Genomic DNA, 47,634 nt, shown 5'->3' with positions numbered 1-47,634 from the left:
CAATTGCCAAAGCACCATTCAGTTCGGTCAAGCGAAAGCACCCAAGGCTCCGGAATTGCCATCAGACTCATCAGTGCTTTGGTGATTTCGGCATAGTCCATCTCATAGTGACGGAAGAAGCGCTGGAGACGTTTGTAATGCGAGTCGGTTTGGGCGTTGCCACTGAATGCCGTAGCAAATTCAGCAAAGTTGACAGTTTTGACTCGCAGTAGAGCAATGAGGAAAGCAGCGAGAAAGCTCAATCTAGCACCCTGCTAAGCCAGATGGGGTCGCAAGGCATCTCGAAGTAGAGTAGCCTGATGCATAGGGTTTCATGGTTAAAGAATGTGGTAATTCTCATGAAACCCTTTCCTATGAGACCTTTGCAAGTTTTTGTCCTGTACTGAGCTTTTGATGTACAGAATCAGCTTAGCAGTTACCTTAATAATGACTATCTTTGGGAGGTAGTGGCTGCCTTAGCAAAAGCGATCGCCCTGTCGAATGTAAAAGAGCGATCGCCTCCATCATGAATCGGGTACGCACCTGAGCCACGATTCCACTCCAACAAAAGCATCATCACCGGACTTAGCAGAACTTGAGTTTGAGCAGTTTCTGACGAATGCAAAAGATTGTCTCCCCTGTTGCATCTTGCATAGTCAGTTGAGGCGCTAGCGACAAAAATTAAGGGTGAGCATGAGTGGGTATTGCATAGGTAGTTCGGGAGAGAAATTAGAAGGGAGCGATCGCGCTGAACTGCTTCACATGGCTGTTTTGGCTATTCTTTAGCCATCTGTGTTAATTCGAGCAATCAATTCCTTTAGAGTTACTTCAGCTTGAGCATTGTCGATTTGGCAAGTTCCCGCATTGGCATGACCACCGCCGCCATATTGCAGCATTAATTCGCCAATATTGGTTTTGGAGCTTTTGTTGAAAATCGACTTACCCACTGCGAAAACTGTATTTTGTTGCTTTACACCCCACATTTGATGAATGGAGATGTTGCAGTTGGGAAACAAAGCATAAATCATGAAACGGTTGCCTGCATAGATTACATCCTCATTCCGCAGGTCTAAGACCACTAAGTTGTCATATACGGTGGCACAACGCAGAAGTTGATCTTTGAACTGAGATGCTTGTTCAAAGTAGAGGTTAACTCGTTCCTTAACATCAGGTAGTTCTAGGATTTCAGCGATGGTGTGATTTTTGCAGTAGTCGATTAATTCCATCATCAAACTGTAGTTTGAGATGTTAAATTCCTTGAATCTTCCCAACCCTGTTCTGGCATCCATCAAAAAGTTGAGGAGTACCCAATTCTTAGGATGTAAGACTTCATCAATATTAAATTGAGCTGAGTCTCCTTTATCAACGGCCTCCATCATTTCGGTGGAGATGTGGGGAAATTTCTCTGAGCCTCCAAAATAGTCGTAAACCACTCTGGCTGCGGAAGGAGCCTCTGGGTTGTTAATATAGCCTGCTTCAGGATTTTGATTTCGCAGAATCTCACTGTAGTGGTGATCGAACGCTAAATGAACCCCTGACACATAGGGTAGATTGGTGGTGATATCTTTATCGGTAATTGCAATCTTGCCATCCTGCATATCTTTGGGATGGACAAATTTAATTTCGTTAATCAAATCTAATTCTTTTAATAAAACAGCACAAACAAGGCCGTCAAAATCGCTTCTAGTGACTAATCGGTATTGGTCGGTCATAACTACCATTAATAATTCCTTTTCAGTAAAACCCGTTACTCAATGCGACCCAGCTTTTGGCATCAGCGATCGCAAGCTAAGCATTCCACCCTAGACTTCCCAGAACTTGCTAGATGGCGACAAAGTAAATGAAACAGCTTAACTTAGAGCGCAGGAAACTACGGAAGATTTTCTAACTAGCGCGATCGCCCACCTGCACAGCAAAAGACGAGACTGAAGTAGAATTATCGTTTATCTGCCACTGCTCACCCCTTGACCCCATGCTTTGCGACTACCTGGTACAAATCCTGACGGCTCGTGTTTATGATGTCGCCCAAGAATCGCCGCTAGAGTACGCTCCTAATTTATCGGCACGGCTAAATAATAAGTTGCTACTGAAGCGGGAAGATATGCAGTCAGTGTTTTCGTTTAAGCTGCGGGGGGCTTACAACAAAATGGCAAACTTGTCCCCGGAGCAGCTAGCGCAAGGCGTAATAGCAGCTTCAGCAGGAAACCATGCTCAAGGGGTTGCTCTGGGTGCGAGTCGGCTAGGAACTCGTGCCATCATTGTCATGCCTGTGACTACTCCTCAGGTCAAGGTAGATGCGGTTAAAGCGCGGGGCGGTGAGGTGGTGCTACATGGCGACACCTATGATGATGCTTATGCTTATGCCCGTCAACTCGAAACGGAAAAAGGATTGACCTTTATTCATCCGTTCGATGATCCCGATGTGATTGCAGGCCAAGGCACGATTGGCATGGAGATTTTGCGGCAATGTCAGCAACCGATTCATGCCATCTTTGTCGCGATCGGTGGTGGTGGCTTAATTTCTGGAATTGCGGCTTATGTTAAACGGTTACGCCCAGAAATCAAAATCATCGGCGTAGAACCTGTAGATGCTGATGCGATGCACCAATCTCTCAAAGCAGGACAGCGAGTGCGCTTACCTCAGGTGGGGTTGTTTGCTGATGGGGTGGCGGTGCGCGAAGTCGGGGAAGAAACGTTTCGCCTCTGCCAAGAATATGTGGATGACATTATTCTGGTGGATACAGATGCGACCTGCGCGGCAATTAAAGATGTGTTTGAGGACACGCGATCGATCCTAGAGCCTGCCGGAGCCTTAGCGATCGCTGGAGCCAAAGCTTACGCAGAAAGAGAACAACTTGAAGGACAAACGTTAATTGCGATCGCTTGCGGTGCTAACATGAACTTCGATCGCCTGCGGTTTGTGGCAGAGCGGGCCGAGTTTGGCGAACGTCGAGAAGCAATCTTTGCCGTTAATATCCCCGAAGAACCGGGTAGCCTCCGCAAGTTTTGTGAGTGCCTTGGTCGTCGCAATCTTACAGAGTTCAATTACCGCATTTCTGATCAAAAGGAAGCGCATATCTTTGTCGGTTTACAGATTCAAAATCGTGCTGATGCCGCAAAGATGGCGCAAGGCTTTGAGACCTGTGGATTCAAGACGATTGATCTCACAGATGATGAATTAACCAAATTACACCTCCGACATATGGTGGGTGGTCACTCGGCTCTGGCTCATCATGAACTGCTCTACCGCTTCGAGTTCCCCGAACGTCCTGGTGCCTTGATGAAGTTTGTCACCTCCATGAGCCCCAACTGGAACATCAGCATGTTCCACTACCGCAACAACGGTGCAGACTACGGGCGGATTGTGGTAGGAATGCAAGTTCCACCCGAAGAAATGCAGGAGTGGCAAGCCTTCCTCGACACCTTAGGATATCGCTATTGGGATGAAAGCCAGAATCCTGCCTATAAGTTGTTTTTGGGGTAGTAAGGCTATCTCTCTAGCGGCGCGATCGCAGTACCATCTTAACTCCCCGTTCTGGCCTTAGCGTGACGCCTCCGCGTACAGGGCGTTCTGGCTTTTGGTCGCTCAATTCTAATTCATAGCGCTGTAGGATCGTCGCTAACACCAATTTCATTTCAAACCAGGCTAAAGCTTCACCAATGCAGCGTCGGACACCTCCTCCAAAGGGTAAAAATTCATAGGGGGAAAACTGGCGCTCTAGGAAGCGTTCGGGTCTGAATTGTTTGGAGTCTGGGTACAGATCTTTACGATGATGGGTGAGGTAAATGCAACCAAACACCCTAATCCCTGGCTGTAATGAATGGCCCATAAGCTCCACAGGTTCTTTCACTGCTCGGGGCACTGTTAGCACAGCAATGGGACAAATCCGGAGAGTTTCTTGGCAAACTGCTGTGAGATAGGGCAGCCGAGCAATACTGGTGGGATCAGGCGCATCTCCTAATGTGGCTAGCTCCTGAAGTATTTTCTCCCGGACATGAGGAAATTTATGCACCCAGTAGAATGTCCAGGCGATCGCGGAGGCTGTAGTTTCGTGGCCTGCCAACAGCAAAGTCATTAATTCATCTTTTAATTCTACATCAGTCATACCTCCTCCAGCTTCATCCTTAGCGGAAAGAAGGAGGCTCAAAATATCTGAATTAGCAGGATCATGATGTTGGCGACGAGCTTGAATTTCTGTGTAGAGTAGTTCGTCGATTTGCCGCTGGACATGCCGCACATATCCCCAAGGACTGCGAGAGCCTAAATCTTTTTGTAAGTTAGGGAAAAAGAGCAAGCCTGCTATCAACGGAGATTTAAACAAATCCATCAGTGTAGTGATGCGTTGCTTTAGCTCATAGAATCGCTCTCCTTCCGATAGCCCAAACACAACTCTCAAGATCACATCCATCGAGATGTTCTGTGCTAGGCTACGGGCAGTAAAGAACTGACTAGGCGCTAATTGAGCAAAGGCCTTATCTGCCAACTCAATAATTGATTGCCCATAGGCTCGCATGCGATCGCCGTGAAATGGAGGCAAGAGCAGTTTGCGCCCCTGGAGATGGCGATCGCCTTCTAATACCAGTAGAGAATACTCACCCACTAAAGGCCGCAACAATTGATTAGGCGGAGCGGCGAATTGTTTGGTATCGCTAGAAAAAATTTGTTGGATTGCGGCAGGATGACTAACCAGCAGCATGATATCGGCATTTCCCATAACAGGTGCATTGAAAATATCTCCGTAACGTTCTGCTGCTGTCTCCAGGAACCCTAGAGGATCTAAGGTATATTGCAGTTTTTGTAACCAAGATGGTATTTTCGGACCGTCAGGGATATTCATCGTAGTTACTGGTTAAAGTAGGAAATTGGTTCAAGCAAGAGCGGGCTTTGTCACCGCAGATTATACCCTCTGTTTCATTTTGCAGTAGCTTGTTGAATTCTCTCCTCAATGTCTTCTAGGGTTTGAATCACGAGGCGCTTAGCTTGTAGTTTCCAGCCCCACTGTTGAATCTTAAAGGCGGCAAACCCAGCAGCAGCCACGATCGCAAAATCGAAAGGTTGGGAGAATGATATCCCTAGCAGTAAGCCGAGTCCAGCAATGCCCCAGAATGGCAGAGCGACGGTCTGACGCTGTTTCTCCACAAGTTGGCTTAAGGTATCTGTCGGCATCTCTGTCAGCAGTGTTTCTTTAATCTGCCGCTGCTCTGCTAAAGGAACAGAGATACCGATTTTTTGACGCAGTTTTTCTATCTTACGAGCATCAGTGCTGTATTGAGTGAGTTCATCCTCTGCCATAAGGATCAAGCGTTCTAGCTGTGCCATTGTTTATTACTGTGATTTGAAGAAGTCGAGTAATAAGAGTTTATAACATGGTCTCTTCTTATCCTTCAGTGGCAAGAAAACTGCGTGTGGCGTTGCCCCTCAAATTATGCAGCAAGGGTTTCTAAAACTCAGGAAAACGATTTGAGATGGATGTATCTTCTATCAGTTGTCTCCTGCCTACCCCAGCAAGAGAGCAGCGATCGCTACAACTCTCTCAACTTGCGTATTATGAAACGTTTTGCTATTTTTGGCCTCTTCCTATCTTTAGCTGCTGGCTGCACACCCCTACAGCCCGCTCCTCTACCTGCCCCATACCCTGATACTGGGAGTCCGTCACCAACTCCAACTATCACTCAGCCTACTTCTTCTCCCTCTAGCACTCAAGAAAAAAATACCTTTCAGAGCGATCGCTTTGGCTTTCGTTTCCAATATCCGGAAGGTTTTACACCGGATAATCGCAGTGAAAATAAACCTCCAGAGGCTAAAGAGGCTCTGTTGGGAAGGCTAGAAGTTTGGGACAGCGAAGACTATCAGGCGATCGCCTCTGGCACTTGGAAGGGAGGTGAGTATCCGGCGAGCGTGACAATTTCAGTTTTTGATAATGCTCAGAAGCGCCCCCTCGCAGCTTGGAAGGAAGCCAATCTGAGCCGAGGCAAAGATAAAAATATTACGGTAGCGGGTCGAGATGCGCTAGCTTATGCTTCCACAGGTCTTTATGAAGCAGATAATGTACTCTTCTCTAGTCCCGATGGTCGTTATGTGATTCATATTCATGGCGCTTACATCAACCCGGAAGATCCCATGCGTCAGGCTTATCAAAAAGTAGTATCCAGTTTCGAGTTTCAGTAAAAGCAAGAGCGATCGCCTTATTTGAGTAAAGCGATCGCTCCGTCAGTCTATTCATCACCTACTTTAAAGTACGAATTCGTAGGCATATTATGATGTCGAAATTCATGTCAGGTATTTTAGAAGGAATTACAATAGAGAATAAACCTTTTTATACTGAGATCTCATTTAGATTAAGCGTTTAGAAACGATAAATTCTCAAACACCCTGACGATAAATTAGGAGTAGCTTTTGGCGAATGAGCACTCAGAATCTCCATCTTTATTAGAGCCTGAGTCACGCGGTGGTGACATTGCGGAGTCTGGATTTGCGTTTCAAGAGCAAGTCATCCTTTCGTACCTTCCTATATGGCTTGCCTCTGACGGATTTACCGTAATGGTTCGTGAGGCAATTGGTGATGTAGAGGTGAAATTTTATTCTCCAGGCTATGGATTTGTTATTGATTTAGTCGAAGCGAAAAATCACACATTGGCACCTGCTGAATTCTGGAATGAGATCCGTCGATTTCAAGAGCTTGATGCAGGTAGTTCTAGCACCTACCGCCGATTTACCATCGCTTGTACAGGAATTTCCGAGTCTCTTCAACCACTCCTTAATGCATTACGGCGTGTTCGGTATTCGTGGGATTTTTATCCCCCTGCTTCAGGAGTACAGAATAACTCCTTCAAGGATTACCTACGCATCATAACGAAACTCAGGAAAACTGAGCACGATGCACGCTTTCTATTTGACAAAGTCGTGATTCAGCCCAATTTCAATGCAGCACACACACCTGGAGAAGCATTGTTTGCCCAGGCTTTAATGGATCATCTATCCGAGTATCAGGATGTACCTAGCCGCATTGTCCGTGAGATTTACACTAACCTAGACCAACTCCTACGCAGCCGTAAGAATCAACCAATAACACGATTGGAGCTAGAGACGGCTCTACGCTCCAAGATCACCTCAGCACACCTAAACCTACCCCCTTTCCGTCCGATTGTACTTACCACCTTGAGCCAAGAAGCTCCGTATCTGGATGCGCCGGAGCTGCAATTGGATTGGCGATCTTTCTTTGGAGGCGAAGTGCGTTCCTATCCACCCGCTGATGTGTGGAATAGCCAGTTAATCAGCGAACTATATGCAATCCGTAGCTGGATACTCAAACATCGTGGCAACAGACGGATACGACTGGAAGGCAACCGACGCTTATCAGCAGCATTGTCTCTTGGTTTTGTGTTTTCAGCTGTAGCAGGCTTTGCTATCGAGATAAATTATCGAGGTAAGACTTGGGCGACCGACGCATACGCTACAGCCGAAACACCTGCATATCCACTTAACTTTCATCGTGTTGAGGGACACGGAGAACAACTTGTTGTGACGATCGGCATCCTACGCAACATAGTTGCTGACGTTGAGCGTTCACTGGAAGCACTACATCTGACTGATAGTCCTATGCTCCACATCATAGGGAAAGAGCCTATTCTCTCGCCGCAGCACGCGAACGTTGCAACACGAACTATTAAAGATACTATCTCGGCAGAGGTATCGCGTATCGGTGTTCGTCGTATTCACCTTTTCTTCGCTGGTCCATCTCATACTGCTTTGTTTCTCGGTCATCGACTGAATGCGATCGCACCAATTCAGTGTTATGAGTTCGTGGCTGCTGGTTCCTATGTTCCAACCTGCCAATTGGGCTGACACTCCAAGCAGGGTTCATGAAGAGATAATTTTATGGAAATTCCCAGCTACTTTCGTCGATATTTGTGTGCTATTCAACCGACGCGGTCTAGTCGCGAACGTGCGGTGCAACTTCATACGACACTCACAAAGCGCCTGTCATCTGACCGACATTTCAAGGATTGGTATCACAGCAGTTTCCTCTACGGTTCATATCGGCGCAATACTGCTATTCAGCCGATAAAAGATGTAGATGTATGCGTAGTGCTGAATATCAACCCCAATGAACATCAACCTGAAGCTGTTGTACGTCGCATCCGCCGTGCCTTGGAGCGCAATAATTACGATGCGAAAACCGCGTTACAGCGCCGCTCTGTACGTGTCGATATGTCACGAACAACACTGGACGTTGTGCCTGTGATCGCTCCAAATGGACTCGACCAACCGCTCCTAATTCCTGATCGCCCTCTCAAGAAGTGGGTAGATACTCATCCGAAAGGTCATCTAGCAGCGGCGACAAGAATCAATCAGGAGTGCAACAAGCGATACATACCTTTAGTAAAGATTGTTAAAGCCTGGTATCGTTACCAGATGCGTACCCTGCGTAACATAGAACAACCAAAACCGAAAGGTTTCACCCTTGAGGCGCTTGTGGCAACCTATCAAGACAGTGATGCACCAAGCTATGCCGAAGCTTTCGTGAACTTCCTCAATAATCTCCATCGTGATTGTGGAGCATCATTGATCAATGGTGTTTTTCCTACGGTCGATGATCCGGGCTTACCTGGACAAACACTCAAAGTTCGATTTACGGAAGACGAAGCGAAGCAGTTCGGCGAAGTCATTCGAATCAACTTAGATGCTGCTCACACGGCATTAGGAAAAGAACAGGGAAGTATCTCTGAGTGTGCTGTAGCGTGGAATCATATATTTGGTCCAAATTTTCCAACTGAACCAACGAGTCTCCTCAAGACAGCAGGTTTCAAGGTGGAGCAGGGAACGAAAGGAGACGAAACTGAGGACGAGGAGATTGCTGAAATTGAACTGCTTTCAGCATCAAGCCTCGGAAAACTCAAGATTAAAGCTGAGTTAGCTTATGAGTGCGAAGGGCCGATTTTGCAAAATCACCCAAGTGGCAGCAGAGCTTTAGCAAAAAATATGTGGCTCCGCTTCTCGATTATCGAAACAACAGTTTCTCTACCGTATGAAATTCGTTGGATCGTCAAGAATCATGGCAGTGAAGCACGCGAAGCACAGGATTTTGGCCACATGACAACTGGTAAGACTGTTCAATGGAAACACACAAAGTATCGAGGCAGTCACACTATGACCTGTGAGTTACATCGAAATGGAGTTCTATTAGCTAGAGCGAAACACACCGTTAACATCAAGTAATCACACATCACTGAAGCTGTATGGTATCAAGCTTTTGTCTATCAAACTCGAAAACCCAGTCAAATGTACCTATGAAAAAGCGATCGCCTTATTTGAGTAAAGCGATCGCTCCCTGAATGTATGCCCTAATCTCTAGTGATGATCTGTGGAGCGGCTAGCAGTAGTTTCTCGGCTGTGATGACCTGCACCGTCACTATGCCCATCCTTATGACCATCTCCGTTGCCATCTCCATCGCTGCCCATAGTCGCTGAGTTTACACCTACAAAGGCTGGCTGGCGCGATCGCCGGAGCTGAGATTCAGCGGTTTTAATCACGATGTACAGCACAGGCACTACAAACAAACTGAGCACTGTGGCTACGCACATTCCGCCCACGATCGCTGTACCCAAAGATTGTCGGGCTGCGGCCCCTGGTCCGGTAGCAACGATCAGGGGCACAGCACCGATCACCGTTGAAATGGCGGTCATCAAGATTGGGCGTAAGCGGTCTCGGCAAGCTTCCGTTACCGCTTTGGTTAAAGTCAATCCTTCATCAGAAAGTTGGTTGGCAAACTCCACAATCAAGACCGCGTTTTTACTCGCCATGCCGATCAGCATGACTAGCCCGATCTGGGTGTAGACATCATTCGCAGTGCCGCGCAGTAGCACCGCAAATAAGGCTCCCAAAACCGCTAATGGTACAGTCAGCATGATGATCAGAGGATCAGTGTAACTTTCATACTGAGCCGCCAGGGTTAAGAAGACAAAGATAATGCCTAGAGAGAAAATAAAGACCGCTGAACCGCCCGCCTGAATCTCCTCCAAGGAGAGACCAGACCACTCATACCGGAACCCCTTGGGCAGGGTTTCGTTGGCTACGGCTTCCATCGCCTTGATTGCTTGCCCAGAACTAACGCCAGGTGATCCTGAGCCGTTAATCTCTACAGAACGGGAGAGATTGTAATGGGTAATGATCGAAGGGCCAATTGTCTGATTTACGCGCACCAAGTTGCCGAGGGGAATCATCCTGCCAGCTCGCGATCGCACATACAGCTTCTTGATGTCTTCCGGATTAGAACGGAAGCGGCTGTCTGCTTGCACATACACTCGGTAAGCCCGTTGGAACTGGTTGAAGTCATTCACATAGGCGGAGCCGAGGAAGATTTGTAACGTGCTAAAGATTTCTTCTGGTGAGACCTGGAGTTGGTTGGCTCTCACCCGATCCACTTCCACGGAGATCTGGGGAGTATTGGCATTAAAGGTAGGCCGCAACCCCGCTAGTTGGGGTTTGTCAGGAGCGGGATAGGTAGTTGCCCGCCCCATGAATTTACCTAACACTTCCCCAATTGTGTTGAAGTCGCTGCCTGTGCGGTCTTGTAGGTGAAACTCAAATCCCCCAAAATTACCAATCCCTTGAATAGCGGGCGGGGGAAACGGCACCACGATCGCTTCCTTAATGCCAATCAGTTGCGGAAATAGCCCCGATGGCTGCGGAAAGAAGCCGCCAATAATGCCTTTAACCGACTGTTCTGCTTTAGGACGTTCTGCCCAGGGTTTTAGGGTGGAGAAAATCAAGCCGTTGTTGGGTGTAGCACCACTGAAGCTAAATCCTCCCACCGCAAAAATGTTTTTGATTTCGGGGCGCTGCTTCATGATCTCCTCAGCTTTTGCCAAAACTTCTTCGGTGTAGCTGAGGGATACGCCTTCTGGTCCTTGAACCAGTGTAATAAAGTAGCCTTGGTCTTCATCGGGTACAAATCCCGCTGGCACGATCGTATAGATCCAGTAGGTAAGGACTAAACCCGCTGAAAACAAGGCCAGCACAATGCTTTTGCGCCGAATGACTTTTGTCAGTGTTCCAGTGTAGCTTTGACGGGTCCGCTCGATCGCACCATTAATGCCATTAAAAAACCAATTGTTTGGCGTTGTGTGTCCTTGCTTCAGCAGCAAAGCTGACAAAGTGGGCGTAAACGTAATCGCGTTGAAAGTAGAAACCACAACCGAGAAAGCGATTGTGAGCGCAAACTGCTTATATAGTTGCCCTGTGGTGCCAGGGAAGAAGGCAATGGGCACGAACACTGTGATCAACACCAGCGATGTGGCAATGACAGCACCAAACAGCGCATTCATGGAGGCGAGAGCTGCCTCAAGGGGACGCAGTCCATCCTCGTTAATCCGCCGCGAGATATCCTCCACAATCACGATCGCGTCATCAACCACCAGACCTGTAGCAAGTGTTAAACCGAACAAGGTCAGAGTGTTGATCGAGAAATTCAGCAGCTTGACGAAGATAAACGTACCAATGAAAGCCACCGGAATCGCGATCGATACTACCAGCGCCGCTCGCCAGTTCTGCAAAAACAGGAAGATAACTAAAATCACTAACGCGATCGCCTGGAAGAGCGAGACGATTACCTCTTCCGCCCCTGCTTGAATAAAAGTCGTGGTGTCAAAGGCGATTTCGTAATGCAAACCGGGAGGGAAACTAGCTGTCAGCCGTTGCATCTCATCTTTGACTGCTTGCGCTGTATCCAGAGCATTACTGCCGAACTGCTGGGTGATCCCTAGTCCTACTCCTCGATGGGTGACGCGATCGTCTGAGGTAAAGCGCAATACCGAACCGTAGTTTTCTGCGCCTAATTCCGCTCTACCTACGTCTCTCAGCTTCACCAACGTGCCAGCATCCGTACTTTTGATCACTAGCTCGTTGAATTCTTCCGCATCTTTCAGCCGTCCTTGGGCTGTCACTGCATATTGATACTGTTGCCCAGTAGCAGCAGGAGGCTGACCAATTTGTCCCGCGCCAATTTGGAGGTTTTGTTGCTGTAACGCCACCACTACATCTTGGGGGGTCAAGTTGCGACTAGCTAGGCGTTCGGGGTCAAGCCACAGCCGCATAGCATATTTGCGCTCTCCAAAAATCTGTACCCCGCCTACGCCTTCGAGCCGCTTTAAGGCATCAACCACATAGAGGTCGGCGTAGTTGCTGAGATAAACATCGTCGTACAGGTCTTCGTCTTTACCCTCGTCTCGGTCAGAGTAAAGTCCGATCGCCAGCAAGAAGTTGTTGTTGGCTTTAGAAACTTGCACTCCTGTCTGGGTAACAGGTCCAGGCAGACGCGAGACTACAGTTGAAACCTTGTTCTGGACATCAACCGCCGCAATATCTTGATTCAGACCCAAGTCAAAGGTCAAGTTAATACTGCTGGTACCGTCATTGGCACTAGTAGACTTGATGTATTTCACCCCAGAGACACCGTTGAGTTCCCGTTCCAGAATGTTGGTAACGGTTGACTCTACGATCTCCGCATTCGCGCCAATGTAGTTAGACGTAACGCTGACCTGGGGGGGCGTAATGTCTGGGTACTGGGCGATCGGCAGAGTAGGGATACAGGCAAGCCCTAACAAGGTCACAACGATCGAACAGACCGTAGCGAATACAGGACGTTTAATAAAGAAGTCGGAAATGGAGAGAATCATAACTTCGCTACCCGTAGAAGCGGCCGTAGAAGTGCTAGAGACGAAGGATTCAGTCAGGAATTTTTTGACGAATCTAAAATTGAACTGCCGAATGCTTCGCTTCTACAAGACATGGCACAGTATCGTTTTAAGGAGCGCTAGCAGGAGCGTTAGCAGGTGGAGTATCTGCTGCGATCGGCATGCAGTTCTGCAATTGCAAAATGCCAGAAGTCACAATGCGATCGCTCGCACTGAGTCCTTCTACGACTTCCTGGTTGTTGCCGACAATTCTGCCTAACTTGATGGGTTTCTGCACGGCAACTAATTGGTCAGGCTCCACCTGGGGTCCGCCAGGAGCACCAGCGGGAGCCGCATTAGCTTGTGCCTGCGCTTGACAACCTGAGCTTTGAAATGGAGCTGCCACGAAGATAAAATCTCTGCCGCCTAGTCGAGAAATGGCGGTAGTGGGAGCCAGAACTCCAGAGCGTGACTGCCAAATTACTCTGGCCCGGACAAACTGCGACGTCCGGAGTTGATTGTTGGCGTTGTCGAAGAGCGCCTTCACCTGTACTGACTGAGTTGACGGATCAACACTGGGCGAAATAAATGAGACTTTGCCTGTCTGCAACACCCGGTCTTGATCACTCAACAGCTTGACAGGCAACCCTAAGCGCAAATTAGGTGCTCTTTCCAGCGGGATGGCAATTTGTACTTCCAGTTCCTGGTTTTGCGTCAGGGTCAGTAGAGGAGTTGCAGCACTGACAACATCACCCTGTTTGACTGGGATATTGCCAATAACGCCTGCAAAAGGAGCGGTAATAGCGTAGTCCTGTAGTTGCGCCTGCCCTTCTGCTACATTCGCCTGGGCTTGCTCCAAAGCTCGCTGACTTCTGACCACTTGAGATTTGGCTCTGTTGATGGCACTTTGTTGAGCCCGGATGTCAGCCTCCGTCTGCCGGACGGTTGCTTGAGCCGTTTGCAGCGCGTTGAGTCTCTGATCCAAAATTTGTCGGCTTTCCGCTCCTTGCCGCTGGAGTTCCTGGTAGCGTTCGTATTCGCGTTGATTTAGCTGGACATTGGCTTGGTCAGCGGCTCGTTTTTCTTGCAACGCTTTCAGCGTGTCGATCGCGCTGGCAACATCGGCTTGCGCAGAATCAATATCAGCGGCGGCTGTATCAACCGCAGCATTGCGACTAGCGACTTGCGCCCGTTGCTCAGCCGCGCCAATTTGTAAAAGTGGCTCACCTGCTTCAACGCGATCGCCCGCTTCTACATAGATAGCCGAGACTTGGCCTGACACACGCGGTTGTAGGGTCACAGACTGCCGTGAATCCAAGGTAGCCGCATAATCTGAGCTATCTTCTACTGGGGCTGATTCAGGGGTGCCTAATTGCACTGGAGTCGGTGGTGGCTGCATGGAGCCTGCCATCAACATAGGCATGATGAAGCGGCTAAAAATGATCCAACCTATGCCACCGAGAAGCAGCAGGCCAATTGTAACAGGCAGTAACCACCGTCGAAAGCGGCTTGAGTTAGGGGGCTGACTCGGCTCTTGGGGGTGTTGAGGAGCGTTCAGTTCTCCCTCAGAGATAGCTGGGAGAGCAGGTTGCTGTTGAGTATCGTTGCCGCTCATAGGGAATGCCTTGAATCCGAACAATGGTTTAAGCCACTACAAAGAGTGATGCTCGAAATAGTGATGGTTGAGCCCGCTCAGAAAAACAGAGCTAGACTTCATGCTTGTATTCAATTAGCTTCAGATACGGCTTTTTCTGTGAACCAAACTAAATAACTAAGAATATTTTCGAGCTAGAGCAGCAAAGATGAATGAGCCCAAGTTATCACAGGCGATCGCAATTCGACTTCATGCCGTTATCTCACCCAATCGGGTGAAGTGGATGGCTATTGCGGTAGACCTGTAGAAAGTTTATCGATTGTAACTTTGCGTTAGATTACCTTAACACTGGACGATGCTAAATTCTATCCGGGTGGGGACGAAAATTCTGGTAGCTTTTTACTACCCTATCTCAACTACTACTAGGGGCTAATTACCGTTGGTTCAGCAAGCATCAAGCTGCATCGCTTCCTTAATCTCCTCTTTACTACCAGCCTCTGGCTCCCTTCAAACGCCTCATAGCGGCTATCACTGGGACGGTAATCCGCGTCGGTTTTTTGAAGGTTGGTACTACCGAGTGACGTTACCCGATCTGGGCCAAACCTTTGCCTTTATGTACTCTATTGAAGACCCGCAGGGGGGGACGCCTGCCAGCGGTGGCGGGGCACAGATCTTAGGGCCAAACGACGAATATCTCTGCCGTAGCTTTCCTCAAGTCCAGCAATTCTGGGCGTGGCGACAGGCTCTAGGCATAGGTCATTGGCGATACACAAGCGAAGCCGCTCATAGCCAAGCTACTCAAGGTCACCTGGAAACTAAGCAACCGAGATTACTACCCCCAGCAGAGTTTGATCTCTGGGTTCAGGAAGGGTATCAAGCAACGGCAACTTGGCAACAGGGAGTATTGAATGATCCTGGTTCTGGGGCATCAGCTCGCTGGCAATACAAAATTCAGCCTATTTATGGTTGGGGTAACGTCGGCAGTCCGCAACAATCTACCGCAGGCTGGCTTTCTTCTCTGCAAATTTTTGAACCTGGCTGGCAAATCCTTATGGCTCACGGATTAGCCACAGGTTGGATTGACTGGAACGGCCAACGCTACAACTTTACGAATGCGCCTGCCTATAGCGAGAAAAACTGGGGTGGTTCATTTCCGCAGAAATGGTTTTGGCTCAATTGCAATTGCTTTGTCAATGAACCAGATCTAGCCCTGACGGCTGGAGGAGGTCGGCGGGGGGTGTTGTGGTGGATGGAATCGGTCGCCATGATCGGAATTCACTATCGAGGTAAATTCTACGAGTTTGTCCCCTGGAACAGCAAAGTAACTTGGCAGATTAAACCGTGGGGTTGCTGGCAGATGCAAGCTGAACAAGGCCAATATCGAGTGGAGCTAACGGGGACTTGTGATACACCAGGGACTCCTTTGCGCGCCCCTACAGAACAAGGTTTAATTTTCTTCTGCCGTGACACGATGCATGGGCACGTAACCTTACGCCTCTGGCAACGCGATCGCTCTCAACCGATTTTAGTGGCGCAAAGCCATCTCTGTGGCTTGGAGGTGGGAGGTGGACCTTGGGAAGAAACGTGGGAGTCTACGTGATGCTGTTAAGGCTCTTGCATGCACTCACACAACTGTTATGATCGTGATGTTTGAAACTGGGGTTGTAGCTCAGATGGATAGAGCGATCGCCTCCTAAGCGATAGGCCGCGGGTTCGAATCCCGCCAATCCCGTAGGTTTGAGCCTGTAGTTTGCCTGGTGTCCTGCATCTGCATGGGTAAAGGTATGTGAAAGTTAGCTGGCGATCGCGCTAACCGCTTGAGGTGATAAAGCTTTCACGAGATTAATCCACGTCAGCGTGTCTTCAGAGTGAGGAAGCAGTGGCAAGGTGTGCAAAAACGAAACGAGGTCTTCTAAGCAACTGTAAGGTTCGCTCGTGAAGTAAAGATTTTCGACCCAGTAAATAGTTTCATCTTGAATCGTGGCCGTTTTGAGCAGATATCCTCGACCCAAGGCGAGATTGAACGCTCCATTCATCATAGTTAGACTCCGCAACTGTTGGACTTTGCAGCTTTATTGATGAGTTTCAGTATCGGTTGAGTGGCTGGTAGTACCTATCAGCAAAGTTGCTCAACCTTATCCGCTAGATGATGGAAGATGGCGATCGCAATATCGGGAAGTCTGTAAGGGACAGCCTCATTGAGGCTAATTTCCTGGAATTGTCAAGTAAAACCACCTTTCAATCGAGGTGTTTGACAACTCACCTGTTGTCTTTTAAGTCTCACTCGTGATCTATGTTGCTCTCTCAGAAGCTTCATCTCTATTCATTTCTAGCTGGTTTTAGATTCCTCAAAACTAGCTATATCGCCAAAATAATGGCAGTGGCATTTTTAGGCACCCATGTTCCTCTTCTCACGTTATTGCTAACTTTTGTTGTCTCCCATTCCTATTCCTGGGAAATGGCAATCCCAGTTTTGGTCATTGCTTTAGTCGCGACGTTGGTAGGCACCGCAGCCACTCTCTATGCCTTACATCACCTTTTGATTCCAGTCATTTTGACTTCTACGGTTCTGCAAGACTATCTCGATACCAAAACCTTGCCGGAACTACCGACAGACTTTGAAGATGAAGCTGGGACGTTAATGGCGAATACCTCCCAAACGCTACACCAATTAGATGAGTTGATTCACTACATCCGCCATTACGATAACTTGACTGGCTTGCCCAATCGGGATTTGTTCTGCGATCGCCTGTATCAAACTCTGTCCCCAGTTCCGAACCAGCCAAGATTGGTGGCGGTTCTGTTAGTGGGGATTGATGACTTTACGGGCGCGAGTCACGCTTGGCAACCGGAGACTGCTAACCTGCTCCTTAGAGCCATGGCTCAACGTTTAACTACTTGCCTGAGTTCCACAGAGATTTTGGCCCATCTCAGCGAGGATCAATTTGCGATCGCTCTCACAGACTTGCCCTGCTTGGAGAGTGTGGTTAAGCTTTCTCAGTTAATCTTGAGCACGCTAGCAAAACCTTTCGCTTTAGAAGGCGAGCTGATTCGGATTACAGCCAGTGTGGGAATTACCATTAATGAGCTGGGAGAGCGCCAAGGCGTCGAGCCACTTTTACAGCAGTCTCACATGGCGCTGTACCGAGCCCAGCAGCAGGGACGCGGCCAATACCAATTTTATTGCCCCGAAATAGCCGCTCAGTTGCAAGAGCGCTTAGCGTTAGAGAACGAATTGTATGGTGCTTTAGAGCGCCAGGAAATGCGGGTTTACTACCAGCCTTTAATTGATTTACAGAGTGGAGAATTGACAGCGGTCGAGGCACTAGTGCGTTGGCAGCATCCAACTCTGGGTTTGGTTTCCCCCGCTAAGTTTATCCCCATTGCTGAAGCCAATGGTCTGATTGTGCCATTGGGAGAATGGGTGTTGCGTACGGCATGTGCCCAGAGCCGAGCTTGGCAGTTAGCTGGATTTCCAGCCATGCGAATGTCCGTCAACCTGTCCGCTCGACAGCTAGAACAACCCAATTTAGTGGACATGATTAGGCAGGTTTTAGCAGAGACGGAGCTAGAGCCAGCCTACCTAGAATTGGAAGTAACTGAAAGCGCGTTGATGGTGGAGCTAGAGCGATCGATTGATACTCTAAAACAATTGCAGGGGCTGGGCATCTTGCTGGCCCTGGATGACTTCGGTACAGGATATTCCTCCCTCAATTACTTAAAGCAATTTCCGGTGAGTCTGCTCAAGATCGATCGCTCCTTTGTGCAAGATATACTGTCGAATCCAGACAGTGCTGCGGTGAGTGATGCCATCATTGCCTTGGCAAAAAGCCTGCGATTAAGCATTACAGCGGAGGGGATAGAAACTGAGGAACAGTTGGATTACCTGCGCCAACGGGGATGTCATGAAGGCCAAGGATTCTATTTCAGTCGTCCTGTTCCTGCAGCTAAGCTCACGCAAATGCTGGAAAGTTGTTCTCGGCAGGTACAGGTAGCCTGAGGATCAGCTTCTGCTTCTCTGAATATTTCCGTGGGTTAGCTAAAAAGCAAAAAGCTGAATAAATTTTAGCTGCTATCTTCTCTCCGTTCTGAGAGCTGACGTGAGCTTACCTGAACGGAGCGATCGCCCGATCGCGTTACTAAGCGAGTAATGGCGTTAACCGAAATCTTTTACTTGTTTGAGCACCTCTAATTGGGGTGCTTTTTGTTTGCAGGGGAAGACTGGCACAACTCTGTGGAGAAGGTGTACGCACCTCTTTTCAAGAAGCTGACTTAATTAAAATCTTCTTAGGAATATTTTGGGCAAAATTGCTATTGACGAGAAAATAGAGCTTTTGATAAAATTTCAAGCCTTTATGTGGTACCATTAAAAAACACCGAAACTCTTAGTAAGGCTAAGGACTCACGATACGTAGTTTCCTTCTGAGCCTAGAACTTGCTTAAGAGCGGCAAATCTGTAAATTACCCCTAATTAAAAAAGCATTATTCAATCGCTATCACCTCGTAGGTAGCATTGAACCTGTTCAGCTAAGCTAGTTTCTTCATAGGTTTGGTGGTCATTGAAAATTCAAGCGTTAGAGATTCAAGTGGGCGATCGCATTGTTGCTTATTGCAACAACAAGATGCAAACCTGCACAGTGAAGCACATTGTAGATCCTGGACAGCGTAACGTTACTTTGTCAGTCTCTACGTCCGAGCACTCTCGCAACTCCATTTCACGGGTGGTTCGGTTTCATCAAGATGCTTGGGTAGATTTACAAGCTAAAGCTGCAAGTGCTAATCCTGTTATAGAGAATGCTTGCCAAGCGTAGCTCTTACCTGAGGATGCATAGTAATAGAGCAGGCTGATGGTGAATCGCTGATTTGCTAGTCATCTCGGCGGAAAAGTAACTCTAGTTTAAGGAAGCGTTATGTCTAAAGAGCAGAAAGGCAACAAAGAATCTAAAAAACCGAAAGCCCAGTCTGATGGGACCAAGAAAGAAAAGAAAGACCCTAAGAGACATGACGGACTAGGCGGCAAATAAACGATTAGGTGTGGTGGTCTGCCAGAAAATAAAACTAAGATTTTCTGGTCAGGAAATAACTCAACACACCACCTAACTATTGTGTTATGGTTGAGGAGAGAATTAGTAATCGGTTGCAGCGTTTGTTTTTAGCATTGACGGTTTTTTCACCTTTGGTATTGGCAAGCTTCTCTCCGAAATCTCAATCTCTACACCCCTATGATTTTGGAGACAAGCTATGTCGATTTATGTAGGCAATTTGTCCTATGAAGTTACGGAAGCAGATTTGACTGCTGTATTTGCTGAATACGGCTCAGTTAAGCGAGTTCAGCTTCCCACCGATCGCGAAACTGGTCGGATGCGTGGCTTCGGCTTCGTAGAAATGGGCGCAGATGCTGAAGAAGCAGCTGCCATTGAAGCATTGGACGGAGCTGAGTGGATGGGCCGCGATTTGAAGGTTAACAAAGCCAAGCCTCGTGAAGACCGGGGTGGTGGTGGTTCCTTCGGTGGTGGCGGTGGCCGCAGAAACGACAGTTTCTCTCGCGGTTACTAATCCCTGAACTTTTGTCGCTTGATTCTCAAGCCCATTAGTTTGCAAGGATTGAGAGGGAATTAAACTTGCCAAACTTAGTGTCTGGTTAGGTTTTCTAACTCATCAAATTTAATTTGAATTGGCTCGGGTTATTGCTACCTGGGCCTTTGTTTTTGCTTCGTTTTTACAACATTTCTAGGGAAACTCTCTTCGTTGGGGCTGGAAAGGCCGCATCCAAGGCTTGCAGATCCTCCGGCGTGAGTTGCAGCTCCAGCGTGGCTCGATTTTCTTCTACGTGAGCGATACTGCTGGATTTAGGAATGACAATCACATTTTCTTGGTGCAGCAACCAAGCGATCGCGATTTGGGCGGGAGTTACGTTTTTTTGTTGGGCAATGGTCTGTAGGGTACGATGCTGGAGCAGTCGGCCTTGTTCTACCGGTGAGTAGGCCATAATCGGGATACTTTGTTGGCGGCACCAAGGTAACAAGTCCCACTCAACGCCACGACGCATCAAGTTGTAAAGCACTTGATTGGTGGCGATCGCTTCTCCTCCAGGTAAAGCAACAGCTTGCTTCATATCGGCTACGTCGAAATTGCTGACACCGTAATCTCGGATTTTGCCTGCCTGCTTTAGGGTTTGAAAGGCTTCCAAGGTTTCGGAGAGAGGGACGGAACCTCGCCAGTGCAATAAATAAAGATCAAGATAATCGGTTTTGAGCCGTCGTAAACTGCGCTCACAGGAAGCGATCGCGCCTTGGCCAGAGGCGTTGTGCGGATAAACCTTGCTGACTAAAAAAGCGGAGGAACGCCGATCAGCAATGGCTTCAGCAATCACAGTTTCAGCACCACCTTCCCCGTACATCTCGGCTGTATCAATCAGAGTGATACCGAGATTAAGCCCATGCTGCAAGGCTGCAACTTCGGTGGGACGTTGACTGGCAGCTTCTCCCATCCTCCAAGTGCCCATTCCTAAGGCTGGAATTGATCGACCCGATGGTAAGCGGATGGTTCTCATGGCAACTCTGGGAAGCAACTTTTTCAGACACTGCGATCGCGCTGCAATTCAGGAATACGGCAGCAATTCTGGGCAGAATAGCGCACTTAGCAGCAATGAACATCTAACTGGAGGGCGATCGCTTCATACTCCGAAAACCTGTCCCACCTGGCTATCAGCTAGGCCAAGTCCTTACCTCAATGAGTGCTGTTTAGACTGGAAGGAGACGTTTGTGAATTTTATGAGTCAGAATCCTGTGCCTAATTCTGAGAGTGTGGCAGACGCATTGATTGCTGATTTGAGACAAGAGGGGCAACTCATCAATTTAATTCTTCAAGGATGTATTGAGCTGCGTTGGGCAATCGGTCCAGAAGAACAGGACATTGCTAGAGCCATGATTTACAATGCGTTTGAAACCTACGCCTTAGAGCGAGGCATGTCTTTAGCAGCAGCCGAGCAGTTTTGTGAGCAGCATTTAGAAGACCTGATTCAGGATGTTTTAGCCGTTTTATGAAAGTGTCGCCGCCAGAATCTAGATCGGGATCGCGTGCAGGCATGAGCTTGGCGATCGCAACGCTTGTGGCTATCGTCGCAACGCTGCTAGTCAATGCCCTCTCGAATTTTTTCCCGATTGCGGGGTTAAACATTGGCGCGGTTGCCAACACCATTCTGGGGGGTGTGCAGATTACCCCGGCTAACTACGCTTTTGCAATTTGGGGTCTAATTTATCTTGGACTCATTGCCTATGGGGTTTATCAGCTCGGCCCTGCTCAGCGCCAAGAGGCTACGCTGCGGCGGGCTAGCTCTCTGCTGATTGTGGCTTGCTTAGCTCAGATTGCTTGGGTTTATCTCTTCACGCTACAACTGTTTTGGCCTTCAGTGGCGGCAATGTTAGTGATTCTGCTGCCATTGATTGGAGCTTATTTGCAGCTACATGATGGCGGACGAGTGTCGCGCGATCGCAAATGGTTGGCCCATATCCCGTTTAGCATTTACTTAGGCTGGATTTCTGTCGCTACCATCGTCAATGTAGCCTCAGCGCTGTATAGTTCTGGCTGGGATCGCTGGGGTTTAAGTGCCACTAGTTGGACAGTCGCGATGCTGGTTGTTGCGACAATCATTGGAGCGCTTGTGGCGGTAAGACGTGCTGACATTGCCTTTACCTCGGTGTTCATTTGGGCCTTTGTGGCGATCGCAGTGCGTCAATTAGCGAACTCAGCCATAGCGGCCACTGCGATTGGTGGAGCGATCGTCATGGCTGTGCTCTTAATATTTGGTAACCGTAAACATAACCAACCCCACCTTTAGAGGTAATTTCTCACCCTGTACTTTAAGTTTTGGGCCTTCAGGCGAGTGAGTCTATCGGAAGGTAGGGAGCGTATGGGCCGACATGCAGTAGAACAAACATAGGAGTGTTACATTTGCTGGGCGCAAGTACGAGTTTCAAATGTATCAAATTGCGATCGTTGATGATAATGAGGCTTGGTGCTTCATCTTAGAAGCTAGGCTCGGCCAGCATGGCTATGCTGTGTCCACCTTTACCGATCCAGATGCCTTTCTACGAGAAGCAGAGCGATTTGATCTCGCCCTGATTGACTTTTCTATGCCCCCACGACGCTACCAAATCAATACAGATGGCCCGGATGTGATTTGCCGATTGAGGCAGCGTGTGGCTAATCCACCTTTAGTAATTTTGATCTCATCTTTTTTCACGGATGATATCCTCAGCCAAACTTCTGATCTGGGGCTGGAAGCTGATGCTTACCTCAGCAAAAGTGTTGAGTCAGCAGGACTGCTGCGACAGATAGACCGCTTGCTAGCTCCTAAGCGATCGCTGGCTAGAGAGAAATCTCAAGGGAAAACTGATAGCCAAAAGCGCTCAGAACGCTCTTCTGTGATGGAGATGGGCGACTCCTTGCGGCGCTGCGGTTAGTTAAAGTAGTGTCATTGCTACTTATCGCTACCTGAGAGGCTATTGCAGCTACAGAAGTCAGATTAGGATGAGTTTAGAGCGATCGCAATTCTGATAATTTCTTTGGAAGGGCACAAAAAAGCCGTAAAGCGCCTCCGAACTCTCTAAGGAAACTTGGGTAATGGCCAGAGCAAAGCAGTTGCTGCAATCAGAGTATAGTGTTGCAGTGTTGGCAACCCTATTCGCTCTATTATTGCGATTCTTGCTAACGCCACTGCTACGCGAAAACGCTCCACTTTTGGTTTTCGTCTTGCCCATCATGTTTAGTGCTTGGTACGGCGGGTTCCGAGCAGGGCTACTTGCAACCGGATTATGCACGTTATTCGGAACTTATTTCTTTATCCCCCCGTATTTCAGCTTACAGGTTACGGATGCGGTTAACCTAACCCGAATTTCAATCTTTGTCTTTGAGGGTCTATTCATTAGTTGGCTCAGTCAATCTTTACGAAGTGCTAGACAAAGGGCTGAAAAGGCTTTTGCGATCCTGAAAGAGAGTGAGGAGCAATACCGTCTTCTGGTAGAGGGAGTCCAGGACTACGCCATCTTTGGACTGGATGCTAACGGATACATTACCAGTTGGAACAGTGGCGCAGAAGTACTGAAGGGATATAAGGCCGCAGAAGTCTTGGGTCATCATTTTTCGATCTTTTATCCAGAAGCAACGATCGCTCAAAACAAGCCTGCTCATGGGTTGCAAGTTGCAATTGCAGAAGGACACTATACAGACGAAGGTTGGCGGAGACGCAAGGATGGTTCGTTGTTTTGGGCGAGTGTGGTGATTACTGCCCTCTACAATGAGGACCAGAAGCTATATGGTTTTTCTAAAGTCACTCGCGACATTACAGAACGTAGGCGTAGTGAGCAAGCCTTGCAAGAGAGCTATAACTTGCTGGAGCGGGTGCTTGAAGAAACGGCAGATGCGGTGTTTGTCAAGGATCTTCAGGGAAAATATCAACTAGTTAACTCGGCAACAGCACGTGTTTTTGGTAAGCCAAAGACAGAAATTTTAGGAAAATCCGATCTAGAGTTAATTCCTTTGAAGCAGGCGATCGCGCTGCAAAAGATCGATCGCTCTGTGATAGAAACAGGCATCTCTCAAGCCTCAGAAGAACCCCTTTTAGTAGCAGGCGAGGTCCGCATATTTCTCACAAGCAAAGATCCTTGCCGTGATGCTGAAGGAAACATCGTGGGTGTGATTGGGGTAGCGCGGGATCTAACGGAACGCATCCAAGCGGAGATGGCTCAGCGGCAACTACTCAAAGACCTGTCAGATGTAAAATTTGCTCTGGATCAAGCCGCAATTTTAGCCACCACAGATAGTCATGGCGTGATCACAGAGGTAAATGATCAGTTTTGTCAAATCTCGCAATTTAGCCGAGCTGAATTGATTGGCCAAACTCATCGCCTAATCAACTCTGGCTACCACTCTCAAGAATTCTTTCGGCAGCTCTGGTCCACGATTACCCAGGGAGAAGTTTGGCAGGGAGAGATTCAGAACCGAGCCAAGGATGGCACCAGCTATTGGGTTGACACCACAATCGTGCCGTTTTTGGATGAATCAGGTAAGCCGCTGCAATATCTCGCGGTTCGGTTTGATATCACGACTCGCAAGCAAGCAGAAGCCAAACTGAAACGTTCAATTCAACGACTAGAAGCCGTACATCAGATTGACCAAGCAATTCTAAGCCTAGAGGCTCCATCTGCGATCGCCCATTCCGCTCTATCTCACCTGAGCAACGTGCTGCCTTGCAACCAGTCGGCTGTGGTTCTGTTTGACATCGAAACCGCTGAACTTCAGATCCTAGCTGGAGCAGTTGCCAATGATGTGGCGGGAACTGTCCTCCCGATTAGCGATCGCTTTCCAATTGCCATGCTATGGGATCGAGAACCGATTTGGTATGTCCAAGACCTAGCAGATTTGCCGCAACGCTCCGTGGGCTTAGAGCAAATCCTGACCGCTGGATACCATAGCTTTCTGGCGATCGCCCTCACCGTTGAGAACTCTGTTTTAGGAGATTTGATTTTATTGGCTCAGGCAAGGGATGCCTTTAGTGCTGAAGATCAACAAATTGCTCAAGAAGTGGCAAGTCAGCTGGCGATCGCGATTCAGCAAACTCGATTGCGAGACCAACTTCGGGGTTATACCAATCAACTAGAACAACGAGTGGCAGAACGCACCACGGCTCTCGAAGAAGCAATTGATGGCTTAGAGACTTTTAGTTATTCTGTGTCCCACGATTTACGGGCTCCCCTACGATCTATGCAGGGTTTGTCTCAAGCCCTGTTGGAAGATTACGGCGATCGCCTGGATGCCATAGGGCAACGGTACGCTCAGGAAATTTCGGCTTCTGCCCAACAAGCGGACCAGCTAGTCAACGATTTGCTAGATTATGGGCGCTTGTCGCGAGCTGAGATTATTGTTCAACCGCTCAACCTAACTGAATTGGTAACGACAGTACTGGAAAAAACAGCAGCTGAGTGGCAAGCCCGACCCGCAATGGTGACAGTGGATCAGCCACTGCCAGAGGTGATGGGCCATCGGCTCACCCTGATTCAAGCTTTGCTGAATCTCTTGAATAATGCCGTGAAATTTGTCCCCGAAGACAGACAGCCTCAGATTCACATCTGGGCAGAATTGCGGTCTGGATGGGTGCGGCTGTGGATCGAAGATAACGGTATTGGCATTGCGCCTCAATATCATGAGCGGATTTTTCAAGCCTTTGAGCGATTGCACACCAGGCAGGCTTATCCGGGGACAGGCGTAGGGCTGGCGATCGTCCGCAAAGGAGCTGAGCGTATGAGAGGGCGAGTGGGAGTTGAGTCAGCTTTGGGACAAGGGAGCCGCTTTTGGTTAGAGCTGCAAGCAGCTCAGGAGAGCAGCACCGCTGAGTCTTGATTTATTATTTGTTCGTAGAAATAATTATCCTTTGAAGGATGGAGCGCATTAGGACAGCCAATAGATATTGTGGTTATCAATGACAACTAGGGCGATCGCCTGCTGGCAGAACGCGAGCTACACCCTATTAAATTTGTGTCTCCTGGCATACAGCCACAGGTAAGGATATGGACCGAATATCGGGATCAGTAGGTGTGCCTGTGGGTGGAAGATAACGGCATCGGGATCGCTTCCGAAAACCACAATCGTATTTTTGGTAGATTCGAGCGCCTACATGTCGAAGAAACTTATCTTGGTACTGGCATTGGATTATCCATTCTGCGGCGTGCGTTGGAGCGGATGCGTGGGCAGACTAATGTGGAGTCTAATTTGGGCACAGGCAGTCGCTTTTGGTTTGAATTGCCAGCCCCCGCTGAGTTCTAATATGATTCAGTGTCAATTAATACAAGAAAATATATTGAGTGATTTCTTTAACAAGCAGTACAGTCTTAAGGTTGATTTCCAGCTTGCCTGCTAACGCTGTAACCTGATCTTTAGCTTTTCGCCTATTCCCTCGTCCACCCTGCGCCACCCGCTGAAATTGTAATGCTCCGTGTCTTGCTGATTGACGATAATCAGGGCGATCGCCTACTCGCCATTCGTGAATTGAAGAAAACGTTTTTCGATTTGCAAGTTCAAGAAGTTGGCGAAGCGAGTGAGTTTACCCAAGCTCTGGAGGCAGGAGAGTTTGATTTGGTCGTGACTGACTACCAACTGCGTTGGAGCAACGGCTTAGAAATCCTGCAAAGTATAAAACTTTGCTACCCCCACTGCCCTGTAGTGATGTTTACTAATAGTGGCTCTGAGGAAGTGGCTGTCAGAGGCATGAAGCAGGGCTTGAGCGACTATGTGCTAAAGGGCAAGCCATTATATCGCTTGGCTATTGCCGTACAAGAAAGCTTAGACAAAGAACGGCTCCGCCGGGAGTACGAAGAAACGCTAGAGCAACTGAGGCTTTCAGAAGAACGGTTCCGCCAGCAAGCTAAAGAACTAGAGGAAGCCAATCAACTCAAGGATGAGTTTCTCGCAGTGCTGTCTCACGAGTTGCGATCGCCCTTGAACCCGATTCTAGGCTGGGTCCAAATCCTCCGCAGCGGTAAGTTAGATGCAGACAAAGTGAACTACGCTCTAGAAACGATTGAGCGTAATGCTAGACTCCAAACTCAATTAATCGAAGATTTATTGGATATTTCCCGCATTTTGCGCGGCAAACTCCACTTAAACAGTACGGCGGTTGACCTAGTGCCCACCATTGAGGCCGCCCTAGAGAATATCCGTTTAGCGGCTGAAGCTAAGCATATTCAACTTACGACTCGCTTAGAACCACGAGGTAAATTTATCGCTGGAGATGTAGCTCGCCTGCAACAGATTCTCTGGAATTTGCTTTCTAATGCGATTAAATTTACGCCGACTGGAGGCAAAGTTGAAGTTTGCTTGGAGTATGTTGATCTAGAGGCCAAAATCACAGTCAACGATACAGGCAAAGGAATTAACCCGGAGTTCCTACCGCATGTATTCGACTACTTTCGCCAAGCTGACAGCTCTACCACTCGCAACTTTGGCGGCTTAGGTCTAGGATTAGCGATCGTTCAACACTTAACAGAGATTCATGGTGGCAGGGTGCAAGCTGCGAGTTTAGGGGAAGGTCAAGGTGCCACTTTTACGGTGCTGTTACCTTTGCTGACCACAGATGCAGAAGGGGGTGGAACGGCAGTTCTGGTTGATCAATCTTCCAATTTGCAAGGAGTCAAAGTGCTCGTAGTAGACGATGAGCCGGATAACTTAGAGCTGGTTCATTTTGTTCTGGAAGATGTAGGCGCAACAGTGATTGCAGTATCTTCAGCACGAGCTGTATTGGAGCTATTACTAGAATTCCAACCCGATGTTCTGGTCAGCGATATTGGGCTACCCGAAATGGATGGGTATGCTCTATTGCGAGAAGTTCAGGCTTTGACCTCACAACTGGGAAGAAGTCTCCCTGCGATTGCGCTGACCGCTTATGCGGGTGAAGTCAACCAACAACAAGCGATCGCCGCTGGATTTGAGATCCATCTAGCAAAACCCATTGACCCCCTTGAGTTGATCACCGCGATCGCGAACTTATCCAAGAGAGAAGGATAGGTTCACTTATATCTTTTTGCTGCCAAGTTCTTGTCCTGTCTGGGGCTCAGGTTTTGATAGCTTATTTGATAGCTTAGGTTCTGGTAAGAGCTGCATGGCTTGCAGTCCAGCGATTGGTTCTACAAAAGAGCAGGAGCCGAAGGAGCGGAAGCTCTGTTTACGGGCGATCGCTAGTTCTCGCAGGCTGAGCTGATGTTGGTTCCAACGAATAGCGTTGTCTGTTAGTAGAAACTGATCAACCGACTGTTCTTGCAGCAAGCTTAAAGCCGCTTCTGAAGTAATCTTTTGCCAATAGACTAAGGCTGAAGCCAGTGCCACATTTAGGAAGCCAGGCATCGCTGTGACCTCACTCTCTGGTTCGTAGGTCAACGGGTACTCGCCAGGTATGGGGTGATGGAGACCCGCAGTGGCCTTGAAGGAGACTTGAGCTTGAGCACAGGCAAAGATAAATTCGTAGAGCTGTGCTGTACTGGGAAAGGCAGCCGCAGTTATCCCACCAGTCCGAATTTTGGCAGAGGCTCCTTGATGGTGTAACACGTTTAAGTAAGGAGTTAAATCCTGATCCAGAGGAATTTCAAAAAAGGTTTCTACTTGTGGCAGTAGATCGAGAGCGACAATCTCAGTTGCTGCTAAGGGAGGAAATTCTAGAGCTTGGAGGGCGATCGCAGGGTTATGAGCCGCTAAAGATTGAACTCGACTGAGAACAGGCTCAAAATCCTGAGAAATAATGATACTAAGCGGCCACTGGGCGAGCGGGAAGGTAGCTAAGAGAGCAATGAATTCTTCTAGGTGTGAGGCGGGTAGGACGAATCGCCCCAGCATCCAAGCGTCAGGAGAAGCGCGATATTGAGCATAATTCGCCATTGCTGCTTTTAGGCTCAACTGAGCGGGTGGAAAGAGACCTGCATAATCTACGATCGCTGAAAGAAAGGTATTAACTGATGACAGCATCTAGAGTTACCTCAAATACGGATTATCTTCGAGGTGGTTTAGATGTCCGTACTCAACCTAATTGCCTTGTCAAAAATTAACCCTTGAGACGGACCAAAAATAAAATCTATAATCTTACTATAGGGTTAGTAGCAAGTAAGCTGCAAACCACAGAACCCCTCTCAGGACGAGTCTGTATTCTGACGCTGCATTGACAGAAAACATCTCCGATTTAAGTAATGAGATCGCTCCAGTGAATAAAGGTAGGTAAGGTCGAGCGCCTTTTATCAGCTGGAATAGTCATGGATTTTGGTGTGAGGAGTGGGAGCGGTGCGCTGCGGTAGAAGCGGCTGGTCAGGAGGAATCCCCATGCATGATATTTGCCCCATTAAACGCTTTGATCACCTAGAATTCTACGTGGGTAATGCCAAGCAAGCAGCGCTCTTTTATGCTGATTGCTTTGGCTTTAGCAATACTGCTTATCGGGGATTAAGTACCGGAAGCCGCGACGTTACCTCCTATGTTATGGAGCAAGGAGAAATTCGTTTAGTCCTAAGTAGCGCTCTGCACCCAGATCACGCGATCGCGCAGAGCGGGCTAAAACATGGCGATAGTGTGGCAGTGATTGCTCTAGAAGTACCAGATGCAGAGAAAGCCTTCTGGGAAACAACATCTCGTGGAGCTAGAGAAGCGATCGCACTGACTGAGGAGCAAGACGAGCAAGGGGTGTTTCGCTACGCTGCTATTCACGTCTACGGAGATACGCTGCTTAAGTTTGTTGAGCGCAGCCAATACCAAGGATTTGCTCCTGGTTTCGCTATGCGTCAGCAGGCTCATCAACGGGTTGGTGCAGGGCTAACCGCGATTGATCATGTCGTCGCCAACGTAGAATATGGCGCAATGGATCGCTGGGTGCAGTTCTTCAGCGATACGCTGGGCTTTGAGCTATTAATGCACTTTGATGATCAGGCAATTTCTACAGAATATTCTGCTTTGATGTCGAAAGTGATGCGCGATCGCACAGGCAAAATTAAGCTCCCCATCAACGAACCCGCCCACGGCAAGCGCAAATCACAGATTGATGAGTTCTTGGAATATCACCACGGACCTGGGATTCAGCATATCGCTTTAGCAACTAACAACATTATTGAAACAGTCACCCAACTAAAACGCTCTGGCGTTGAGTTTCTCCAGACTCCCTCTACCTATTACCAAAACTTAGCCTCCCGTGTCGGTGCTCTAGAAGAACCGATTGATCAACTTGCTCAGTTAGGCATTCTGATCGATCGCGACTCTGAAGGCTATCTCCTCCAGATCTTCACCCAGCCTGTCCAAGACCGCCCCACCCTCTTCTTTGAAATCATTCAGCGCCACGGAGCACAGGGATTTGGTGAAGGTAACTTTAAAGCACTGTTTGAAGCGATCGAACGAGAACAAGCGCTGAGGGGAAATCTTTGAGAAGTTATGAGCTACTACTACAAACTAGGAGCAATTCCCCATAAACGGCATACGCAGTTCCGTCAACCGGATGGCTCGCTTTATCACGAAGAATTGATTAGTGTCCAAGGGTTTTCGGGGGTGCAATCTTTGCTGTACCACTTGCGGCCACCAACTCAGGTTTATAAGGTGTTATCTCATCAAGACACCAAGATTGTTCATGAGGAGTCGAGTGCCTTGCGGCATCGTCATTTACGCACCGCAGATGTCACAGCAGGTGGAGATGCGATCGCGGCTCGAATTCCTTTACTAGGGAATGCTGATGTCTGTATTTCTGTCGCTCGACCAACAGAGCCAATGTCTTACTGGTACCGCTTTGCTCACGGAGATGAGGTGATCTTTATCCATCAGGGTACAGGGGTATTGGAGAGCCAGTATGGGGTGCTGCCTTATCGACCGGGAGATTATTTGGTAATTCCGACCGGGATACTGTGGCGGATTTTGCCAGATGCAAAAAGTGAGCAGCGGATGTTGGCGATCGAAGCTCAGGGACATATTGAGCCACCTCAGCGGTATCTGAATCGGTACGGCCAGTTTCTGGAACATGCGCCTTACTGTGAGCGGGACATTCGCCCACCCGAAGACTTAGTGGCTCACGATGAAGCAGGAGAGTTTGAAGTTCAGATTAAGGCGCAGGGTTGTATCACCCACTATCTTTATCACTACCATCCGCTAGATGTAGTGGGTTGGGATGGTCATCTGTATCCTTATGCTTTAAATATTGAAGATTTTGAACCAATTACCGGACGGGTGCATCAGCCGCCTCCGGTGCATCAAACCTTTGCGGCGGCTGGGTTTGTGATTTGTTCTTTTGTGCCGCGTCTGTTCGATTACCATCCACTCGCCATTCCTGCACCCTACAATCACTCCAATGTCGATTCGGATGAGGTGCTTTACTACGCTGCGGGTAACTTTATGTCACGCAGAGGCATCGAAGAAGCTTCCATCACTGTGCATCCTAGCGGCATCCCCCACGGTCCCCATCCCGGTATGTATGAAGGGTCGATTGGTAAAGAGCGCACTGATGAATTAGCTGTCATGATTGACACCTTCCGCCCCCTCAAGTTAACGGCTCAGGCTACGCACTTAGAGGATCTCAATTATCTCTACAGTTGGAGCGCTTAATCTGGACTTCTTAATTTTTTCTCTCTCTTCTCAGGAGAACTTCGATGATGACTACAGTTCTCAACTCGCCTACTCCTGCAATCTCTGCTCGAATACAAGAACGTTTGCAGCAAGGCCAGCTAACTCAAGACCAAGTGACCGAGTTTCAAGCTTTTCTGGCTGAAATCGATTGCCACTTTCTCCAACACCGAATTATTACAAACAATGCTTACACCCGTTGGTTTCAGCAGGGTGAAGCGACAGATGCTGAGTTACGGCATTTTATTCAGCAATTCTCGGTTTTCTCTAATCAGTTTCTAATTGCAGCGCTACAAAAAGAGATTAATGCTCCCACGCTCCAACAGTCGCGGGCGAGCCGTGAAATTCTCTTAAATGAATTAGGCGTAATCTACCGTAAGCCTGGGCAAGCGATCGCCAATCAGCCATCTTTAACCGAGGCAGAAAAAGATCGAGAAGGCGATCCAGAATTGGTCGGAACAGAAGGCACAGTAGATGGAGGAATTTGTCGTTTCCGCGCCGCTCACTTTGAATGGTTAGTGGCAGTTGCAGCCAGTTTAGAGCTGAATTTCGCGGATATTGGTAAACGTAAGCATGGCACACTAGCAACGCTACATTTCTGTGATGAGTTGATTCGACTTTACGGCAGCGACGACCCCCAAATCGCTGAAGGTGCGAGCTTTGCGGTGGAGCATTGGGCCGCAGCAGGGTTCTGGCAAGAGCTAGAAGATGGTTTGCTGAAGATTAAACAAACTCGACATCCTCAACTACCGTTAGCCTTCTTCACCTGGCACAACCGCGTAGAAGCACAACATGCAGGACATACGTTAGAAGAGATTGAAGCTGTTTACTTCAGTTCTGACTTTGATCCAGTCAAGTTTTTCCAAGGAGGTCGAGAGATTCTGGAAGCGATCGCGGTCTTTTGGGATGGCTTGGAAAGCGATCTTTACATGCAATAACCACCTGCTTAAAAAATTGTCTTGAGTAGCAAGTTATCCATCAACTTGTGATCTACCAAATATTTGACAATTGCATGCCCTGATTCCTCAAATGCTTGAATTGTGCAGTTTGGTAAGGCATTAAAGCGGCTAGCATGCAGATTGTCTAAATTCACAGTTCCAGGTGTTTCTGGATCTGGCTTTTTACCATAGAAGATACGTATATCTGGAGTATGAGGAGAAGTCTGGCAGAGTGTAGGCAAGTCAAAATAACGAACACTAGGAGGATTTGTCTCTAGGGCTTCCATGATGGAGAGCCAGCGAGTATCGCCCATTGCGATCGCTTGAGCGGAGTCTAGGCAGGACAGAGGACCAAAAGTAATGATCTGATCGGCTCCTAACAGTTGTCCAAACATAATGGCGGCATACCCACCCATAGACTGCCCAATCATAATGACTTTGCTAGGGGCAATTTGAACAATTAGTTGTTTCAGGCTATCTACAACTTCGTTAACTGTGTGTCCTAGTCCTGGGATGCCGCGCTGATACCAACTGTTGGATAAGTCTCGCACCAAAATTCGGTTGATAGGTTTAGCAGCTAACTGAGCCAATTTTTTGGTTCTGCCGTAAAAATCAAACTGAGGAAGACCATCCCAAGAGACAAAACCAAACGAAATAATTAACGGTTCCCCGGCAAAGATCTCATCTACCAGGTATGAAGCATTGGTGCTCTCAACTATCTCATTCGTGAGAGGGCCATGATTCAGGACCAAATTAGACTGCTGAGCCAGAAAAGTTGCTTGCCCTGACGCTACCTGACTACTTTGAGCCGCTTTGCCTGTCGATGATATGTCTGTCGATGAAGTGATATGAGGGTTTTGATGTGAGTATGTGTTGGGGAAGATGAAATTGGTAAATGACAGCGAGATGCTAACGTCCAGCCCTTTGACTTGATGCCACCATCCCACTGGTACGAAAATTACTTCTCCAGGTTCTAATACTGTTTCAATAATCTGAACATCTTTAAAGAGTGGATACTTTTCGTAATCTATATTCTCCAAATCTACACGACTGAAGACACCAATATCGTTGTAAACCAAGGGAGTGGCAGCGGGTGAAATTAGCCGCCAGCGCTTGCGTCCATACACTTGAGCCATCATCAAGTTCATTGGGTCGTGGTGCAACGGAGTAACGGTGCCTGCTGGCCCAAACCAAAAGAAGACTGTGCCTTTTGTGCTTTCAGGGTTCAGTAGTTCCGGAAACATGATAAAGTCCTTGAACAGACCTTTGAGGTCTTCGCGCTCAAGGTTGCCATTGTTGGCAACCATGTAGTAGTCATTACTTTCTCCACCCTGAACCACCATATCTACATATTCGCTAAGCTTGATTGCCCGCTTATATTGATTAGTATTGATTTCGTAGCTGGGGTCTGAGCTGCGACCAAATTGGATTTGTACTTCTGCTTGACCGTAATTCGTCTTTAAAAAGTCAGGAGTCCACGAGGAAAGGGCAGGCCAGTCCGCCATCATGCCTGTCAAAATAACAGGTGTGTTGGTTGCGTAATATTTTTCTAAAAATTCTTCTCTAGAGATGCGATCGCGCCGTTCAATCGTACTAAAGTTAGGAGATAGCTGTGTGAGTTGGCGTTGAATCGTCAGAATAGACTCTAGTTTACGTAGACGTTGCAGTGTTTCACTTTCTGTTTGAAAGGTTTTTTCGGTTGCAATATAGCTGACTGCCTGAGTTGCTAGGGCTGCATCAATTCCTTCGCGGACCATTGTCTCAACTAAAACAGAGTCTGGAACTTGGCGAAGCTTGTTCTCAATGATCCATTGTTTCCAAGGCTCAGAGAGATTTAAGGCCGATGAATCTGCCTGACTTGCTACAGATGTCTGTGGGATCACCTTTTGTTGTTCTAGTTCCAAAATTTTGGCAGCAAGATTCATCCGCTCTTGTACAGAGAGCTGCTCACTGGACAACATTGCCTCCAATGTTTCTATTGCTCGCTCAACTAAATTGCCAAATTTTGGTGATTGAGCAATCGCTGTGCGATCAAGATTGAGTGCTAACTGCTTTTCTGTAAACATATTAAATGTTTGTAGTCAATCTTTAACTCTTGGAAATCAAGCTTAGTAAAGCTTTAGAGGTCAGGCAGATAAGTGTATTAACATAGATGCAGAGGAGTGTTTCAAGCTTCATCATACACGCTCTAAATTTTTATTCCATTTCCTCTAAAATGACTTGAGGCTTTTCATCACTCCCCATCAGGCAGCTAGATTCAAATCTATTTTTGCAAGGGGTGAATTGCGATCGCCAAACCATTGTCCTTGGCGCAACTCCTGATCTGTGGTCTCGAAAACCACATTGCTACTCAACTTTTACCCCAGATCAATCAGTTGCTTACTGCTTTACCAACGATTGAGTGTTGGCAATATTTCACTCAACATCTTCTGAAGCCTGAGCACCCTTGGGTGCTACATCAACTCCTCTACACCGAAACTTTTGCTGATTGGGATGAAAATCAGGGGCCGCCTCCTGCTTGGTCTCCTTCTCTTGAGCAAATTCAGTCTACAAATATTGCGGCTTTGATGCGAGATCAGGCGATCGCAACCTACCCGGAACTACATGCTTGGTCATGTCAGCATCGCGATGAGTTTTGGCAAGTCATGATACGACGGTTGGGAATTCGCTTTCAGCAGAACTATACACAGATTCTGGATTTATCCCAAGGAGTTGAATCACCTCAGTGGTTGGTCAATGCTCGATTCAATATCGTGAAAAGTTGTTTCCAAGCTCCTGATAGCGCTACAGCCATTGTCTTTCAGCCGGAGGGGGGTTCTCTGGATACCCTCACCTATGGCGAACTCCGTAGTTTGGTGAATCAGATTTCCAATGGTCTCGTAGAACTGGGTTTACGGTCCGGAGATGCGATCGCTGTTGTCTTACCGATGACAGTAGAAGCAGTTGCGATTTATTTAGGGATTGTTCAGGCGGGTTGTGTGGTGGTGTCGATTGCGGATAGCTTTGCTGCACCTGAAATCGCTATTCGCTTACAGGTCGCGCAAGCAAAAGCAGTATTCACGCAAGCCTTGATTCTGCGAGCTGGAAAGCAATTGTCTCTCTATACCAAAGTCATAGAGGCACAGTCTCCAAAAGCGATCGTTCTTGCTGCTTCTTCTAACACTCAATTGCGAGCGGGTGATTTGTCCTGGCAAAATTTCCTCAGTGATCGACAGCAATTTCAGCCTATACCTACGGTTCCATCAGCTCACACCAATATCTTGTTTTCTTCTGGGACCACTGGTGAACCCAAGGCCATTCCTTGGACACAGACCACGCCGATTAAATGTGCTGTAGATGGACATTTGCATCATGATATTCATGCTGGAGATGTGGTAGCTTGGCCGACCAATCTAGGTTGGATGATGGGGCCGTGGCTGATCTATGCCAGTTTGATTAATCAGGGGGCGACCGCCTTGTACTACGGCACCCCAACGACCAGAGAGTTCGGAAAATTCATTCAAGATGCCCACGTCACTATGCTGGGTGTGGTGCCTAGTTTAGTAACAGCATGGAAAAATACTAATTGTATGAGAGGGCTGGACTGGAGCACGATTAAAGCTTTTAGCTCTACAGGTGAGTGTTCCAATTCACAAGATATGTTGTTCCTCATGTCTTTGGCAGGCTACAAACCCATCATAGAATACTGCGGTGGGACCGAGATCGGTGGAGCATACATTACTGGAACTGTAGTACAACCTTGCGCTCCTGCTACTTTTACCACTCCTGCTCTCGGTCTTGATGTTGTCATTACGGACGCAGAAGGACAGCCAGCAGAGAGAGGAGAAGCATTCATCATTCCTCCGTCTATGGGGCTCTCGAATGAACTGCTGAATCGGGATCATCATCAAGTGTACTTTGCTGATATACCTTGTTTACCTATCGTGTGCCAGGCTATAGAAGCCAAGAGTCAAAGAGGCTCTTCTCATCCCTCACCCCTCATTTCTCTTCGTCGCCACGGCGATCGCTTAGAACGTTTACCCAATGGCTACTACCGAGCCCAGGGACGAGTAGATGATGCAATGAATTTGGGTGGAATTAAGGTGAGTTCCACAGAGATTGAGCAAGTGCTGAATGAAGTTGAGAATATTTGTGAGACAGCGGCGATCGCAATTGCTCCTCCGGGCGGTGGTCCTAGTCAGTTGATTATTTATGTAATAGTTGTCCCGAATAGCTTAAAAACCAAAGAGGAACTAAAAATCTCTCTGCAAAGGGCGATCGCTCAGAATCTCAATCCTCTCTTCAAAATTCGTGATGTGGTCATGTTGGATGTTTTGCCACGGACAGCTTCTAACAAGGTGATGCGACGGGTGCTGCGTGACCAATACCGTCTAACGCCTTTATGAGGGAGATTTAGGGAGCTAGCTGATTTTTCATACAGTGAGGTAACTATGACAATATTTGCAGAACGTATGAGTCACCTAGGCACTGAATCCGCTTTTGAGGTGCTTGCTAGAGCTAAAAAGTTGGAAGCTCAGGGCAAAAGTGTGATTCATCTGGAGATTGGTCAGCCCGATTTTCCCACCCCTGCCAATATCTGTGAAGCCGCCTGCCGAGCCATGCGCGAAGGATATACGGGCTATGGTCCTGCGGCTGGTCTATTAGAGTTTCGCAAAGTAATTGCTGAATATATTGCAGCGACCAGAGATGTGGAAGTTCATCCCGATGAAGTCGTCGTCACACCCGGAGCCAAACCGATTATCTTTTTCACCATTTTGACCCTGGTGAATCCGAGAGATGAGGTCATTTATCCCAATCCAGGTTTTCCGGTTTATGAGTCGGTGATCAGTTTTGTTGGCGCTAAAGCTGTGCCTTTACCGTTACGGGAAGAAGTAGATTTTCGCTTTCGGATTGAAGACTTAGTTAGCGCTATTTCCGATCGCACCAAACTCTTAATTATTAATTCTCCTCAAAACCCCACAGGCGGGCTGTTGGCCGTAGAAGATTTAGCTGCGATCGCAGAGCTAGCCAATAAACATGATTTCTATGTGCTCTCTGATGAGGTTTATTCCCGGATGGTCTATGGCGAGAAGCATCAAAGTATTTTAAGTTTGCCAGGGATGAAAGCGCGGACTATTTTGCTGGATGGTCACTCCAAAACCTATGCGATGACAGGCTGGCGCTTGGGGTATGGTGTGGCTCCTCAGGCCATCACGGAAAAGATGGTGCAACTGATGATTAATTCTAATTCTTGCACCTGTTCATTTACGCAAATCGCTGGAATGGAAGCATTGACTGGGCCACAGGATGCGGTGGAGCAAATGATGGCTGAATTCCAACAACGGCGAGATGTGATTGTTGAAGGACTCAATGCGATCGCCGGAATCCAATGCCGCAAACCTACAGGTGCATTCTATGTGTTTCCCAATGTCAAGCAACTGCCCCTCTCTTCTGATGCGCTGGCTGATTATCTTTTACAAGAAGCAGGTGTCGCCGTCCTTTCCGGGACTGCTTTCGGTGAGTATGGTGATGGGTATTTAAGACTTTCCTATGCTAATTCTCTAGAGAATATCCATGAGGCGTTAGAACGGATTCAAATAGCGGTAGGTAAGCTTAAGTAGGCGCAACGGAAGGGGGGTGGGGGTTAGGTTTCTTCTGTAAGACGTAAGGCAGCGATGTTTTGACAAGAGAAAGTGGTTCCCCCTACACATCGACGGTGAATTAATTCTATGATCTGTCCGGCTGAATTTTTGAAAGACCACTGACACAGGCAACCATCATCCTGAGGCGCTACTGATAAGGGTACAAAGCCTTTGCTCTGCCATACTTCGGCTGCTGCATTTATATCATTGGTACGCAGGGCAACATGATGAACGGTATTTAAGCCCCGCTCTTGCAAAAGGCGATCGAGCTGATCACTAGATGCATGGGGAGCGGCTAGGACCAGAATGCCGCCGGATGGCATTAGCACTGAGAGCAAATACATCGTTAGATCAGCCGGGAAAGCGGTGAAACCTGGGCAGAAGTCTTGTGGCCATATTCCTGGCCCTTCAATGGTTTTCGCTCCATACTGAATTAAGTTGTTGGCGTATTGGGTGAGATCCACGGAGCTGGAGAACAACATCACCAAGTGATCTATAACCACCCTTTCACCAAATAAGGTGGTTACAAATGCAGCATCTAGAAACTCAGGTTGTTTGCCTGCCTCTTTGTAGAAAAGTAGTCCATCAACTTCTACATAGGGTGGTTCATGGATGCTTTGAGGCTGGTTTGCAGTGCGATCGCGAGTAGAGTATGACATAACCAATTCGCCTAAATCACGCCATGTTTTTTGCCGACTCTTGCAAACGCATCAATACACTGGTTAAGATGGGTTTGGGTATGAGCGGCAGAGAGCTGAACTCGAATGCGGGCTTGACCTTGAGGCACTACAGGATAGCTAAACCCAACCACATAAATGCCTTCTTCCAGCAGATCGTGCGCCATATCCTTGGCTAACTTGGCTTCGTAGAGCATGATGGGCACAATGGGATGGGTACCCGGTTTAATGTCGAAGCCGCGATCGCTCATCTGTTGCCGAAAGTAGCGTGTATTCTCCATCAGGCGATCGCGTAGCTCACTGGTTTCGTTGAGCAAATCTAAGACTCGAATGCTGGTGTAGGTAATGGCAGGAGCCAAGGTATTAGAGAACAGATAAGGCCGCGATCGCTGCCGCAATAGATCCACTATCTGTTTATGAGCAGCGGTAAAACCGCCAGAAGCACCTCCTAAGGCTTTCCCTAGAGTACTGGTGATAATATCTACTCGTCCCGTTACGCCACAATGCTCGATCGAACCCCGCCCCTTGGTTCCCAAAACTCCGGTACCGTGGCTATCATCTACCATGACCAAGGCATCATATTTCTCCGCTAAGTCACAAATCTGTTCTAACTGGGCAATCTCTCCATCCATGCTAAAAACGCCATCTGTCGCAATCAGCCGAATTTTAGCGGTCTGAGCCTCTTGCAGAGCTTGTTCTAGTTCCTGCATATCACCGTGTGCATAGCGATACCGCTTAGCTTTGCACAGCCGAATGCCATCAATAATGCTGGCATGGTTTAGGGCATCGCTGATTATCGCAGACTCGGCATCAAGAATGGTCTCAAATAATCCTCCATTCGCATCAAAACAGGAGGTGTAGAGGATCGCATCCTCCGTGCCCAAGAATTCTGAAATCCGAGCCTCCAGCTCTTTATGAATCACCTGAGTACCACAGATAAAGCGCCCCGAGGAAAGGCCAAACCCGTACTTGGCAATTCCCACCTGCGCCGCTGCGACGACATCAGGATGATTAGCCAATCCCAAGTAATTATTGGCGCAAAAATTCAGTACTTCCCTGCCAGCTCGAACTGCAATTTCAGCTCCCTGTGGCGTTGCCAGCACTCGCTCTTCTTTACTTAAGCCCGATTGGTGGATCTCATCTAGGAGGGTTTGAAAAATAGCTTTGGAGGTAAACATGACCAAATTAAAACGAATTAAAACGAATTAAAAAGTGTTAATGAAAGTCAAAAGTCAGCTTCTCACGGCTGGCTTTTGGCTTGTGACTTCTATCCTTTGCGAGAGCTTTTCTAACATATCCACCACGATCGCCGATAAGTCATATTGATGCTTCCAACCCCAATCGGCTCTTGCACGTGAATCATCAATCACAGCAGGCCAAGAGTCTGCGATCGCTTGACGAAAATCCGGTGCGTAGTGGCAGGTAAAGTGAGGAAGATGTTTTTGAATTTCAGTAACCAATTCGGCAGCAGAGAAACTCACGGCAGTAATGTTGTAGCTGGAGCGGATTTTAATCGAGTTTGAATCAGCAGCCATTAAATCTAAAATGGCACGGATAGCATCTGGTACATACATCATGGGTAGCCGAGTTTCTGGACGCACAAAGCAGGTGTAAGTACCGTGCTTGAGCGCCGCTGCAAAGATTGCTACCGCAAAATCTGTGGTGCCGCCCCCTGGCGGAGTGCTGTAGCTAATGATGCCTGGCAAACGTAAACTCCGGACATCAACGCCAAAGCGGTGCGCGTAGTAATGGCAGAGCAATTCACCTGTAACCTTAGTGATACCGTAGATCGTAGAGGGATCTTCAACCGTAATTTGAGGGGTATCTAGTTTAGGGGTGTGAGGCCCAAAGACCGCGATCGAGCTAGGAAAAAAGACTTTTAACTGATATGTTTTTGCAGCTTCTAAAATGTTTCTCAAACCATTGACATTGACATCCCAGCAGCGATCTGGGTATTGTTCGCCTTTGGCTGAGAGTACTCCGGCAAGATGATAAATCGTTTGAATCTGCTCTTGTTCGATGATCGCCTGTAGCTGCTGATGGTTAGTAACATCTAGGGTTTTATATAAGTAGGAATTGGTTTCAGGATTGGGTGGCGATCGCCCACTTTCGACGACATGTCCTACCCCATAGATCTGACGCAGAACTGTCACTAAGTCACTTCCCAGTTGCCCTTGCGCTCCAGTTACTAAGATTCTGTTCATTCCTCATTACCCCTCGTAGCCAATATTCCATAGTGGTGAGGATAGGTTTAGCTAAGATATATGTTGAGAGGATAATCTATTTGCAAAACCCACCCCTACAGGTTCGGTCATTTCATGTAATGCCTGTAGTAATCGATTGACCTCATCCATCGTGTTGTAGTGCACCAAACCAATTCTCAGTAAACCACCGCTTGCAGTCAGCCCTAGCCGCTCTATTACGCCCAAGGCATAGAAGTGTCCGTGCCAGGTAAAGATACCGCGATCGCCCAGTTGAGTCGCGAGTTCCGCAGGGGTGTAGCCCTTGATGCGGAGACCGAAAGTGGGAGTGCGCTCAGATAAGCGGCTTAGCTCGGTGATGCCATAGATGGTTAAACCAGGGATCTCCAGCAATCCCCGCAGTAATGCTTGGCTCAGCTCGGCTTCATAGGTGTGAATCGCAGATGTAACGGCAGTTAGAGCCGCCCGACGGTTTTGCCCAGACGGATCAACTCGATGTCCCAGTTCAGTTAAGTAGCTTAGGGTAGCAAGCAGACCTGCCATGCCTTCATAGTTTTGCGTCCCTGTTTCCCAGCGAGACGGCACCTCATCGGGAGCAGGCAGGACTTTGTAAGGCTGGAGGCGTGCTAAATGTTCTCGCTTGCCATATAGAATCCCTAGGTGAGGTCCAAAGAATTTATAAGCTGAGCAGACGAGAAAATCACAGTCTAAGGCTTGCACATCGATTGCGCCGTGGGGGGCATAGTGAACGGCATCTACAAACACCCAAGCGCCGACTTGGTGAGCGAGTTGAGCAATTTTAGCAACCTTATTAATGGTGCCGACAGCATTGGAGGCATAGCCAATCGCCACTAACTTGGTGCGCTCATTTAGCGATCGCGTCAGCTCCTGCCAATTCAGGGTGCAATCCTCAGAATGTATATCTACTGTACGAACCACAACTCCCTGCTCCGCTAGAGCTTGCCAGGCACAAACGTTGGCATAGTGGTCGAGGGTGGTGACAATAATTTCATCTCCGGGTTGCAGTGCCCGACCAATGGCGCGACTGATGGTGTAGGTGAGAGTGGTCATGTTGGCACCGAACACAACTTCATCACTGCCACAGTTGAGAAAGTCAGCAACCGCATCACGAGCGGCGACAATTAGCGCATCTGTCCGCTGGCTCGTAACAAAAGCACCATGAGCGTTGGCATTGGAGGTAAGCAAGTAGTCGCTGATGGCATCCACCACCGCCTTTGGGACTTGAGTGCCACCGGGACCATCGCAAAAGATAGCAGGTTGACCGTTGATTTCTTGCGTCAAGGCTGGAAACTGGGAGCGAATCCAGTTGAGGTCAAGGGCGATCATAAACGTCTCCCCATTAATGTTGATTTGGGTGGAAGGCTTATTCTGGTGGAAAGAGTCCGGGGCAAGTGAAGACGAAGACATCTCTCTCGCCATCTTCAGGAGCGATCGCGCTCACGGAGGAGGTGAAATGAAAATACTGATCGTCTCTAAATACTAGAAACTCGCCTGGATTGAGCACTTTGGTAAAGGCTGGACTACCCTGCTTATCTATGTAGAGATGTGTTTCACCGCCCTCAATTTGCATGCGATTGACAGAAAAGATACCCACTAAATCAACCCCGTCTCGGTGAATCCCTTCTGGAGCCGGATTTCCCACCTGTTGAGAAGTAGCTGTGGTTCTAATTTGATGAACCGCAACTTCTTTATGAGGAGTGCAAAGTTGGCAAAACTGGAAAAATTCCCAAATGATTTTTTGAAAGTCTTCCAGCTCAGTTAATGCATCATCCAGCTCGGCATATTCTCTCGCCACATCGCCCAATAAGGGATTGTAAGCTTTCGATTGGAATAAACGTCGATGGGGTAATTTAACCAAGCGATCGCCTTCAATTTGAAAATGAGAGAGACGCCTAAAGCGGTAATTGCCCGTTAAATAAGGATCGGGTGGCAGGGTGTCAAAGAAGGGCTTGAGTCGGTCTACCTTTACAGCTGTCACCATTTCTAGGATGTAGCTGGCTAGGCAATCAAACTCCTTCGGCTTGGATAAGTTCAGCATGTCACTTAACTTCCTCGCTTAAATTTTTCAGCAGCGTCCAGTTCTGCTAGCTTGAATCAAGCCACAGGGGTCACTAAAAATATGAGTAATGTGGTGTTGAGTCCTACAATTTGCAGGAAATCAAAGAGAGAGTAGGGAGCAAAAAGAGAGGCCAGATGTTGGATGTTCTTGCGCTGTAGCGTCAGATAAGCTTGATAAGCTTAGCCCCTCTCAAATAGCTTGACTAAGACTTGGTTGAGTGATGCGCTCTAGACTTAGAAAAGCTATCAGTAAAGCTTTTTCCAATTCTTAAGAATAACGCCTCATATTGAATGGATGCTGATTTCATTGTAGTAATACTTTTTGAATGTTGTCGATCCCTAGCCCTACTTAGATGGTTTTTTACTCAATCTTCATAACTTCTTGGCTTTGCCTATTTTTGCCAACCTAGTTTTATTTAATCAAAGTTCATAATCAAACACTTCAATTCTGAGCAGCTCCGAGATTTTTTCTCTAATCAACCTCTGCCTGAGGTAAGAACTTCAGTTAAAAATTATTCTTGGCAAGCGATCGCGTAGATCATCAATTTTGGCGATCGCTTAGCTATCAAGTGCAATAACCCTATCTTCTGCACTAAACCTACTTGTTGAGCTGGATCACTGGCTTTTATAGACAGTAGCGCCACCTTAGCAAACACAGTAGACACTGACCTATTCTCTAGAAAGATAGAGGATGGTTAATCAGTATTTTTCTGTATACCTTAATACAGATCGGTTTAATTTGAAATCATGACATAGGGCAGACGTGAGCCTGTTAGTTAGTCTGTACTCTACTTATTACAGCCTTAGAAGCTAGGCAAAGATTGCCAAGTTTTTATTCAGGTGGGCTGACAAAACCTGGTGATCGTGGTTTAGCCTTCGTCACTGTCATATCAATCAACAATGTCTCTCTTCGAGCTGTCTTTGTTCTAAACGGCAAAAACAGGCGGGGGAACTTTTGATATTCTCTTGCAATTGAGTTTTACCAGCCGTAGACCTCATTCAATTCAATCTTTAGTATTAGACGGAATTAACTCAAATGGTCATTGACATCAATCAAGTACAGATGGGAACTCATGCTCAAGCTGTTAAACAAGGGCAACTTGTCATTATCGGGGGAGCTGAGGATAAGCAGGGAGATTGCAGTATTCTGCGCGAATTTGTTCGCCGCGCTGGCAGCCGTCAAGCCAAGATTGTTGTAATGACCGTTGCAACAGAATTACCCAAAGAAGTCGGAGACAACTACATTCAAGTATTTGAGCGTCTAGGTGTTGAACAGGTTCGTGTGGTAGATACAGACAGCCGCGAGGAGGCTGAAGCTCCTGAAGCCTTGGCTGCAATTCGCGAAGCCACTGGAGTCTTTTTTACGGGCGGGCAACAGGATCGGATCACTAAATATATCAAGGGCACAAAACTAGATCGGTTGCTACATCAACGCTATGCTCAAGGGTTGATTCTGGGGGGCACCAGTGCAGGGGCAAGCATGATGTCTGACGCCATGATTGTAGAAGGAGAAGCTGAAACTCACCCCCGAATTGAGATTGTAGAAACAGATGATGGCCTCAGTTTTATGCCAGAGGCTGTAATCGACCAACATTTTGCCCAGCGAGGCCGCCTTGGACGCTTGCTATCAGCCGTGGCTGAGCAACCCCACCTGTTAGGTATTGGAATTGATGAGAATACCGCAATCATCGTTAGTGGGGGGCAACTCTCAGTGATTGGTGCGGGCGCTGTTACTATTGTTGATTTACAAGACATGGTGTACTCAAACTTACATAATCTGCTCAAAGATGAGGGTCTAGCGCTTTGTGGTGTAAAGCTGCATATCCTCCCGGATGGATATAGCTTTGACATAAAATCGCGATCGCCCCTGGTTGAAGCCAATTCTCCCAAAGCAGCGTAAACCGTTAGCTGTATTCACTAAATTTAAGGGGCAGGCTGAGTGCGGTTCTGCCCTAAAAAACATCCAAAACTATCAATTGCTGGTTTTTATAAGGCTACGATGAATCGCTCCATTCACGCCTCTATTGAAGTCATTCAAGATGAAGCTCGCTGCTTAGTCGAGCGAAGAGTGATTAGCCGTCATCAACCTATTTATGTCTTATTTCGTTATTTTCCAGTTCGAGAATGGGTAGAAGTTGAGCAGGAGCTAGAAGCTAATGACTTTCTTCTGCGAGACCCAGTGGGTGATTTGATTGGTCATGCTCAATGGAGTAATGATTAAGTATTTGCTTATAACTTTTGCTTAGTTCCTAAGCAGGGGGAAAATATCCCTACAGGAATTACGGTTTTCTCACCTGCCGATCTAATTGTGGATGTCTAGAGTAAAAGAGTTAGTTGCAGTCATAACGCTTCGCAACTACCCACTCACTCTACACAAGGGCTCTTGAAGGGCTGTCGTTGACTATGATTAATACATTAGAAGTCTCTTCTCTAGAGCAAGCCATTCAAGACGCGATCGCTCAAGCCCGGACTGCTTGCGAGTCAACTGGTAATGCTTCTGCCAATTGTGCAGTTGCTTGGGACATTGTGGAAGAACTCCAAGCTGAGCGTGCTCACCGTCAAGTGAAATCCAGCAAAACTTCTTTAGAAGTCTACTGTGACCAGAACCCAGATGCGGCTGAGTGTCGGATATACGACGTTTAATCTACCGATAAACCATCTCTAACTTGGATGATGCGACGGGTTTGGGCAGCCACATCCGGTTCGTGAGTGACAATAACAATCGTGATGCCTTGCTCATTGAGATTTGTGGGCAAGGTCATTACTTCTTCTGAGGTTTGATGGTCTAATAGCCCCAGTTGGCTCATCAGATAGTACCAAAGCGCATGCCTTAAGTCACACAGATGCTTTGAAAGATACTTCTAAGATTTAACTCTGAATTTTACTAGGGTTTAAAAATTATAAGCCTCCCATAATAAAGGCTGGGAGGCGATTTTCTATAAAGTTTAATGCGCTTTGGGATATCGCTTTATTTGTGTTTATCTTATCCGAGCGATCGCCCGATCTCCTTCCCCCATAAGGGTGGATCCACCACTATTATTCTCATCCTGGAAACATAAGCTCTAAAACATATTCCCTTGTGCTTTTGAGTAGATAAATTGTGGCATTTAGGCGGTTATAAGGTAGAGGTCAATAACAAATACCTTGAAGGATGGAGCGTTGAGCTGATTCTTGAAAAATTGCAAATGTCATCATTTTTTGACTGGAATTTGGGTTTTTCCTTTTGTAGGCATCTTTGCTACATCATCAAGAGGTTATTAACGGTGAATTCACGCTTCCTGGGTATTGTCGCGCTTACTGCTCTGAGTGTTACAGCCTTCTCCTCAAATGCAAACGCCGGTCTTGCCGTGAATGGCCTTGCCTTTAACGGAACTCAGTTAAATGGCAGCAACCTGAATGGAGTAACGCTTAATGGGATTAGCGTTAATGGAGTGAGAATGAATGGGACCTCAGTAAATGGTAGCAATCTCAATGGGAGTAATCTGAACGGTAGCAACTTGAATGGCAGCGATTTGAATGGTAGCAATTTAAATGGCAGCAACCTCAATGGTGCTAACTTAAATGGGCGTAATGTAAATGGTCAAGAAAATCAGAACGCAGCAGTGGCGGCCTCTCCAGAAACAGGCATGGTCTTGTCGAGTCCTGAGTTCACGGAGATTCAAGTTGAAGAGGGCCGTTTGGTAGGCGTTAAGTAAACAAGGTTGCTATCTAAATCACCTAATCGGGATGGAACAATGTTTCACGGTTCCATCTCGGTGAAGAAGTGAGATTGTTGGGATTGCTTGAGAAGAAGGTACTGCATGCGTATTCAGCCAATGTTGCGATCGCTGTTGCTGGGTTTGGTGTTTTTGTTTGCTTGGAGCAGCATTGCGATCGCGAGACCTACCTTTCATCCTAGTGAAAAAGATAAGGTGCCTTTGACCAAAATAGAGCTTCAAACTACTGAAATTGTAGGGTTTGATGATCAAGGTCGTCAACAGAAGTTTCAAGTGCGAAATAGTGAAGTTGATCCACATGAGCCAGAGAAAAAAACATATCTCTACACTGTTTTTTATCAGGATAATCAGCGGAACTGGCAGAACCTCTGTGAACCAGATGCAAAAGGAGTGGCTAAAGCAGTGGTATTGCAGGGTTTTTGGGATAGCCGAGGCAACTATCGCCCCAATAAGAAATTAGTGACATTTAGCTGCACCAACGGAGCTTTAGCCAAGTGCATGCAGTTCGGCTACAAACCTTGGCAAAATGTCAAAGGGCGATCGCTACGAGATTATCATTCTGCTTGTGTGCGGATGGTACGAGCAGATTATTGTGGAGATGGTGTGGCCCATACCAAAGACGGCACTCCAATCAATCTCTACGATCGCCTAGGCATTCAAAAACCGGATGTTGTACCAGAAATGCGGTTTGAGGCCGCTTGGGGCGTAAATGGAGCGCATTGTATCAACCAGGTCAGGTGGCCAGAGGCGCTAGCCTACGTGAAGCGAGTTTGCCCTAGCCGATTGGCGATAAGAGGCAATCACTGCACCTCTGCAGAACGCGCCCAACGTCACTTTCCTGATGCTCTGTTATTCAACGATTCAGCACTAAACCTTATCGGAAATTAGGACTTAGAATTATACCGTGCACCTGGAATGAGGTCGGTAGATGAAAATGACATATGCGGAACTACGAACCAAACCGCAGACCTTGTGTAGTTTAACCGGGCTCACCCCCAAAGAGTTTGAGGCTTTGTTAGAGAG

Annotated in this window: 41 protein-coding genes, 1 tRNA gene and 1 pseudogene; 25 read left to right on the top strand and 18 right to left on the bottom strand. The window is 47.7% G+C overall.

The window, feature by feature from the left end:
• The 3 genes and pseudogenes from H6F90_RS20125 to H6F90_RS20115 form a co-directional block, all read right to left on the bottom strand.
• Nucleotides 1-242, bottom strand: a pseudogene (locus H6F90_RS20125) (IS4 family transposase); the annotation flags it as partial.
• A gap of 188 nt (nt 243-430) precedes the next feature.
• Entirely contained in the window at nt 431-604 is a 174-nt protein-coding gene (locus H6F90_RS20120; RefSeq protein WP_190554048.1) for a hypothetical protein, read from the bottom strand.
• A 157-nt stretch (nt 605-761) separates the two neighbouring features.
• Nucleotides 762-1,691 carry an exopolyphosphatase gene (locus tag H6F90_RS20115; protein ID WP_242024555.1) on the bottom strand — a complete coding sequence of 310 codons (930 nt, stop codon included), beginning with the start codon at nt 1,689-1,691 and terminating at the stop codon, nt 762-764.
• Nucleotides 1,692-1,951: 260 nt separating this feature from the next.
• On the opposite strand from H6F90_RS20115, the gene ilvA reads away from it, so the two are divergent.
• Nucleotides 1,952-3,463: a threonine ammonia-lyase, biosynthetic gene (ilvA, locus tag H6F90_RS20110; protein ID WP_190554046.1), complete on the top strand. Its 1,512-nt coding sequence runs from the start codon at nt 1,952-1,954 to the stop codon at nt 3,461-3,463.
• 13 nt (nt 3,464-3,476) lie between these two features.
• Here the strand turns inward: ilvA and H6F90_RS20105 are convergent, their stop codons facing one another.
• The gene (locus tag H6F90_RS20105; RefSeq protein ID WP_190554045.1) at nt 3,477-4,817 is read right to left on the bottom strand and encodes a cytochrome P450; all 1,341 of its coding nucleotides are present in this window, start codon (nt 4,815-4,817) and stop codon (nt 3,477-3,479) included.
• A 74-nt stretch (nt 4,818-4,891) separates the two neighbouring features.
• The gene (locus H6F90_RS20100; protein ID WP_190554044.1) at nt 4,892-5,299 is read right to left on the bottom strand and encodes a hypothetical protein; all 408 of its coding nucleotides are present in this window, start codon (nt 5,297-5,299) and stop codon (nt 4,892-4,894) included.
• Nucleotides 5,300-5,449: 150 nt separating this feature from the next.
• Here H6F90_RS20100 and H6F90_RS20095 point away from each other — a divergent pair, with 150 nt between their 5' ends.
• The 3 genes from H6F90_RS20095 to H6F90_RS20085 all read left to right on the top strand — a co-directional run bounded on the left by H6F90_RS20095 (nt 5,450) and on the right by H6F90_RS20085 (nt 9,199).
• Nucleotides 5,450-6,148: a hypothetical protein gene (locus tag H6F90_RS20095; protein ID WP_190554043.1), complete on the top strand. Its 699-nt coding sequence runs from the start codon at nt 5,450-5,452 to the stop codon at nt 6,146-6,148.
• Nucleotides 6,149-6,376: 228 nt separating this feature from the next.
• Nucleotides 6,377-7,825 (top strand): SAVED domain-containing protein, encoded by a 1,449-nt coding sequence (locus tag H6F90_RS20090; RefSeq protein ID WP_190554042.1) that lies wholly within the window; start codon nt 6,377-6,379, stop codon nt 7,823-7,825.
• Nucleotides 7,826-7,858: 33 nt separating this feature from the next.
• Nucleotides 7,859-9,199: a hypothetical protein gene (locus tag H6F90_RS20085; protein ID WP_190554041.1), complete on the top strand. Its 1,341-nt coding sequence runs from the start codon at nt 7,859-7,861 to the stop codon at nt 9,197-9,199.
• Nucleotides 9,200-9,331: 132 nt separating this feature from the next.
• Here the strand turns inward: H6F90_RS20085 and H6F90_RS20080 are convergent, their stop codons facing one another.
• Nucleotides 9,332-12,658: an efflux RND transporter permease subunit gene (locus H6F90_RS20080; protein WP_190554040.1), complete on the bottom strand. Its 3,327-nt coding sequence runs from the start codon at nt 12,656-12,658 to the stop codon at nt 9,332-9,334.
• 127 nt (nt 12,659-12,785) lie between these two features.
• The gene (locus H6F90_RS20075) at nt 12,786-14,270 is read right to left on the bottom strand and encodes an efflux RND transporter periplasmic adaptor subunit (protein WP_190554039.1); all 1,485 of its coding nucleotides are present in this window, start codon (nt 14,268-14,270) and stop codon (nt 12,786-12,788) included.
• Nucleotides 14,271-14,688: 418 nt separating this feature from the next.
• On the opposite strand from H6F90_RS20075, the gene H6F90_RS20070 reads away from it, so the two are divergent.
• The gene (locus H6F90_RS20070; RefSeq protein WP_199296059.1) at nt 14,689-15,849 is read left to right on the top strand and encodes a tocopherol cyclase family protein; all 1,161 of its coding nucleotides are present in this window, start codon (nt 14,689-14,691) and stop codon (nt 15,847-15,849) included.
• A gap of 58 nt (nt 15,850-15,907) precedes the next feature.
• Nucleotides 15,908-15,981 (top strand) — tRNA-Arg (locus H6F90_RS20065).
• A gap of 61 nt (nt 15,982-16,042) precedes the next feature.
• Here H6F90_RS20065 and H6F90_RS20060 read toward each other — a convergent pair.
• The gene (locus tag H6F90_RS20060; RefSeq protein ID WP_190437585.1) at nt 16,043-16,288 is read right to left on the bottom strand and encodes a hypothetical protein; all 246 of its coding nucleotides are present in this window, start codon (nt 16,286-16,288) and stop codon (nt 16,043-16,045) included.
• 335 nt (nt 16,289-16,623) lie between these two features.
• Here H6F90_RS20060 and H6F90_RS20055 point away from each other — a divergent pair, with 335 nt between their 5' ends.
• The 3 genes from H6F90_RS20055 to H6F90_RS20045 all read left to right on the top strand — a co-directional run bounded on the left by H6F90_RS20055 (nt 16,624) and on the right by H6F90_RS20045 (nt 19,805).
• Complete coding sequence (locus tag H6F90_RS20055) at nt 16,624-18,249, top strand: bifunctional diguanylate cyclase/phosphodiesterase (protein WP_199296058.1); 1,626 nt, start codon at nt 16,624-16,626, stop codon at nt 18,247-18,249.
• 559 nt (nt 18,250-18,808) lie between these two features.
• Nucleotides 18,809-19,060 carry a hypothetical protein gene (locus tag H6F90_RS20050; RefSeq protein ID WP_190554037.1) on the top strand — a complete coding sequence of 84 codons (252 nt, stop codon included), beginning with the start codon at nt 18,809-18,811 and terminating at the stop codon, nt 19,058-19,060.
• Between the two features lie 430 nt (nt 19,061-19,490).
• The gene (locus tag H6F90_RS20045) at nt 19,491-19,805 is read left to right on the top strand and encodes an RNA-binding protein (RefSeq protein WP_190554036.1); all 315 of its coding nucleotides are present in this window, start codon (nt 19,491-19,493) and stop codon (nt 19,803-19,805) included.
• Between the two features lie 163 nt (nt 19,806-19,968).
• Here H6F90_RS20045 and H6F90_RS20040 read toward each other — a convergent pair whose 3' ends face one another.
• Entirely contained in the window at nt 19,969-20,802 is an 834-nt protein-coding gene (locus tag H6F90_RS20040) for an aldo/keto reductase (protein WP_190554035.1), read from the bottom strand.
• Between H6F90_RS20040 and H6F90_RS20035 the strand changes: the two genes are divergently transcribed.
• The 6 genes from H6F90_RS20035 to H6F90_RS20010 all read left to right on the top strand — a co-directional run bounded on the left by H6F90_RS20035 (nt 20,801) and on the right by H6F90_RS20010 (nt 27,809).
• Nucleotides 20,801-21,295: a hypothetical protein gene (locus H6F90_RS20035; protein WP_190554034.1), complete on the top strand. Its 495-nt coding sequence runs from the start codon at nt 20,801-20,803 to the stop codon at nt 21,293-21,295. The genes H6F90_RS20040 and H6F90_RS20035 overlap by 2 nt on opposite strands.
• Nucleotides 21,292-22,089 (top strand): tryptophan-rich sensory protein, encoded by a 798-nt coding sequence (locus H6F90_RS20030; protein WP_242024554.1) that lies wholly within the window; start codon nt 21,292-21,294, stop codon nt 22,087-22,089. Before H6F90_RS20035 ends, H6F90_RS20030 begins: the two co-directional genes overlap by 4 nt.
• 139 nt (nt 22,090-22,228) lie before the next feature.
• The gene (locus tag H6F90_RS20025; RefSeq protein ID WP_190554033.1) at nt 22,229-22,714 is read left to right on the top strand and encodes a response regulator; all 486 of its coding nucleotides are present in this window, start codon (nt 22,229-22,231) and stop codon (nt 22,712-22,714) included.
• 160 nt (nt 22,715-22,874) lie between these two features.
• Nucleotides 22,875-25,649, top strand: a complete 2,775-nt coding sequence (locus tag H6F90_RS20020; RefSeq protein WP_190554032.1) for a PAS domain S-box protein — start codon at nt 22,875-22,877, stop codon at nt 25,647-25,649.
• A 204-nt stretch (nt 25,650-25,853) separates the two neighbouring features.
• Entirely contained in the window at nt 25,854-26,072 is a 219-nt protein-coding gene (locus H6F90_RS20015; protein ID WP_199296057.1) for an ATP-binding protein, read from the top strand.
• Nucleotides 26,073-26,234: 162 nt separating this feature from the next.
• Nucleotides 26,235-27,809: a response regulator gene (locus tag H6F90_RS20010; protein WP_190554030.1), complete on the top strand. Its 1,575-nt coding sequence runs from the start codon at nt 26,235-26,237 to the stop codon at nt 27,807-27,809.
• 6 nt (nt 27,810-27,815) lie between these two features.
• Here H6F90_RS20010 and H6F90_RS20005 read toward each other — a convergent pair whose 3' ends face one another.
• Complete coding sequence (locus H6F90_RS20005) at nt 27,816-28,760, bottom strand: hypothetical protein (RefSeq protein ID WP_199296056.1); 945 nt, start codon at nt 28,758-28,760, stop codon at nt 27,816-27,818.
• Nucleotides 28,761-29,108: 348 nt separating this feature from the next.
• On the opposite strand from H6F90_RS20005, the gene hppD reads away from it, so the two are divergent.
• The 3 genes from hppD to H6F90_RS19990 are packed head-to-tail and all read left to right on the top strand — an operon-like array spanning nt 29,109 to nt 32,317.
• Complete coding sequence (gene hppD / locus H6F90_RS20000; protein WP_190554029.1) at nt 29,109-30,197, top strand: 4-hydroxyphenylpyruvate dioxygenase; 1,089 nt, start codon at nt 29,109-29,111, stop codon at nt 30,195-30,197.
• A gap of 6 nt (nt 30,198-30,203) precedes the next feature.
• Entirely contained in the window at nt 30,204-31,361 is a 1,158-nt protein-coding gene (locus H6F90_RS19995) for a homogentisate 1,2-dioxygenase (protein WP_190554028.1), read from the top strand.
• Between the two features lie 44 nt (nt 31,362-31,405).
• The gene (locus H6F90_RS19990) at nt 31,406-32,317 is read left to right on the top strand and encodes a hypothetical protein (RefSeq protein WP_190554027.1); all 912 of its coding nucleotides are present in this window, start codon (nt 31,406-31,408) and stop codon (nt 32,315-32,317) included.
• A gap of 8 nt (nt 32,318-32,325) precedes the next feature.
• On the opposite strand, the gene H6F90_RS19985 is transcribed toward H6F90_RS19990, so the two are convergent.
• Nucleotides 32,326-34,383: a cupin-like domain-containing protein gene (locus tag H6F90_RS19985; RefSeq protein ID WP_190554026.1), complete on the bottom strand. Its 2,058-nt coding sequence runs from the start codon at nt 34,381-34,383 to the stop codon at nt 32,326-32,328.
• 234 nt (nt 34,384-34,617) lie between these two features.
• Between H6F90_RS19985 and H6F90_RS19980 the strand changes: the two genes are divergently transcribed.
• Both H6F90_RS19980 and H6F90_RS19975 read left to right on the top strand, forming a co-directional pair.
• Nucleotides 34,618-36,702 carry an AMP-binding protein gene (locus H6F90_RS19980; RefSeq protein WP_242024553.1) on the top strand — a complete coding sequence of 695 codons (2,085 nt, stop codon included), beginning with the start codon at nt 34,618-34,620 and terminating at the stop codon, nt 36,700-36,702.
• A 45-nt stretch (nt 36,703-36,747) separates the two neighbouring features.
• The gene (locus H6F90_RS19975) at nt 36,748-37,917 is read left to right on the top strand and encodes a pyridoxal phosphate-dependent aminotransferase (protein ID WP_190554025.1); all 1,170 of its coding nucleotides are present in this window, start codon (nt 36,748-36,750) and stop codon (nt 37,915-37,917) included.
• Between the two features lie 23 nt (nt 37,918-37,940).
• On the opposite strand, the gene H6F90_RS19970 is transcribed toward H6F90_RS19975, so the two are convergent.
• The 6 genes from H6F90_RS19970 to H6F90_RS19945 all read right to left on the bottom strand — a co-directional run bounded on the left by H6F90_RS19970 (nt 37,941) and on the right by H6F90_RS19945 (nt 43,560).
• Entirely contained in the window at nt 37,941-38,597 is a 657-nt protein-coding gene (locus H6F90_RS19970; RefSeq protein WP_190554024.1) for a hypothetical protein, read from the bottom strand.
• A gap of 11 nt (nt 38,598-38,608) precedes the next feature.
• Nucleotides 38,609-39,793: a glycine C-acetyltransferase gene (gene kbl / locus H6F90_RS19965; protein ID WP_190554023.1), complete on the bottom strand. Its 1,185-nt coding sequence runs from the start codon at nt 39,791-39,793 to the stop codon at nt 38,609-38,611.
• A gap of 54 nt (nt 39,794-39,847) precedes the next feature.
• Complete coding sequence (locus H6F90_RS19960; protein ID WP_190554022.1) at nt 39,848-40,819, bottom strand: NAD-dependent epimerase/dehydratase family protein; 972 nt, start codon at nt 40,817-40,819, stop codon at nt 39,848-39,850.
• A 51-nt stretch (nt 40,820-40,870) separates the two neighbouring features.
• A complete protein-coding gene (locus H6F90_RS19955; protein WP_242024552.1) occupies nt 40,871-42,244 on the bottom strand; it encodes a cysteine desulfurase-like protein in 1,374 nt (457 codons plus the stop codon).
• Entirely contained in the window at nt 42,201-42,875 is a 675-nt protein-coding gene (locus tag H6F90_RS19950) for a 2OG-Fe dioxygenase family protein (protein WP_190554021.1), read from the bottom strand. Before H6F90_RS19950 ends, H6F90_RS19955 begins: the two co-directional genes overlap by 44 nt.
• Before the next feature lie 532 nt (nt 42,876-43,407).
• The gene (locus tag H6F90_RS19945) at nt 43,408-43,560 is read right to left on the bottom strand and encodes a hypothetical protein (RefSeq protein ID WP_190554020.1); all 153 of its coding nucleotides are present in this window, start codon (nt 43,558-43,560) and stop codon (nt 43,408-43,410) included.
• 371 nt (nt 43,561-43,931) lie between these two features.
• Between H6F90_RS19945 and H6F90_RS19940 the strand changes: the two genes are divergently transcribed.
• The 3 genes from H6F90_RS19940 (at nt 43,932) to H6F90_RS19930 (ending at nt 45,538) form a co-directional block, all read left to right on the top strand.
• Nucleotides 43,932-44,795, top strand: coding sequence for a cyanophycinase (locus H6F90_RS19940; protein WP_190554019.1), 864 nt, complete (start codon nt 43,932-43,934; stop codon nt 44,793-44,795).
• Between the two features lie 99 nt (nt 44,796-44,894).
• Nucleotides 44,895-45,116, top strand: coding sequence for a DUF4327 family protein (locus H6F90_RS19935; protein ID WP_190554018.1), 222 nt, complete (start codon nt 44,895-44,897; stop codon nt 45,114-45,116).
• Between the two features lie 182 nt (nt 45,117-45,298).
• Nucleotides 45,299-45,538, top strand: coding sequence for a Calvin cycle protein CP12 (locus tag H6F90_RS19930; RefSeq protein WP_190554017.1), 240 nt, complete (start codon nt 45,299-45,301; stop codon nt 45,536-45,538).
• Here H6F90_RS19930 and H6F90_RS19925 read toward each other — a convergent pair.
• Complete coding sequence (locus H6F90_RS19925; RefSeq protein WP_304941008.1) at nt 45,535-45,702, bottom strand: hypothetical protein; 168 nt, start codon at nt 45,700-45,702, stop codon at nt 45,535-45,537. The genes H6F90_RS19930 and H6F90_RS19925 overlap by 4 nt on opposite strands.
• Before the next feature lie 291 nt (nt 45,703-45,993).
• On the opposite strand from H6F90_RS19925, the gene H6F90_RS19920 reads away from it, so the two are divergent.
• Entirely contained in the window at nt 45,994-46,590 is a 597-nt protein-coding gene (locus H6F90_RS19920; protein WP_190554016.1) for a pentapeptide repeat-containing protein, read from the top strand.
• Between the two features lie 105 nt (nt 46,591-46,695).
• The gene (locus H6F90_RS19915) at nt 46,696-47,499 is read left to right on the top strand and encodes an ADYC domain-containing protein (RefSeq protein ID WP_190554015.1); all 804 of its coding nucleotides are present in this window, start codon (nt 46,696-46,698) and stop codon (nt 47,497-47,499) included.
• The last annotated feature ends 135 nt before the right edge of the window (nt 47,500-47,634 follow it).

The organism is Trichocoleus sp. FACHB-591 (genome assembly GCF_014695845.1).
Lineage (GTDB): Bacteria > Cyanobacteriota > Cyanobacteriia > FACHB-46 > FACHB-46 > Trichocoleus.
The sequence above is the reverse complement of the archived record's forward strand: the minus strand, read 5'-3'. Positions and strand labels throughout refer to the sequence as shown.

Bases quoted from the DNA above. Each gene is read 5' to 3' on its own strand.
- H6F90_RS20115 (WP_242024555.1), bottom strand. From the start codon at position 1,691: ATGACCGACCAATACCGATTAGTCACTAGAAGCGATTTTGACGGCCTT.
- ilvA (WP_190554046.1), top strand. From the start codon at position 1,952: ATGCTTTGCGACTACCTGGTACAAATCCTGACGGCTCGTGTTTATGAT.
- H6F90_RS20105 (WP_190554045.1), bottom strand. From the start codon at position 4,817: ATGAATATCCCTGACGGTCCGAAAATACCATCTTGGTTACAAAAACTG.
- H6F90_RS20100 (WP_190554044.1), bottom strand. From the start codon at position 5,299: ATGGCACAGCTAGAACGCTTGATCCTTATGGCAGAGGATGAACTCACT.
- H6F90_RS20095 (WP_190554043.1), top strand. From the start codon at position 5,450: ATGTATCTTCTATCAGTTGTCTCCTGCCTACCCCAGCAAGAGAGCAGC.
- H6F90_RS20085 (WP_190554041.1), top strand. From the start codon at position 7,859: ATGGAAATTCCCAGCTACTTTCGTCGATATTTGTGTGCTATTCAACCG.
- H6F90_RS20080 (WP_190554040.1), bottom strand. From the start codon at position 12,658: ATGATTCTCTCCATTTCCGACTTCTTTATTAAACGTCCTGTATTCGCT.
- H6F90_RS20075 (WP_190554039.1), bottom strand. From the start codon at position 14,270: ATGAGCGGCAACGATACTCAACAGCAACCTGCTCTCCCAGCTATCTCT.
- H6F90_RS20060 (WP_190437585.1), bottom strand. From the start codon at position 16,288: ATGATGAATGGAGCGTTCAATCTCGCCTTGGGTCGAGGATATCTGCTC.
- H6F90_RS20055 (WP_199296058.1), top strand. From the start codon at position 16,624: ATGGCAGTGGCATTTTTAGGCACCCATGTTCCTCTTCTCACGTTATTG.
- H6F90_RS20045 (WP_190554036.1), top strand. From the start codon at position 19,491: ATGTCGATTTATGTAGGCAATTTGTCCTATGAAGTTACGGAAGCAGAT.
- H6F90_RS20035 (WP_190554034.1), top strand. From the start codon at position 20,801: ATGGCAACTCTGGGAAGCAACTTTTTCAGACACTGCGATCGCGCTGCA.
- H6F90_RS20040 (WP_190554035.1), bottom strand. From the start codon at position 20,802: ATGAGAACCATCCGCTTACCATCGGGTCGATCAATTCCAGCCTTAGGA.
- H6F90_RS20030 (WP_242024554.1), top strand. From the start codon at position 21,292: ATGAAAGTGTCGCCGCCAGAATCTAGATCGGGATCGCGTGCAGGCATG.
- H6F90_RS20025 (WP_190554033.1), top strand. From the start codon at position 22,229: ATGTATCAAATTGCGATCGTTGATGATAATGAGGCTTGGTGCTTCATC.
- H6F90_RS20020 (WP_190554032.1), top strand. From the start codon at position 22,875: ATGGCCAGAGCAAAGCAGTTGCTGCAATCAGAGTATAGTGTTGCAGTG.
- H6F90_RS20010 (WP_190554030.1), top strand. From the start codon at position 26,235: ATGCTCCGTGTCTTGCTGATTGACGATAATCAGGGCGATCGCCTACTC.
- H6F90_RS20005 (WP_199296056.1), bottom strand. From the start codon at position 28,760: ATGCTGTCATCAGTTAATACCTTTCTTTCAGCGATCGTAGATTATGCA.
- hppD (WP_190554029.1), top strand. From the start codon at position 29,109: ATGCATGATATTTGCCCCATTAAACGCTTTGATCACCTAGAATTCTAC.
- H6F90_RS19995 (WP_190554028.1), top strand. From the start codon at position 30,204: ATGAGCTACTACTACAAACTAGGAGCAATTCCCCATAAACGGCATACG.
- H6F90_RS19990 (WP_190554027.1), top strand. From the start codon at position 31,406: ATGATGACTACAGTTCTCAACTCGCCTACTCCTGCAATCTCTGCTCGA.
- H6F90_RS19985 (WP_190554026.1), bottom strand. From the start codon at position 34,383: ATGTTTACAGAAAAGCAGTTAGCACTCAATCTTGATCGCACAGCGATT.
- H6F90_RS19975 (WP_190554025.1), top strand. From the start codon at position 36,748: ATGACAATATTTGCAGAACGTATGAGTCACCTAGGCACTGAATCCGCT.
- H6F90_RS19970 (WP_190554024.1), bottom strand. From the start codon at position 38,597: ATGTCATACTCTACTCGCGATCGCACTGCAAACCAGCCTCAAAGCATC.
- kbl (WP_190554023.1), bottom strand. From the start codon at position 39,793: ATGTTTACCTCCAAAGCTATTTTTCAAACCCTCCTAGATGAGATCCAC.
- H6F90_RS19960 (WP_190554022.1), bottom strand. From the start codon at position 40,819: ATGAACAGAATCTTAGTAACTGGAGCGCAAGGGCAACTGGGAAGTGAC.
- H6F90_RS19955 (WP_242024552.1), bottom strand. From the start codon at position 42,244: ATGTCTTCGTCTTCACTTGCCCCGGACTCTTTCCACCAGAATAAGCCT.
- H6F90_RS19950 (WP_190554021.1), bottom strand. From the start codon at position 42,875: ATGCTGAACTTATCCAAGCCGAAGGAGTTTGATTGCCTAGCCAGCTAC.
- H6F90_RS19940 (WP_190554019.1), top strand. From the start codon at position 43,932: ATGGTCATTGACATCAATCAAGTACAGATGGGAACTCATGCTCAAGCT.
- H6F90_RS19935 (WP_190554018.1), top strand. From the start codon at position 44,895: ATGAATCGCTCCATTCACGCCTCTATTGAAGTCATTCAAGATGAAGCT.
- H6F90_RS19930 (WP_190554017.1), top strand. From the start codon at position 45,299: ATGATTAATACATTAGAAGTCTCTTCTCTAGAGCAAGCCATTCAAGAC.
- H6F90_RS19925 (WP_304941008.1), bottom strand. From the start codon at position 45,702: ATGAGCCAACTGGGGCTATTAGACCATCAAACCTCAGAAGAAGTAATG.
- H6F90_RS19915 (WP_190554015.1), top strand. From the start codon at position 46,696: ATGCGTATTCAGCCAATGTTGCGATCGCTGTTGCTGGGTTTGGTGTTT.